Annotated in this window: 61 protein-coding genes, 1 tRNA gene, 1 other RNA gene and 1 pseudogene (2 of these 64 only partly in view); 40 read left to right on the top strand and 24 right to left on the bottom strand. The window is 59.9% G+C overall.

Annotated elements, in window-relative coordinates; all coding sequences use genetic code 11:
• Both Q1A07_RS06970 and Q1A07_RS06965 read right to left on the bottom strand, forming a co-directional pair.
• Positions 1-518, bottom strand: partial view of an RNA polymerase sigma factor gene (locus Q1A07_RS06970; protein ID WP_299779058.1) — the start only. It extends 718 nt beyond the left edge of the window; 518 of the gene's 1,236 nt are visible here — the first part of the coding sequence; the start codon lies at positions 516-518; the stop codon falls past the left edge of the window.
• 4 nt (positions 519-522) lie between these two features.
• On the bottom strand, positions 523-894 hold the full coding sequence (locus Q1A07_RS06965; protein WP_299779056.1) for a YciI family protein: 372 nt from the start codon (positions 892-894) through the stop codon (positions 523-525).
• Positions 895-1,396: 502 nt separating this feature from the next.
• Here Q1A07_RS06965 and Q1A07_RS06960 point away from each other — a divergent pair.
• The 3 genes and pseudogenes from Q1A07_RS06960 to Q1A07_RS06950 all read left to right on the top strand — a co-directional run.
• Complete coding sequence (locus Q1A07_RS06960) at positions 1,397-2,293, top strand: EamA family transporter (RefSeq protein WP_299779054.1); 897 nt, start codon at positions 1,397-1,399, stop codon at positions 2,291-2,293.
• Entirely contained in the window at positions 2,290-2,799 is a 510-nt protein-coding gene (locus Q1A07_RS06955; RefSeq protein WP_299779052.1) for a GNAT family protein, read from the top strand. The genes Q1A07_RS06960 and Q1A07_RS06955 overlap by 4 nt, the downstream gene beginning before the upstream one ends.
• Before the next feature lie 187 nt (positions 2,800-2,986).
• Positions 2,987-3,395: pseudogene (locus tag Q1A07_RS06950) on the top strand (transposase); the annotation flags it as partial.
• Between the two features lie 165 nt (positions 3,396-3,560).
• Here the strand turns inward: Q1A07_RS06950 and Q1A07_RS06945 are convergent.
• Together Q1A07_RS06945 and Q1A07_RS06940 are read right to left on the bottom strand one after the other, a co-directional pair.
• Positions 3,561-3,636, bottom strand: a tRNA-Ala gene (locus Q1A07_RS06945).
• Between the two features lie 117 nt (positions 3,637-3,753).
• Positions 3,754-4,086 (bottom strand): TIGR02300 family protein, encoded by a 333-nt coding sequence (locus tag Q1A07_RS06940; protein WP_299779050.1) that lies wholly within the window; start codon positions 4,084-4,086, stop codon positions 3,754-3,756.
• A gap of 112 nt (positions 4,087-4,198) precedes the next feature.
• Between Q1A07_RS06940 and Q1A07_RS06935 the strand changes: the two genes are divergently transcribed.
• From Q1A07_RS06935 to Q1A07_RS06925, 3 genes are all read left to right on the top strand, one after another.
• Positions 4,199-4,897: a SprT family zinc-dependent metalloprotease gene (locus Q1A07_RS06935; RefSeq protein ID WP_299779048.1), complete on the top strand. Its 699-nt coding sequence runs from the start codon at positions 4,199-4,201 to the stop codon at positions 4,895-4,897.
• 74 nt (positions 4,898-4,971) lie between these two features.
• Positions 4,972-5,622, top strand: coding sequence for a GntR family transcriptional regulator (locus tag Q1A07_RS06930; protein WP_299779046.1), 651 nt, complete (start codon positions 4,972-4,974; stop codon positions 5,620-5,622).
• 156 nt (positions 5,623-5,778) lie between these two features.
• On the top strand, positions 5,779-6,252 hold the full coding sequence (locus Q1A07_RS06925) for a GNAT family N-acetyltransferase (RefSeq protein ID WP_299779044.1): 474 nt from the start codon (positions 5,779-5,781) through the stop codon (positions 6,250-6,252).
• Between the two features lie 3 nt (positions 6,253-6,255).
• Here the strand turns inward: Q1A07_RS06925 and Q1A07_RS06920 are convergent, their stop codons facing one another.
• Both Q1A07_RS06920 and Q1A07_RS06915 read right to left on the bottom strand, forming a co-directional pair.
• Positions 6,256-7,218, bottom strand: coding sequence for an acetyl-CoA carboxylase carboxyltransferase subunit alpha (locus tag Q1A07_RS06920; RefSeq protein WP_299779042.1), 963 nt, complete (start codon positions 7,216-7,218; stop codon positions 6,256-6,258).
• 63 nt (positions 7,219-7,281) lie between these two features.
• Positions 7,282-7,878, bottom strand: a complete 597-nt coding sequence (locus Q1A07_RS06915; protein WP_299779040.1) for a LysE family translocator — start codon at positions 7,876-7,878, stop codon at positions 7,282-7,284.
• A 72-nt stretch (positions 7,879-7,950) separates the two neighbouring features.
• Here Q1A07_RS06915 and Q1A07_RS06910 point away from each other — a divergent pair, with 72 nt between their 5' ends.
• Positions 7,951-8,403 (top strand): Lrp/AsnC family transcriptional regulator, encoded by a 453-nt coding sequence (locus Q1A07_RS06910; protein WP_299779038.1) that lies wholly within the window; start codon positions 7,951-7,953, stop codon positions 8,401-8,403.
• A 76-nt stretch (positions 8,404-8,479) separates the two neighbouring features.
• On the opposite strand, the gene Q1A07_RS06905 is transcribed toward Q1A07_RS06910, so the two are convergent.
• Both Q1A07_RS06905 and Q1A07_RS06900 read right to left on the bottom strand, forming a co-directional pair.
• Positions 8,480-8,950: a DUF302 domain-containing protein gene (locus Q1A07_RS06905; protein WP_299779036.1), complete on the bottom strand. Its 471-nt coding sequence runs from the start codon at positions 8,948-8,950 to the stop codon at positions 8,480-8,482.
• Positions 8,951-9,016: 66 nt separating this feature from the next.
• Positions 9,017-9,973, bottom strand: a complete 957-nt coding sequence (locus Q1A07_RS06900) for an L-malyl-CoA/beta-methylmalyl-CoA lyase (protein WP_299779034.1) — start codon at positions 9,971-9,973, stop codon at positions 9,017-9,019.
• A gap of 251 nt (positions 9,974-10,224) precedes the next feature.
• On the opposite strand from Q1A07_RS06900, the gene dgcN reads away from it, so the two are divergent.
• From dgcN to Q1A07_RS06880, 4 genes are read left to right on the top strand one after another with little or no spacing between them, the layout of a single operon-like run.
• Entirely contained in the window at positions 10,225-11,226 is a 1,002-nt protein-coding gene (gene dgcN / locus Q1A07_RS06895) for an N-acetyltransferase DgcN (protein WP_299779033.1), read from the top strand.
• Between the two features lie 52 nt (positions 11,227-11,278).
• On the top strand, positions 11,279-12,244 hold the full coding sequence (dgcA, locus tag Q1A07_RS06890; protein ID WP_299779031.1) for an N-acetyl-D-Glu racemase DgcA: 966 nt from the start codon (positions 11,279-11,281) through the stop codon (positions 12,242-12,244).
• Positions 12,235-12,831 carry an NUDIX domain-containing protein gene (locus Q1A07_RS06885; RefSeq protein WP_299779029.1) on the top strand — a complete coding sequence of 199 codons (597 nt, stop codon included), beginning with the start codon at positions 12,235-12,237 and terminating at the stop codon, positions 12,829-12,831. The genes dgcA and Q1A07_RS06885 overlap by 10 nt, the downstream gene beginning before the upstream one ends.
• The gene (locus tag Q1A07_RS06880; RefSeq protein WP_299779027.1) at positions 12,828-13,691 is read left to right on the top strand and encodes a D-amino-acid transaminase; all 864 of its coding nucleotides are present in this window, start codon (positions 12,828-12,830) and stop codon (positions 13,689-13,691) included. The genes Q1A07_RS06885 and Q1A07_RS06880 overlap by 4 nt, the downstream gene beginning before the upstream one ends.
• An 18-nt stretch (positions 13,692-13,709) precedes the next feature.
• Here the strand turns inward: Q1A07_RS06880 and Q1A07_RS06875 are convergent, their stop codons facing one another.
• Positions 13,710-14,021: a DUF1244 domain-containing protein gene (locus Q1A07_RS06875; RefSeq protein ID WP_299779025.1), complete on the bottom strand. Its 312-nt coding sequence runs from the start codon at positions 14,019-14,021 to the stop codon at positions 13,710-13,712.
• A 225-nt stretch (positions 14,022-14,246) separates the two neighbouring features.
• On the opposite strand from Q1A07_RS06875, the gene pyk reads away from it, so the two are divergent.
• From pyk to Q1A07_RS06810, 13 genes are all read left to right on the top strand, one after another.
• Positions 14,247-15,695: a pyruvate kinase gene (pyk, locus tag Q1A07_RS06870; protein WP_299779023.1), complete on the top strand. Its 1,449-nt coding sequence runs from the start codon at positions 14,247-14,249 to the stop codon at positions 15,693-15,695.
• Positions 15,696-15,729: 34 nt separating this feature from the next.
• Positions 15,730-15,954, top strand: coding sequence for a hypothetical protein (locus Q1A07_RS06865; RefSeq protein WP_299779021.1), 225 nt, complete (start codon positions 15,730-15,732; stop codon positions 15,952-15,954).
• Positions 15,955-16,084: 130 nt separating this feature from the next.
• A complete protein-coding gene (gene rpmI / locus Q1A07_RS06860; RefSeq protein WP_299779019.1) occupies positions 16,085-16,285 on the top strand; it encodes a 50S ribosomal protein L35 in 201 nt (66 codons plus the stop codon).
• An 11-nt stretch (positions 16,286-16,296) separates the two neighbouring features.
• A complete protein-coding gene (gene rplT, locus Q1A07_RS06855) occupies positions 16,297-16,662 on the top strand; it encodes a 50S ribosomal protein L20 (RefSeq protein ID WP_138662406.1) in 366 nt (121 codons plus the stop codon).
• Between the two features lie 126 nt (positions 16,663-16,788).
• Positions 16,789-17,727, top strand: coding sequence for a lysophospholipid acyltransferase family protein (locus Q1A07_RS06850; protein ID WP_299779017.1), 939 nt, complete (start codon positions 16,789-16,791; stop codon positions 17,725-17,727).
• 122 nt (positions 17,728-17,849) lie between these two features.
• Positions 17,850-18,659, top strand: coding sequence for an ABC transporter substrate-binding protein (locus Q1A07_RS06845; protein ID WP_299779015.1), 810 nt, complete (start codon positions 17,850-17,852; stop codon positions 18,657-18,659).
• Positions 18,660-18,669: 10 nt separating this feature from the next.
• Positions 18,670-19,479 carry an amino acid ABC transporter permease gene (locus Q1A07_RS06840; protein WP_299779013.1) on the top strand — a complete coding sequence of 270 codons (810 nt, stop codon included), beginning with the start codon at positions 18,670-18,672 and terminating at the stop codon, positions 19,477-19,479.
• Complete coding sequence (locus Q1A07_RS06835) at positions 19,466-20,194, top strand: amino acid ABC transporter ATP-binding protein (RefSeq protein ID WP_299779011.1); 729 nt, start codon at positions 19,466-19,468, stop codon at positions 20,192-20,194. Before Q1A07_RS06840 ends, Q1A07_RS06835 begins: the two co-directional genes overlap by 14 nt.
• 105 nt (positions 20,195-20,299) lie before the next feature.
• Entirely contained in the window at positions 20,300-21,373 is a 1,074-nt protein-coding gene (gene pheS / locus Q1A07_RS06830; protein ID WP_299779208.1) for a phenylalanine--tRNA ligase subunit alpha, read from the top strand.
• Positions 21,374-21,411: 38 nt separating this feature from the next.
• Positions 21,412-21,663, top strand: a complete 252-nt coding sequence (locus tag Q1A07_RS06825) for a hypothetical protein (protein WP_299779009.1) — start codon at positions 21,412-21,414, stop codon at positions 21,661-21,663.
• A gap of 56 nt (positions 21,664-21,719) precedes the next feature.
• Complete coding sequence (locus Q1A07_RS06820) at positions 21,720-22,532, top strand: polyhydroxybutyrate depolymerase (protein ID WP_299778983.1); 813 nt, start codon at positions 21,720-21,722, stop codon at positions 22,530-22,532.
• 85 nt (positions 22,533-22,617) lie between these two features.
• Positions 22,618-25,017 carry a phenylalanine--tRNA ligase subunit beta gene (gene pheT / locus Q1A07_RS06815; protein WP_299778981.1) on the top strand — a complete coding sequence of 800 codons (2,400 nt, stop codon included), beginning with the start codon at positions 22,618-22,620 and terminating at the stop codon, positions 25,015-25,017.
• 63 nt (positions 25,018-25,080) lie between these two features.
• Positions 25,081-25,530 (top strand): YtoQ family protein, encoded by a 450-nt coding sequence (locus Q1A07_RS06810; protein ID WP_299778979.1) that lies wholly within the window; start codon positions 25,081-25,083, stop codon positions 25,528-25,530.
• A gap of 95 nt (positions 25,531-25,625) precedes the next feature.
• On the opposite strand, the gene Q1A07_RS06805 is transcribed toward Q1A07_RS06810, so the two are convergent.
• Complete coding sequence (locus Q1A07_RS06805) at positions 25,626-26,330, bottom strand: glutathione S-transferase N-terminal domain-containing protein (RefSeq protein ID WP_299778977.1); 705 nt, start codon at positions 26,328-26,330, stop codon at positions 25,626-25,628.
• Positions 26,331-26,474: 144 nt separating this feature from the next.
• Here Q1A07_RS06805 and mscL point away from each other — a divergent pair, with 144 nt between their 5' ends.
• Positions 26,475-26,897, top strand: coding sequence for a large conductance mechanosensitive channel protein MscL (gene mscL, locus Q1A07_RS06800; RefSeq protein ID WP_299778975.1), 423 nt, complete (start codon positions 26,475-26,477; stop codon positions 26,895-26,897).
• Between the two features lie 56 nt (positions 26,898-26,953).
• On the opposite strand, the gene Q1A07_RS06795 is transcribed toward mscL, so the two are convergent.
• Positions 26,954-27,820 carry a LysR family transcriptional regulator gene (locus Q1A07_RS06795; RefSeq protein WP_299778973.1) on the bottom strand — a complete coding sequence of 289 codons (867 nt, stop codon included), beginning with the start codon at positions 27,818-27,820 and terminating at the stop codon, positions 26,954-26,956.
• Between the two features lie 71 nt (positions 27,821-27,891).
• Between Q1A07_RS06795 and Q1A07_RS06790 the strand changes: the two genes are divergently transcribed.
• Positions 27,892-28,974 (top strand): sodium-dependent bicarbonate transport family permease, encoded by a 1,083-nt coding sequence (locus tag Q1A07_RS06790; RefSeq protein WP_299778971.1) that lies wholly within the window; start codon positions 27,892-27,894, stop codon positions 28,972-28,974.
• Between the two features lie 60 nt (positions 28,975-29,034).
• Here the strand turns inward: Q1A07_RS06790 and Q1A07_RS06785 are convergent, their stop codons facing one another.
• Positions 29,035-29,316: a DUF1330 domain-containing protein gene (locus Q1A07_RS06785; RefSeq protein WP_299778969.1), complete on the bottom strand. Its 282-nt coding sequence runs from the start codon at positions 29,314-29,316 to the stop codon at positions 29,035-29,037.
• A gap of 101 nt (positions 29,317-29,417) precedes the next feature.
• On the opposite strand from Q1A07_RS06785, the gene Q1A07_RS06780 reads away from it, so the two are divergent.
• Positions 29,418-30,317 carry a LysR family transcriptional regulator gene (locus tag Q1A07_RS06780; protein ID WP_299778967.1) on the top strand — a complete coding sequence of 300 codons (900 nt, stop codon included), beginning with the start codon at positions 29,418-29,420 and terminating at the stop codon, positions 30,315-30,317.
• On the opposite strand, the gene ald is transcribed toward Q1A07_RS06780, so the two are convergent.
• The gene (gene ald, locus Q1A07_RS06775) at positions 30,307-31,425 is read right to left on the bottom strand and encodes an alanine dehydrogenase (RefSeq protein ID WP_299778965.1); all 1,119 of its coding nucleotides are present in this window, start codon (positions 31,423-31,425) and stop codon (positions 30,307-30,309) included. The genes Q1A07_RS06780 and ald overlap by 11 nt on opposite strands.
• Positions 31,426-31,564: 139 nt before the next feature.
• Here ald and Q1A07_RS06770 point away from each other — a divergent pair, with 139 nt between their 5' ends.
• On the top strand, positions 31,565-32,026 hold the full coding sequence (locus Q1A07_RS06770) for an Lrp/AsnC family transcriptional regulator (protein WP_299779206.1): 462 nt from the start codon (positions 31,565-31,567) through the stop codon (positions 32,024-32,026).
• A 59-nt stretch (positions 32,027-32,085) separates the two neighbouring features.
• Here the strand turns inward: Q1A07_RS06770 and Q1A07_RS06765 are convergent, their stop codons facing one another.
• Together Q1A07_RS06765 and rpsU are read right to left on the bottom strand one after the other, a co-directional pair.
• A complete protein-coding gene (locus Q1A07_RS06765; protein WP_299778963.1) occupies positions 32,086-33,240 on the bottom strand; it encodes a CAP domain-containing protein in 1,155 nt (384 codons plus the stop codon).
• A 286-nt stretch (positions 33,241-33,526) separates the two neighbouring features.
• Positions 33,527-33,733, bottom strand: a complete 207-nt coding sequence (gene rpsU, locus Q1A07_RS06760) for a 30S ribosomal protein S21 (protein WP_008207378.1) — start codon at positions 33,731-33,733, stop codon at positions 33,527-33,529.
• Positions 33,734-33,847: 114 nt separating this feature from the next.
• Here rpsU and Q1A07_RS06755 point away from each other — a divergent pair, with 114 nt between their 5' ends.
• From Q1A07_RS06755 to Q1A07_RS06745, 3 genes are all read left to right on the top strand, one after another.
• Complete coding sequence (locus Q1A07_RS06755; protein ID WP_299778961.1) at positions 33,848-34,546, top strand: COQ9 family protein; 699 nt, start codon at positions 33,848-33,850, stop codon at positions 34,544-34,546.
• A gap of 263 nt (positions 34,547-34,809) precedes the next feature.
• Positions 34,810-35,799: an NAD(P)H-quinone oxidoreductase gene (locus tag Q1A07_RS06750; protein WP_299778959.1), complete on the top strand. Its 990-nt coding sequence runs from the start codon at positions 34,810-34,812 to the stop codon at positions 35,797-35,799.
• A gap of 61 nt (positions 35,800-35,860) precedes the next feature.
• Positions 35,861-36,835, top strand: a complete 975-nt coding sequence (locus Q1A07_RS06745; protein WP_299778957.1) for a quinone oxidoreductase — start codon at positions 35,861-35,863, stop codon at positions 36,833-36,835.
• A 33-nt stretch (positions 36,836-36,868) separates the two neighbouring features.
• Here Q1A07_RS06745 and Q1A07_RS06740 read toward each other — a convergent pair whose 3' ends face one another.
• A complete protein-coding gene (locus Q1A07_RS06740; RefSeq protein ID WP_299778955.1) occupies positions 36,869-37,498 on the bottom strand; it encodes a ribonuclease T2 in 630 nt (209 codons plus the stop codon).
• Between the two features lie 138 nt (positions 37,499-37,636).
• Here Q1A07_RS06740 and Q1A07_RS06735 point away from each other — a divergent pair, with 138 nt between their 5' ends.
• Positions 37,637-38,410: a DUF1013 domain-containing protein gene (locus Q1A07_RS06735; RefSeq protein WP_299778953.1), complete on the top strand. Its 774-nt coding sequence runs from the start codon at positions 37,637-37,639 to the stop codon at positions 38,408-38,410.
• Positions 38,411-38,945: 535 nt separating this feature from the next.
• Complete coding sequence (locus Q1A07_RS06730; RefSeq protein ID WP_299778951.1) at positions 38,946-39,545, top strand: hypothetical protein; 600 nt, start codon at positions 38,946-38,948, stop codon at positions 39,543-39,545.
• On the opposite strand, the gene recR is transcribed toward Q1A07_RS06730, so the two are convergent.
• From recR to Q1A07_RS06705, 5 genes are all read right to left on the bottom strand, one after another.
• Positions 39,546-40,139, bottom strand: coding sequence for a recombination mediator RecR (recR, locus tag Q1A07_RS06725; RefSeq protein ID WP_299778949.1), 594 nt, complete (start codon positions 40,137-40,139; stop codon positions 39,546-39,548). It lies immediately after the preceding gene.
• 81 nt (positions 40,140-40,220) lie between these two features.
• On the bottom strand, positions 40,221-40,565 hold the full coding sequence (locus Q1A07_RS06720) for a YbaB/EbfC family nucleoid-associated protein (protein WP_299778947.1): 345 nt from the start codon (positions 40,563-40,565) through the stop codon (positions 40,221-40,223).
• A gap of 51 nt (positions 40,566-40,616) precedes the next feature.
• Positions 40,617-41,015 carry a RidA family protein gene (locus Q1A07_RS06715; RefSeq protein ID WP_299778945.1) on the bottom strand — a complete coding sequence of 133 codons (399 nt, stop codon included), beginning with the start codon at positions 41,013-41,015 and terminating at the stop codon, positions 40,617-40,619.
• Positions 41,008-42,771 (bottom strand): DNA polymerase III subunit gamma/tau, encoded by a 1,764-nt coding sequence (locus Q1A07_RS06710; RefSeq protein ID WP_299778943.1) that lies wholly within the window; start codon positions 42,769-42,771, stop codon positions 41,008-41,010. The genes Q1A07_RS06715 and Q1A07_RS06710 overlap by 8 nt, the downstream gene beginning before the upstream one ends.
• Positions 42,772-42,850: 79 nt before the next feature.
• Positions 42,851-43,441 carry a TetR/AcrR family transcriptional regulator gene (locus tag Q1A07_RS06705; RefSeq protein WP_299778941.1) on the bottom strand — a complete coding sequence of 197 codons (591 nt, stop codon included), beginning with the start codon at positions 43,439-43,441 and terminating at the stop codon, positions 42,851-42,853.
• Positions 43,442-43,527: 86 nt separating this feature from the next.
• Here Q1A07_RS06705 and Q1A07_RS06700 point away from each other — a divergent pair, with 86 nt between their 5' ends.
• Positions 43,528-44,406: an alpha/beta fold hydrolase gene (locus Q1A07_RS06700; RefSeq protein ID WP_299778939.1), complete on the top strand. Its 879-nt coding sequence runs from the start codon at positions 43,528-43,530 to the stop codon at positions 44,404-44,406.
• A 61-nt stretch (positions 44,407-44,467) separates the two neighbouring features.
• Here the strand turns inward: Q1A07_RS06700 and ffs are convergent.
• Together ffs and Q1A07_RS06690 are read right to left on the bottom strand one after the other, a co-directional pair.
• Positions 44,468-44,566, bottom strand: an RNA gene (gene ffs, locus Q1A07_RS06695) — signal recognition particle sRNA small type.
• A gap of 44 nt (positions 44,567-44,610) precedes the next feature.
• A complete protein-coding gene (locus Q1A07_RS06690) occupies positions 44,611-46,428 on the bottom strand; it encodes a 5'-nucleotidase C-terminal domain-containing protein (RefSeq protein ID WP_299778937.1) in 1,818 nt (605 codons plus the stop codon).
• A 206-nt stretch (positions 46,429-46,634) separates the two neighbouring features.
• On the opposite strand from Q1A07_RS06690, the gene nudC reads away from it, so the two are divergent.
• From nudC to Q1A07_RS06675, 3 genes are all read left to right on the top strand, one after another.
• Positions 46,635-47,603 carry an NAD(+) diphosphatase gene (gene nudC / locus Q1A07_RS06685; protein ID WP_299778935.1) on the top strand — a complete coding sequence of 323 codons (969 nt, stop codon included), beginning with the start codon at positions 46,635-46,637 and terminating at the stop codon, positions 47,601-47,603.
• Between the two features lie 59 nt (positions 47,604-47,662).
• Complete coding sequence (locus Q1A07_RS06680; protein WP_299778933.1) at positions 47,663-48,106, top strand: SRPBCC family protein; 444 nt, start codon at positions 47,663-47,665, stop codon at positions 48,104-48,106.
• Positions 48,107-48,177: 71 nt separating this feature from the next.
• Entirely contained in the window at positions 48,178-49,044 is an 867-nt protein-coding gene (locus Q1A07_RS06675) for a hypothetical protein (RefSeq protein WP_299778931.1), read from the top strand.
• Between the two features lie 14 nt (positions 49,045-49,058).
• Here Q1A07_RS06675 and Q1A07_RS06670 read toward each other — a convergent pair whose 3' ends face one another.
• Positions 49,059-49,904: a prephenate dehydratase gene (locus Q1A07_RS06670; RefSeq protein WP_299778929.1), complete on the bottom strand. Its 846-nt coding sequence runs from the start codon at positions 49,902-49,904 to the stop codon at positions 49,059-49,061.
• Between the two features lie 119 nt (positions 49,905-50,023).
• On the opposite strand from Q1A07_RS06670, the gene Q1A07_RS06665 reads away from it, so the two are divergent.
• From Q1A07_RS06665 to Q1A07_RS06655, 3 genes are all read left to right on the top strand, one after another.
• Positions 50,024-50,527, top strand: a complete 504-nt coding sequence (locus Q1A07_RS06665) for a cytochrome c family protein (protein WP_299778927.1) — start codon at positions 50,024-50,026, stop codon at positions 50,525-50,527.
• 186 nt (positions 50,528-50,713) lie between these two features.
• Entirely contained in the window at positions 50,714-52,645 is a 1,932-nt protein-coding gene (locus Q1A07_RS06660; protein ID WP_299778925.1) for an extracellular solute-binding protein, read from the top strand.
• A 7-nt stretch (positions 52,646-52,652) separates the two neighbouring features.
• Positions 52,653-53,655: the 5' portion of a microcin C ABC transporter permease YejB gene (locus Q1A07_RS06655; protein ID WP_299778923.1), read on the top strand. Its footprint extends 92 nt past the window's final position; the window shows 1,003 of its 1,095 coding nt (coding positions 1-1,003); the start codon lies at positions 52,653-52,655; its stop codon lies beyond the right edge, outside the window.

Raw genomic sequence — 53,655 nt, 5'->3', positions numbered from 1 at the left:
TCCTCCGGGCTGGGGGTCTCGAAGGCGACCGGGTTGTCGGCAATCCGCTTCTTGGCGCGGGTGATGCGTTGCTCCATCGTTTTGGGTTTGATCAGGAAGGCCTGTGCAATCTCGCCGACGGTCAGACCGCCAACGATTTTCAGGGCCACCGCAATCTGATCCTGCCGTTCCAGCGCAGGGTGGCAACAGATGAAGAGCAGGCGCAGAACGTCGTCACGCAACTCATCCGGATCGGGCGCGGGCTGGTCCACAGCTTCCAGATCGGCCGCATGATGCGCCAGAAGCCTCTTTTGCCGCTGCGCCTTGCGCATCCGGTCCAGCCCGGCGTTGCGGGCTGTTGTCAGCAACCAGGCCAGCGGGTCACGGGGGGGACCGTTCTCGGGCCAATCGACCAGGGCTTTGACACAGGCTTCGGCGAAAACCTCCTCCGCGATCTCGATGTCGCGGAAGTATCGTGTCAATGCGGCCATCGCATGAGGCCGCTGCGTGGTGAAGCTGGCTTCCAGCCACCCGGTCACACCATTACTCCGATGAAATCGCGCCGCCCGCCCAGGCAATGGGGCGCACCTCGAGCCGCGCAATGGGCGACGATATCATCCGGGCATGTTCCAACGCGTCGTCCAGGGTCTGGAAGTCGGCAGCATAGAAACCCAGAAAACTCTCCTTTGTCTCAGCAAAGGGCCCGTCGGTGATCAGCGGCTTTTGGTCGGCAGTTGCTGGCGGCTCCACGGTCACGGCGGTGGAGGGTGGCATTAGTTTGACGGAGATGAAATCACCGCGTTTGTCCAACGCTTCCTGTAGCGTTTGGTGCCCGGACATGACCTCTTCTTGCTTTGCCGCTGGCAGGTTTTCGAAAACGCCTGCCTCGCCGTAGATCGTGATCGCGTACATCATCTTGCTGTCTCCACAGTTGCTTTCCGATGGTGCAAGGACGCGCCAGGGATTGCAAATCCGACAAGTGGAAATTGGATTTGCGATCTTTTCAATCGGGCAACTGCAAAAAAGGCAACAACGGCCCGACGACACCCGTCGAGTTAATGGAGTTTGACGTGCCTCATGGATTGCCTCGGGAACCAAGACCTGACGGTTGAGCGGCACAAAACCGAGCTGGGAAAAGTCGACCCCAACTGTCCTGTCTAAGATGATCGCGACGCGCTATTTGAGGCAGATTTCACAACCGCTGCCCACGATGGGTGTTTGGACTATGTGCTTTACCACCACATGGTATGTAAAGTACCCCGGAAACGGCTGTTTTTTGTGTCATAGCCAATCTACCGAGGGACATATCCTGAAAGGAAATCCACAATTGATTATACCTTGGCCGGGGCCATCTCTTGATCCCTGACAGGCTTGGTGGGGACTGTGTGGCGCAGTTCGGCTTGCACATTGAAACAACGTGAACCTGGGGGCTTTTGTGACGGCGAAACATTCAAACATCCAAGGAATCCTCTTGATGTCCATTGCGATGCTCGGTGTGCCGATGGTGGATGGCATCGCCAAATACCTCAGCGCAGAGTATTCCCCTCTCTTCATTGGTTGGGCGCGTTACGCCGTCGCTTGCCTGATCGTCATACCGCTGGCTTTCCGGTTTCACGGATGGCAGATGTTTCCTGAAAAACAACGATTTGCGCATCTGGTGCGGACGGCCTTTCTCGTGACCGCCATGACGCTGTACTTCCTTGCGATTGCACGGATTCCCATCTCTCTGGCGGTTAGCGCCTACTTTGTTGGTCCGGTGGTCGCGGTGGCCCTGTCTGTCCTTTTTCTGAAAGAAATGTTCACCTGGCAAAAACTGCTCAGCCTTGCGCTCGGGTTTGTCGGATCAGTGGTCGTCCTGCAGCCCTCCGGTGAAATCGAGATTGGGCTGATCATGGCTTTTGCGGCCGGTTTGTTTTTCGCCCTCTATCTGATTGCGACCCGACAGGCATCGCAACACAGTGACCCGATAAAGACACTCGCCTTTCAGTGCGTGATCGGAACCGTTTTGCTCAGCCCGCAGGCGGCCTTCACGTTCGAGGTTCCGCAGCTGGATCTGTTGTGGCTGTTCGCTGGTCTGGGTGTCATTTCCGCCATTGGTCACCTGCTGACCATCCTGGCTTTTCGGTTGTCGGATGCGTCGACCCTTTCACCGCTGGTCTATCTAGAACTTGTTGGAAGCGCGCTCATCGGATTTATTGTATTTTCCGAAATTCCGACCGCGACGACCGTTGCAGGCGCGGCTCTGATCATTGTTTCGGGTCTCGTCCTTCTCAGGCAACCGGCCAGGCGAAGAACGGCGAGCCAAGAGCCATGACCACCCCGCTCGACATCCGGAACTGCACCGCGCTGAGCCCGGACCAACTCTCTCGCCTGCGCACGCTAACGGTTTCAGATGCGCAAGTGGAGTTTGGCGGGACCTTCTCGGAGACGTTGGATGGCTGCCTGTCCGATACCAGTGGTGCGGTGCAGGGTTTCTGCTTTTTGAAAGATGCAGAACCCATTGGCATGGTTGTTCTGAAACGGCCGCCAGCCACGGCGGATTGGGTGGCTGCAAATGCCGTCTCCCTTCATGGGTTCAAGCTTGATCGGGCGTGGCAGGGAAAAGATCTGGGTGGCCTGGCCTTCCGGCTCTCGGTTCAGGCCGCGGCCTCTACCTGGCCTAAGGCTGAACAACTGGTCCTCGCTGTCGATGCCGAAAACATAGCCGCACTCACCGTCTATCGTAACTTTGGCATGGCAGACAGTGGCCCGGTCTTCTTCGGGCGGATCGGTAAGGAGCACCGGTTGTCAATCAATCTTGCCGAAGCAGGTAGCAAGTAACAAGTAATCGTTCGGTAAGAGGTCAATCGAAACACGAGAGTGTCCCAATCAACAAGGTGACCAAGATGGCATTTGTGTTTCCGCAAGGGTTCGACCCCCAGCCTTGCCTCACCGAGCTTGGTGAAGATGGGCTTGGTCGGTCGGTGCGTCGATATGCGTAAGCTCGCTGAACAGAGAACAACTGAACATCTGTCCTGCGGGAGAGGCTTTGAAGCAGCTCCGACGGAATTACTCTGATCCCAATCGCGGCCCGACCGGCAAAGGTATCGCCACGTACCAAGCGCTCAAACACACCTGTCAGGCATGTCCGTCAAAACCCAGATGCTGAGTGCCACAAGATCACCCGTTGAGAACATGAAGACGCACGCGACGTCGCCTGCGCCATCCGCAAGACGCCCCGATGCAAGGTCTCAGCAAAGCTCCGAAAGAAAGTCGAGATGCCCTTTGCCCACCTTAAACGCATTCTAGGCTTGGGACGGCTCCGATTACGAGGCCTATGCGGCGTGAATTACGAATTTCTCCTTGCAGCCATCGCCCAAAACCTCCGCAAACTCGCTAAGATCTTTCCTGCAACGCGGCAAAAGCGAAAAGCCTGATCAGAAAGGGGCTCGCACCCCTTACAGCGCCCGCAATACGTCGTTTTCACACAGAATCGGCTCGGAAAGGACCTTCGCCGCGTTCGGGCTGGAGATCCACTTCGATCTTTTGACAGCTACATCCAGCCCTAAAGGTCAAACTATGTAGCCAACCACAAGAAGATTTGGTGGAGCCTAGCGGGATCGAACCGCTGACCTCCTGCATGCCATGCAGGCGCTCTCCCAGCTGAGCTAAGGCCCCAACATTGAGACCTGAGGCCCCAAAGGGATGGATTTCGAAATCCAGTGCGCCGCTGAATAGGCGCAACGCGGGGCAGGATCAAGTCAAAAAAGCCCGCCCTGCGCGTGAATTTATGAATCAGTTCTCGTCGTCTTCCGAAGCGACATCCGCAATCTCTTCGAGAGGTACGTTGTCATCATCGTCCTCGTCGTCATCGAGAAGATCATCACCCAGATCCACATCCACATCTTCGTCGTCATCCTCAAGGACCGCGTCGTCCTCTTGGGTGGACGCCTTGGCCTTGGCTGATGCCGCGTCTTCCGCATCCGCCGCGATCATGCGGGATTTGCTGAGGTCGATCTCGACCACTTCTCCGGTGTAGGGGCTGACGATCGGGTCCTTGTTCAGATCATAAAACCGCTTGCCGGTTGTGGGGCAGAGGCGCTTCGTTCCCCATTCTTCTTTGGGCATGAAAAACCCCCTTTTACAATTGCTGTTCTGCTGTAGATGATTCCGGCCAAGTGCCATATGAATCGGGGGCTGTAAAGGGCTGCCGCACGCCAGCCTATCTTCAAGAGCGAATATGACCGAGAACTCACTGCCTGGTGACCCGCCCATCCCCCTGATCCTGCGCCGTTCCGCGCGGGCAAAGCGTATTTCACTGCGAATCTCTCAACTTGACGGACGGGTGACCCTGACCCTGCCCAAACGCGTGCCGGAACGCGAGGCACTGCTGTTTGCACATGAAAAAGAAGGATGGATTCGCAAACATCTGGCGGCCCGGGGGGATGATGTTGCGGTGGGTATCGGCACGCAGCTGCCGGTGGGCGGAGAGATGTATCAGGTGGTGGCAGGCAGCGGGCGTCGCGTGCAGTTCGAGGCGGGCGCCGTGGCCGTGCCGGGGGCACCTGCGCGTGCAGGCCGCCGCCTTGCCGGACATCTCAAGGAAATTGCCCGTGCCCGGCTGGCCGAGGCGTCGGATAACTACGCCGCCCTTCTGGGCAAGCCCTACCAGGCGATTACCCTGCGCGACACACGCTCGCGCTGGGGGTCCTGCACGACTGAGGGGCGTTTGATGTATTCTTGGCGACTGATTCTCGCGCCGCCGGAAGTCCTCGATTACGTGGTGGCCCACGAGGTTGCGCATCTGGCTGAAATGAACCATTCGCCAGCCTTTTGGGCGCAGGTCAGCCGGATTTACGGAGACTACGCCGGGCCGCGACAATGGCTGCGCCAGCAAGGCGGCGATCTGCACCGCTATCGCTTTGACGGTGTCTCCTAAGTTTCCTGGTCCTGATCGTGGTGACATCTGCGGCGCATCTTGACCGTGAGCGGATTTGTGATCACAAGCAATCCATGATCCTAAACCCGCGCCCTGCCGATGCTGCTCCCGCCGCGCACGACCGCGTGTATCGTGCGCTGCGCGGTCGGATCATGCAGGGTGATCTGCCGCCCGGCGAGGGGCTTACCCTGCGGGGGATCGGCAGCGAATACGAGGTGTCGATGACACCGGCGCGCGAAGCGGTGCGGCGCCTGGTGGCCGAAGGAGCGCTGACCATGTCCTCCTCGGGGCGGGTGTCGACGCCTGAACTCAGCAATGAGCGGATCGAGGAGCTGGCAGCGCTGCGTGCGCTCATTGAGGTGGAACTGGCCAGCCGTGCCTTGCCGCGCGCGCACATGGCGCTGATCGAACGGATGCAGACAATCAACGCGACCATCGCGGAAGCCGTGGCCCACCGCGACGCTGCAAGCTACATCCGCACCAATCTGGAATTTCACCGCACCCTCTACCTACGCGCGCAGGCCCCGGCGATGCTGGCTATGGCGGAAACCGTCTGGCTGCAGATGGGGCCGACGATGCGCGCCCTCTATGGTCGGTTGCGCAAGACCGAACCGCCACAGTTCCACCGGCTGATCATTGCAGCGCTCAGGGCGGGGGACGAGCCGGGTTTGCGCCTCGCTGTCCGGTCGGATGTGACGCAAGGTTTGCGGATGTTGGCGAGCTAAATCTTTACCAATCCCTCACATCACCATTGAAATTTTCTACTATATATAGAATTTTAACAAAATTCGGCCCAGTCGGGGACATAGTTTCGCGTTCAAATACGGCAGGGGTCACTGGGAAACGGGGGTGTAATAGTTTCGTAAGTGGTTCAGATTGAAATGGAAAAATCAGTTTTCTCAGGAAGAATTCGCCCTGTAAGGTCGGATGACCTTCAGGTTGTATTGGAAATGGTGTCAAAACTCGCTGACTTTCACGGCGATGTCGCGACAGTTACCGCAGATGAGTTGGCGCGCGACATTCTTGGCCCCCACCCGTGGGTGCGCATCCTGTTGGCGGAAGAAGCGGGTAAAGTTGTCGGTTATGCTGCGCTCTGTCCTCTTGCGCAGATGCAATTCGGCGCGCGGGGTATGGACATGCATCATCTCTACGTTGCTAAGTCCGCGCGCGGTACAGGCGTTGGCAAGGCATTGATCAAGGCCAGTGAAGCCTTGGCGCGCGCTGAAGGATGCCGCTATCTCATGGTGGGTACGCACCCGGACAACATCGTTGCACAGGGTATTTATCTGGCTATGGGCTTTGATCGGCTCGATCAGGCCGGACCGCGTTTCCGCATCAAGCTGGCGGCGGCCTAGAGATCAGGCCGCGAGGCCCTTGCCTCCGATATCTATGAATTTAGCGCGGCGGTCCTTGATCAGCGCCTCGGGCGCCTTGCCATCCAGATCCGTCAGCATTGCCTCAAGCGCGCGTCCCACGGCCGCGATGGCGGCACTGGCATCTCTGTGCGCGCCACCCATGGGTTCGGGGATGATCCGGTCAATCACGCCAAGCTGCTTGAGGTCGTCGGCAGTCAGGCGCAGGGCCTCGGCGGCTTCGCGCATCTTTTCCGCGTCTTTCCACAAGATCGAGGCACAACCTTCGGGGCTGATAACCGAATAGACCGAGTGCTCCAGCATCGCCACGCGGTTGGCAGTGGCAAAAGCGACCGCCCCGCCGGACCCGCCTTCGCCGATGATGACGGAGATCAGCGGCACGCCGATCTGCAGACACTTCTCCGTGGCGCGCGCAATGGCTTCGGACTGTCCACGCTCTTCCGCACCCTTGCCGGGATAGGCGCCGGGCGTGTCTACCAGCGTGATTACCGGCAGGCCAAAACGATGAGCGATGTCCATCAGACGAATGGCCTTGCGGTAGCCTTCGGGCCGCGCCATGCCAAAGTTGCGCTCTATCCGGGATTTCGTGTCATTGCCCTTTTCATGACCGATTACCATGACCGGGCGGTCATTCAGCCGGGCCAAGCCGCCCATGACGGCGTGGTCATCGGCAAAGTTCCGGTCACCGGCAAGCGGTGTGTAGTCCGTAAAGAGTGCATCAACATAGTCCTGACAATGCGGGCGTTCCGCGTGCCGCGCCACCTGGCATTTTCGCCATGGCGTCAGCGACCTGTAGAGGTCTTCCAGCATCGCACGGGCCTTGACGTCGAGGGCTGCGGCCTCCTCCGTCACATCCATTTCCTCGTTGGACCGGGCCAACGCGCGCAATTCTTCCGCCTTGCCTTCAATCTCGGCCAGCGGCTTTTCGAAATCCATATACTGGGTCATGGGAGACCTTATTGTTGTTCTCCTTCGTTATATGGCTGGCATTTCAGGGCATTGCAACGCCAGTCAGCCCGGCCACAGCACGGGATAGAGCGACGCGATGAGCAATCCGGCCATTGTCCAGTTGAAGATCGTTAGCCGCCGTGGGTTCGTCAGAATGCGCGCCATCTGCTGGCCGAGAATGGTCCAGAACGTGATGGCGGGCAGGTTCACCGTCCCAAAGATCACCGCCACGAGAGCAAATGCCGCGAGCGTTTGGCTCGGTGCGTAGACGGACAGGGCGGTCAGCGCCATCGCCCAGGTCTTTGGGTTGACCCACTGAAAGGCAGCGGCCTGCAGGAAAGTCATGGGACGCCCTTCCCCTGCTGACTTCTTGATTGGTGCCGCTGTGGCGATTTTCCATGCGAGATAGGAGAGATAGATGACCGAGACGGTTTTCAACACCGTGTGGCTAATCGGATATGCTTCAAATATCTGCGCCAACCCGGCCCCGACGAGAATGATCATCAACGCAAATCCGATGGAGATACCTAGCATATGCGGAATGGACCGGGCGAAACCATAGTTGGCCCCTGATGCCATAAGCATCAGATTATTTGGTCCGGGCGTTGCCGAGCTGGCGAAGGCAAACAGGACAAGGGCGGAGAGCAATTCGTAGTGCATGTTGCAATTATTGTGAATAATTGGGCAATTGAAATTGCATTTTGCCCTCTTTTACGTATATTCTTGCAACATATGAGCAAAATTGACGAGAAAGCAGAGCACATATTGCGTGAGTTGAGGCGCGATGGCCGGATCAGTAACCTGGAATTGGCTGAACGTGTTGGCCTGTCGGCCTCTGCGTGCTTGCGCCGGGTGCAGGAGTTGGAGCGGTCTGGTGTCATTCGAGGGTATCGCGTGGTGTTGGACACGGCGCAGCTTGGCATCGGGTTCACGGCTTACATAACGGTCGGGCTCAGCGATCACTCAAAGGCTTCGCAGGAGGCATTCGAGCGGGCGATTTCCCGGTCCTCTGAAGTGGTGGAATGCCATAACACAACGGGGTCAACGGAATACCTTTTGCGTGTGGAATGCGCGGATTTGCCAAGCTACAAGAGGTTTCACACAGATAAGCTCGGCGCCCTGCCACAGGTGAACGCGATCACTTCCTACGTGGTGATGGGCTCGCCCAAGGACGAGCGGGCGTGAGGGCGGCCGATGGTCCGGGTTTGCATATTTTTGGAACAATGAAGCGCTGGAGGATGCGGCCCCTGTGCCCTGCGGGCTAGTCGCGCGCGGCCTCGGCAATGGTTGCGAAGCGGGTGTCGAGTTCTTGCGCAAGGGTTTGGAGGTTTGGGCCAGATTCTTTCATGTAGGGATCAAAGACGAAACTTGGAGTTTTGTAGGAGAGCGTGGCCGTGCCGTCGGGTTCTTCGGTGACGTAGAAGCGGATAGGGGCTTCGATCATCGCGGCAGGGGAGAGCGCGAGGATTTTCACCGCGAAGTCGTTGTTGAAGACGCCGACGACCCGGTTTTGCGGGATGGTGATGCCGCGCGCCTTGGCCGCCCCGGTGGGACCGGCCTGGGTGACGATGCCCATCTTGTTTGTCTTGACGGCTGTTTTCAGGTCGGCCAACAGGTCGACGTGTGTCTTCTCGGTCGTGATCACCACCCAGCCGTCGCGCGGAGCAATGGATTGGGCATGGAGCGCGGTGGCGCAGAGCAGGGTGAGGCAGGCGGTGAGGATCGGTTTCATGGCAGGCTCCCGGATGGTCCTCCCCATAGGGGCAGGCCAAACCGGATTTGCCAAGTCACGAGCGCGTCAGCCCGCGATCATTTCCGACTGGCGCACGATCACTTCTGCTTGTTTGATCGACGCGATGTCCACGAGGCGGCCCTTGTAAACCGTGGCGCCTTCGCCCTTGGATTTGGCCTCTTCCATGGCGGCGAGGATTTCGCGGGCCTCAGTGACGGCTTCGTCCGAGGGGGTGAAGACTTCGTTGGCGATTGCCACCTGTTTGGGGTGGATCGCCCATTTGCCGACCATGCCGAGGGTGGCGGAGCGACGGGCCTGTGCGCGAAAGCCGTCGTCATCGGAGAAATCGCCGAAGGGGCCGTCTACCGGCAGCACGCCGTGGGTGCGGCAGGCGGCGACGATGGCGGCTTGTGCCCAGTGCCAGGGGTCGGACCAGTGTTTCTGGCCCTCGCGGATCATGTAGTAGTTTTCCTGCGTGCCGCCGATCCCCGTAGTGGCCATGCCCATGGAGGCGGCGAAATCCGCGGCGCCGAGGCTCATTGCGGCGAGGCGCGGAGAGCTGGCGGCGATTTCCTCCACATGGGCGATGCCGGCAGCGGATTCGATGATGACCTCGAAGGTGATTTTCTTTGTCCGCCCCTTGGCGGCTTCGATGGCGCTGACCAGTGCGTCGACGGCATATATATCTGCCGCGCAGCCGACCTTGGGAATCATGATCTGGTCGAGGCGGTCGCCCGCCTGCTCCATCAGGTCGACCACATCACGGTACCAGAAGGGCGTGTCGAGCCCGTTGATGCGCACGGACAGCGTCTTGTTGCCCCAGTCGATATCGGAAATTGAGGCGATGATATTGGCGCGGGCGCTGTCCTTGTCGCTGGGCGCGACGCTGTCTTCAAGGTCGAGGTTGATGACATCTGCCGCCGATGCGGCCATCTTTTCGAAGATGGCAGGACGTGAGCCCGGGCCAAAGAGCTGGCAGCGGTTGGGTCGGGCAGGCGGGCTGGGTTGGATACGAAAGCTCATACAGACCTCAGGGAAATAAAATTGCGATTGTGTTGCCGTGGTTGGTATTAAATTGCGCGTTATGCTGCAAGCGCATTTTGCAGGTGCAGCATGAGATTCGGGCGGCATACCTCAGCATCTACGCTTAATTCTTCGCCATTTTCTGGAAGGAGTCGAAGAAAATTGCGCAAAAGCTATAGATTTGGCGGTTTTCGAGATGCCTTTGCGGGGCAAAGAGGAGAAATTGCAGCAAATCTGACGGAGGCTTACCCATGATCCAGACACCTTACCTTTTGTTCCTCGGTGACGCACCGGACCAGCTTGCCGCCAAGGTGGCGCAGGGCATCAAGGACTGGCGCCCGGAAAATGCAGTGGGCCAGTTCCGTCTGCCGGGCTGCGGTGCGGATATGGGCCTCACGGATATGACGCTGGAAGACGGGCTGAACGCGGGCGCCAAGACGCTGGTGATTGGCGTGGCCAACCGGGGCGGCGTGATCTCGGACGAATGGCAGGTGGTTTTGGTCAAGGCGCTGCAGATGGGTTATGACATCGCGGCAGGGCTGCACAACCTGCTGCGCAACGAGGACGCGTTGCAGGCAGCGGCCAAGGTCAACGGCGGGACGCTGCACGACGTGCGGGTGCCCAGTGTGGCCTATCCGATTGCAAATGGTCAGAAACGGACCGGCAAGCGCGCGCTGGCGATTGGTACCGATTGTTCCTGTGGCAAGATGTATACGGCGATGTCGATGGACGCCGAAATGATCAAACGCGGGATGAAGTCCGATTTCCGGGCAACCGGGCAGACCGGCATCCTGATCACCGGCAAGGGCGTGCCGCTGGATGCGGTGATTGCCGATTTCATGGCCGGTGCGGTTGAATATTTGACGCCCGACAACGATGAAGATCACTGGGATCACATCGAAGGGCAGGGCAGTCTCTTTCATGTCTCTTATTCGGGTGTGACCATGGCGTTGATCCATGGTGGCCAGCCTGACGCGCTGATCCTCTGTCATGAACCCACCCGGACGCATATGCGGGGCCTGCCGCACTACACGCTGCCGTCTCTGGAGACGCTGCGGGATACGGCGCTGCCGATTGCGCGTGTTGCCAATGCCAACTGTCAGATCGCAGGTGTCTCGGTGAACACCAAGGCCCTGGATGAGGCCGCAGCAAGGGCGTGCTTGCAGGAGATCGAAGATCGCATGAACCTGCCCGCAACCGATCCGTTCCGCTTTGGGGCGGGCAAGCTGGTGGATTCGCTGCTGACGATCTGATAGCGGCCTGTATCGTGGTCTTGGGTATTTGAAGAGAGAAGAAGGCGCGGACATGCATATCGAAGTCAGCCGGGATGTGTTTCGTCTCGCTCAGGTTTTCACGATCAGTCGCGGGTCGCGGACAGAGGCCAATGTGCTGACCGTGCGGATCACTGACGGGCAGCACGAAGGCTGGGGGGAATGTGTGCCCTACGCCCGCTACGATGAGACGCTGGAGAGTGTGACCGCAGAAATCGAAGGGCTGCCGGATGATCTGACACGTGCCGCCTTGCAGGACCTTCTGCCAGCAGGCGCTGCGCGCAACGCGGTGGATTGCGCGCTGTGGGATCTCGAGGCGAAACGCGCGGGCAAGCGGGCTTGGGAACTGGCGGGGCTGCCCGCACCGGGGCCTGAGATCACCGCCTATACCCTTTCGCTGGATAGCCCTGAGAAGATGCAGGCGCAGGCGGCTGAGAATGCATACAGGCCGCTCCTGAAGATCAAACTCGGCACCCCGGACGACATGCCACGGCTCGAAGCGGTGCGCGCCGGTGCCCCGAATGCAAAGATCATCGTGGATGCCAACGAAGGCTGGAGCGCGGAGGTTTACGCCGATCTGGCACCGCATCTGGTGCGTTTGGGCGTGGCGCTGGTTGAACAGCCGCTGCCTGCTGGGGAAGACGATGCCTTGATCGGGCTGGACCGGCCCGTGCCCGTTTGTGCGGATGAGAGTTGCCATGACCGGGCCAGTCTGCCCAAGCTCAAGGGCAAATACGATGTGATCAACATCAAGCTCGACAAGGCGGGTGGTCTGACGGAAGCGCTTGCGCTGCGCAGCGCGGGTCTGGCGCAGGGCTATGACATCATGATCGGCTGCATGGTCGGGTCCAGCCTTGCCATGGCGCCGGCGGTTCTGCTGGCGCAGGGGGCAATGGTGACCGATCTGGATGGCCCGTTGTTGTTGGCCGAAGACCGACCGCAACCGCTGCTTTTCGATGAAGCAGGCGTACACCCGTCGGGGCGCGAACTATGGGGCTGAACATGGGGTGGGAGGTGTTGGAGACGACGCTTCTTTCTGACAGCTGGGCAACCCTCAAGAAAACCAAGCTGCGGCTGACCCTGTCCGATGGAACAATCAGCGAGCAATGGCGCGAGACCTATGATCGTGGGGATGATGCGGTGATCCTGCCCTATGACCCGGCGCGGCGGCATGTGCTTCTGGGGCGCCAGTTTCGCTGGCCTGCCGCCTATCGCGACGACCCACACCCCTTTCTGATCGAAGCAGCCGCCGGGTTGCTGGATGCGGATGATGCGACGGATTGCATTCGCAAGGAGGCGCAGGAGGAATTGGGGCTGGTACTGAGCGATCCAACGTTCCTCTTCGATCTCTATATGTCGCCTGGGTCGGTCACCGAGAAACTGCATTTTTTCGCCGCGCGATATAGTGCTGCAGATGCGCAAGCCCAGTTTGGCGGTCTGCGCTCCGAGGCCGAAGAAATCGAAATTCTGGATGTGCCTCTGGATGAGGCCTTGACGATGGCACGCGATGGGCGCATCCGCGATGCCAAAACCGTAATTCTGCTGCAACATGCAGCGCTGCACCTGATGCCGGAGGCCCCTTTATGACCCGCACCGTTTATGTGAATGGCGACTACCTGCCCGAGACCGAAGCGACCGTTTCAATCTTTGATCGCGGGTTCCTGATGGCGGATGGCGTGTATGAGGTGACGTCGGTGCTTGGCGGCAAGCTGATCGACTTTGATGGCCACGCGGTGCGTCTGCAGCGGTCGCTCGATGAACTGGAGATGCGCAGCCCGATCAGCAAGGAGGACTTGCTGGAGGTGCACCGCGAGCTTGTGCGGGTCAACGAGATCGACGAGGGCATGATCTATTTGCAGATCACGCGTGGCGCGCCGGGAGATCGGGATTTTGTCTTCCCGGACCCGGAAACGACGGCGCCCACCATTGTGCTGTTCACGCAGAACAAGCCCGGTCTGGCGGATAGCCCCGCGGCCAAGAAAGGGATGAAGGTCATCAGCATTGAGGATATCCGCTGGGGGCGGCGTGACATCAAGACGGTGCAGTTGCTCTACCCGTCGATGGGCAAGATGATGGCCAAGAAGGCCGGCGCTGATGACGCCTGGATGATCGAGGATGGCTATGTCACCGAAGGCACCAGCAACAACGCCTATATCGTAAAGGGCAACAAGATCATCACGCGGGCCCTGTCGAACGACATCCTGCACGGGATCACCCGGGCCGCGGTGTTGCGGTTTGCGCAGGAAGCGCAGATGGAGGTGGAAGAGCGCAACTTTACCATCGACGAGGCAAAAGAGGCGGATGAAGCCTTCATCACCTCTGCCAGCACATTTGTCATGCCAGTGGTGGAAATTGATGGCATCGCTTTGGGCGATGGCGTGCCGGGGCGTGTAGCGCCTCGTCTGCGCGAGATTTATCTGGAAGAGAGCCTGAAAGCGGCGGTCTGAGAATAGGGAGTCCGGCTCCTATTCCTTTCCCACGTTTTCCGCAAAGGCCTTCTTGAACGCTTCCTGCTGGGTGCCGGTCGCGTCGGTCTGGTAGTTGGCTTTCCATTCCGCCATGGTCATGCCGTAGAACAGCTCGCGCGACTCGTCCTTGCCCATCTCGATGCCCTTCTCGGCGGCGGCTTCCTGATACCAGCGGCTGAGACAGTTGCGGCAGAAACCGGCCAGGTTCATCATGTCGATGTTCTGCACATCGGTTCGGTCTTCCATCAAATGCTTCTGCAGGCGGCGAAAGGCGGCGGCCTGAAGTTCGATCTCGGTCTGGCTGGGCACGGGGGTAGGCTCCTTTGTAGCTATCCTCTAGATTGGGGTGGCGCAGCCCACTGTCAACCGTATGCGAGCGCTTGCAGCTTGTGCATCTTGCATGTCATCAAGGTTTTATTCAGACGGTTCAGGATCAGCACAGTTGCCCCGTGGCGCATCATGCGACATAAGGTGCGCAATCCCGTTAGCGGTAACAGATCGCTGGCAGTTACAGGACGAAGGAACGACAGGAAAATGAGACGCTCGCGCAATGTAAAGATCGTGGCTACACTGGGGCCGGCCTCCGAAGACTATGAGACGATCCATGCGCTGCACCTCGCCGGCGCGGATGTGTTTCGTCTGAACATGAGCCACGGCAGCCACGAAGAGATCCGTGAAAAGCACAAGATCATCCGCCAGATCGAAGAGGACACGGGCGGCAGCATCTGCATTCTGGCAGACCTTCAGGGGCCAAAGCTGCGCGTTGGCGTTTTTGCCAATGAAGAGGGCGAGATGCTGGAAGAGGGGGCGAAGTTCCGTCTGGACCTTGATAAGGCAGAAGGCGATGCGACCCGTGTGAACCTGCCCCATCCGGAGATTTTTGCCGCGCTGGAACCGGGCGCAAGCCTGCTGGTGAATGATGGTAAGATCCGCCTGAAAGTAGATGCCTGCGGTGCGGATTTTGCCGACTGCACGGTGATCGCGGGCGGTGTGATTTCCAACCGCAAGGGCGTGAACGTGCCGGATGTGGTGCTGCCGCTGGCCGCGCTCTCAGAAAAGGACCGCAAGGATCTGGAGTTCGTCTGCGATCTGGGGGTCGACTGGCTCGCGTTGAGCTTTGTGCAGCGGCCCGAAGATGTTCTGGAAGCCTCTGATCTTGCGAATGGTCGTGCCGCGATCCTCAGCAAGATCGAGAAACCGGCGGCTGTGTCGAATTTTGACGATATTCTGAAGGTCAGCGATGGGATCATGGTCGCGCGTGGCGATCTGGGGGTGGAGCTGCCGGTTCAGAACGTACCACCAATCCAGAAGCGTCTGGTGCGCAAGTGCCGCTCTGCCGCCAAACCGGTGATCGTCGCGACGCAGATGTTGGAAAGCATGATCGAAAGCCCGATGCCGACGCGCGCCGAAGTCTCGGACGTGGCGACGGCCATCTATGAGGGGGCGGATGCCGTCATGCTGAGCGCGGAGTCGGCGGCAGGTGATTATCCGATGGAGGCGGTGACAACCATGAACAACGTTGCCACCGAAGTCGAGCAGGACCCGACCTATGCGCAGATCATGGTTGCCTCGCGGGATGCGCCCGGCACAACGATTGCGGATGCCATCGTTTCTGCGGCGCGCGAAATCGCCGAGAAGACTGATATCAAGGCGATCTGTTGCTTTTCGCAAAGCGGAACCACGGCGGCGCTGGTGGCGCGGGAGCGGCCTATGGTGCCGATCCTGACCATGACGCCGCTGAAATCCACGGCACGCCGCCTGACACTGACCTGGGGCACGAATTGTGTGATCACCGACGTTCTGGAGCGGTTCAAGATGGCGGTGGTGGCCTCTGCCAAAGCCGCACGCGCCCAAGGCTATGCGGGCCCGGAAGATCAGATTGTGGTGACGGCGGGTGTGCCCTTCAACGTCCCCGGGAGCACCAATATTCTCAGGGTTGCGCCCTGTGACGAACGTTTGATTTTCAACACCGATCCAGAGTAACCTTTTCCCGGGGAAAAAACGGGAAGGTGGGGCTATGGATGCCGACACAGCGATGGTGCTGGGCATCATCATTGGGGTGTTTTCGATTATTTCGATCTATTCGGCTCTGGTTGATCGGCGTCCGCCACGCGCGTCGGCGCTGACAGTTTTGCTGGCGACCGGGCTGATCGTCTATGCGGCAACAACGTCCGAAGTAGGGTACACGGCAGCGTCGTTGCCCAAGACCTTCGTGAATGTCTTTGTTAAATACCTGCCGTAAGGCGGGGCAGAGGCGCATCTTCTCTTGCCAACACGGGCGCAACCTCCTATAGCGCAGCTTCTTATCGCACGTCCGGCTCAAGTGGCATGCCGAGTCGTGCGGAAACCGACCCAAAGATCAGGAGACGGAAATGCCCAAGATGAAGACGAAATCGAGCGCCAAGAAGCGCTTCAAGGTGACGGCCACTGGCAAGGTCATCGGCGGTCAGGCTGGCAAACAGCATAACATGATCAAGCGATCCCGCAAATTTATCCGGAACGCGCGGGGCACAACTGAGTTGTCCGCACCCGATGCCAAGATCATCAAGGGCTTTATGCCCTACGACCGTTAAGGAGAGCCGATATGTCCCGAGTTAAAGGTGGTACAGTCACCCACGCCCGTCACAAGAAGGTCATCAAGGCCGCCAAAGGTTATTACGGTCGCCGCAAGAGCACCTTCAAGGTCGCGCGCCAGGCCGTCGACAAGGCCAACCAATACGCTACGCGTGACCGCAAGAACCGCAAGCGCAATTTCCGCGCACTGTGGATCCAGCGGATCAATGCGGCGGTGCGCAGCCACGACGAGGCGCTGACGTACAGCCGCTTCATCAACGGCCTTTCGCTGGCCGGTATCGAGGTGGACCGCAAGGTTCTGGCCGATCTCGCTGTGCACGAGCCCGACGCGTTCGGTGCGATCGTGAAACAGGCGCAGGACGCTCTCGCCGCCTGAGCCGCACAATACTGAATTTCCAAAAAGCCGCTCCGCGCTGGGGCGGCTTTTTTTGTCTGGGATCGGTGTGTGGCTGCGGCTTTCCAGGGCCCGCGGTGCCAACGGCTCTTGAGCCGACGCCATTAAATGGTACAAGCTCGACATCTGAACAATCGCGAAAGCGCAATGGCGGCAACAGGTAAACCCCTTTCCAAAAATGACGAGGATGTCGGTCTGAAAGATCGGATCGTCAGCGCATTGATCATCGGTGTCATCCGGTCGCTCACCCTGTTGCCGTATCAAACCCGCATTCCGGTGGGCGGGTGGGTGATCTCGCGCTTGGTCGCCCCGCTCATCGGGTACCGTGGGCGGATACGCGACAACATGCACTTCATCTTTCCGGACATGCCGGAAGACGACGTCGAGCAAATGACCCGTGACGTGCCCGACCAGATCGGGCGCACCCTGTGTGAATTGTTTTCGCCCAGAAAACTGGTCGAGACTGCCCGAAACACACCGATCACCGGAGAGGGTATCGCGGCGGTGGATGAGGCCCGCGACACGGGGCGTCCGATCATTCTGGTGTCGGGTCATATCGGCAATTACGACATCGTGCGGTCCAAGCTGATCCAGCGCGGTCACCAGGTTGGCGGGCTGTATCGCAGCATGAACTACAAGGGTTTCAATGATTTCTACGTCTCGCGCATCAGCCAGGTGGGCACACCGCTGTTTTTGCGCGGACGCCGCGGCATGGGGGAGATGGTCAAATTCCTCAAGGCTGGCAATGCGATTGCGCTGCTGATCGATCAGCATATGACGGCAGGTGCGCCTCTGAAGTTTTTTGGGAAGACGGCCTACACGGCGTTGTCGGCGGCGGAACTGGCGCTGCGCTACGACGCCCTGCTGGTGCCCTGCTACGGCATCCGGCAACCCGATGGCTTGAGCTTCAAGGTGGTTTTGGAAACGCCGATCCCGCACACAACGCCTGAGGAGATGACACAGGCATTGAATGACAGTCTCGAAGCGCAGGTGCGCGCCAACATGGCACAGTGGCTTTGGGTGCACCGGCGCTGGAAGGCACAGTAGCGACAAATTCGGGCAGGGGTCCCGCCGATGTGTGCCCCTACACCCAACAGGCTTGCGCAGCGGCACGCGCGAGGGGATAACCTTTGAAAAGTGCGCAATCAAAAAACGGGGAGAACCGATCCATGCTGAGACTTATGACATCTGCCGCCTTAGGGACCCTTCTGCTGGCCGGGACCGCCGTGGCGCAAAGCTGCGCAGACGGCAAAACGCTGGCCGAGGGCAAACTGACAATCGCCACCGGCAACCCGGCGTATTACCCTTGGGTCATCGATGATGCGCCTGAGAGCGGAGAGGGGTTTGAAGCCGCCGTGGCCTACGCGCTGGCAACCGAAATGGGGTTCGACGCCGCCGATGTGGTCTGGACCCGCACCTCCTTTGATCAGGCGATCCAGCCCGGTGCCAAGGATTTCGATCTGAACATGCAACAGTTCTCGATCACGGCGGAACGTGACAAGGTCGTTGATTTCTCAGAGCCCTACTACACGGCGCCCATGGCCGTTCTTGTGCGTGGTGGCGACGGGATCGGCGTCAGCATGGAGGCGATGAAAGCGCTCAAATGGGGTGTTGTCGCCTCGACCACGGCGTTGCCCGTGGTGATGGAGGAGATCTCCCCCTCTGCAAGTCCCCTGGTTTATGATGACAACGCAAATGTGGTCGAAGCCATGAAGGCGGGGCAGGTGGATGCCGCCCTCTTTGATCTGCCAACCGCGCTTTATCTCTCGGCGGTCGTTCTGGAGGGCGGCAAGGTGCTGGGCCAGTTCGCCCCGGATGAAAGCGCCAATCCCGATCACTTCGGCATTCTGATGACCGAAGGCAATCCCCTCAAGGAATGTGTGGATGCCGCCCTCTCGGCGATGAAGGCGGACGGATCGCTGGCCGCCATCGAGGCGGAATGGTTGCTGCAGGCGACGGGCGTGCCCCTGATCCAGTAAGGCCCCGTCAGTGAACCGTAGGCAAACATATGAGGCGGCGCAGCGGCGGCGGTCGCTGGCCGTGGCGGGCGTCAGTACGTTTGCCGTGCTGGCCGCGATCATCTTGCTGGTGCCGCTTGCGCCCGGCTGGCCTGCGGTCAAGGCCAGCTTTTTCGACGGCGGCGTCTTTGTACAGACCTTTCCGACGCTGCTGCGGGCCTTCCTGATCGACGTGATGATCTTTGCCTGGTCGGTGCCGCTCATTCTCGGATTGGGTCTGGCGATTGCGCTGGCGCGCGGCGCGCGGGCCCCGGCGCTTTTCCCCCTGCGCATTTTCGGGGCAGTCTACGTCGACATCTTTCGCGGCGTGCCGGTGGTGCTGACCATCTACCTCATCGGTTTCGGCGTGCCGGGCCTTGGCCTGCCGCGCCCATGGAATTCACCCTACATCTGGGGGACCGTGGCGTTGGTGCTGACCTATTCCGCCTATATCGCCGAAGTGCTGAGGTCGGGCATCGAGAGCATCCACGCCAGCCAGCGCAATGCCGCAATCTGCCTCGGTCTCGGCGAACGCGACACAATGCGCTATGTGATCCTGCCGCAGGCCATTCGCCGCGTGGTGCCGGCAAACATGAACATGCTGGTGGCGCTGCAAAAGGATGTCGCCCTGCTGTCTTTTATCGGGCCGGTCGAAATTCTGCGGCAGGCGGGTATTTATAAAAGCCTGCTGGCCAATTTCACGCCCTATGTGGTCGCCGCCGTCATTTTCCTCGCCGTGACCGTTCCGGCCACGCGCTACGCTGACCATCTGCTGAACAGGGACCGCGATGCCCGAAGCTAAGCTGTCCCTGCGCGGCGTGCAAAAGTCCTTTGGTGACAATCAGGTGCTGCGCGGCATCGATCTGGACGTGGCGGCGGGCGAAATGATCTGTCTCATCGGTGCGTCGGGTTCGGGCAAATCCACGCTTTTACGCTGCATCAATCAGCTTGAGCCGATTGATGATGGCACTGTCTGGCTAGACGGGCTGGATATCTCGGAGCCCGGCCTTGATCTGGGACCGGTGCGGCGGCGCATCGGCATCGTTTTTCAATCCTACAATTTGTTTCCGCATATGTCGGCGCTAGACAACGTGCTGCTCGCCCCGCGCCGCGTGCTGGGGGAGGACAATAAGGCGCGCGCCGAGGCGCTGTTTGAGCGGTTCGGACTGGCGCAGCACATGCGCAAATATCCTGATCAACTGTCTGGCGGTCAGCAGCAACGCGTAGCCGTGATCCGCGCCCTGGCGATGCAACCCGAAATCATGCTTTTTGACGAGATCACCGCGGCGCTCGATCCGGAACTGGTGGGCGAGGTGCTGAACGTCCTGCGCCAGCTGCGCAGCGAAGGCATGACGATGATCCTGGCAACCCACGAGATGGGTTTTGCCCGCGAACTGGCGGACAGGGTGTGTTTCATGGATGGCGGTGTGATCGTGGAGGAAGGCCCGCCAGAGCAGATGTTCACCGCCCCCGAGGTTGCACGAACACAGGCTTTCCTGCGCTCGGTCTTGCGGTAAATTTCAGGGTTCAGCAGGCGGCCCGGTGACATTGCACCTTTCGCTTGTCTTGCAATCGGTGATCATTCTGCTAGCACCGGCGCACCTGTGAATAGCGAGGCAGAGATGGACGATCTCAAGCAAAAATATCTGGGCCAGATTGCGGAAGCCGACGACGAATCCGCGCTGGAGAGCATCCGGCTCGCCGCCGTGGGGAAAAAGGGTGAGGTCGCGCTGAAGATGCGCGAGCTTGGCAAGATGACCCCTGAGGAACGGCAAACGGCTGGTCCAGCGCTTAATGCCTTGAAGGATGAGATCAACTCGGCGCTGGCCGCCAAGAAGGCGGCCCTCGCGGACGCCGCGCTCGATGCGCGGCTGCGCGAGGAGTGGCTGGACGTGACCTTGCCTGCGCGCAGCACGCGTCAGGGCACCATCCACCCGATCAGCCAGGTCAGCGAGGAAGTCACAGCGATCTTCGCCGAAATGGGCTTTTCGGTCGCCGAAGGCCCGCGCATCGACACCGACTGGTATAATTTCGACGCGCTGAACATCCCCGGACATCACCCTGCCCGCGCAGAGATGGACACCTTCTACATGCACCGTGCCGAAGGCGACAATCGCCCGCCGCATGTGCTGCGGACCCACACTTCTCCGGTCCAGATCCGGTCGATGGAGAAGATGGGCGCCCCCCTGCGCATCATCTGCCCTGGAGGTGTGTACCGGGCAGACTACGACCAGACGCACACGCCGATGTTCCATCAGGTGGAGGGGCTGGCCATCGACAAGGACATCTCCATGGCCCACCTGAAATGGGTGCTGGAGGAATTCGTGAAGGCCTATTTCGAGGTGGACGGCGTCGATCTGCGGTTCCGCGCCTCGCATTTCCCCTTCACCGAACCTTCCGCCGAGGTTGACATCCGCTGCTCCTGGGAAGGCGGCACCCTGAAAATCGGCGAAGGTGATGACTGGCTGGAAATTCTCGGCTCCGGCATGGTGCATCCCAAGGTGCTCGCTGCGGGGGGCATTGACCCCGATGCCTGGCAGGGCTTTGCCTTTGGCATGGGCATCGACCGCATTGCCATGCTGAAATACGGCGTTCCGGACCTGCGGGCCTTTTTCGACAGCGACCTGCGCTGGTTGCGCCATTATGGGTTTGCCAGCCTCGATCAACCCAACCTTCATGGCGGGTTGAGCAGGTAAGCGTCGACGTCTCGGTTTTACCGTGCTATATTCCCGCTATGGTAGAGGAAGAACACACGCCCGACCGGGGTTTTCGCGTCTTGCTTGTGACAGTTATGCTGTGCCTGATCATCCTGGCACATGTGTTTATGTGGCTGTCTGATATGCCTCGCGATCTCAAGATCGTCTTTACGGTTTTGAATGTTGCCGGATGGACGGTTGTCCTGGCGCCGATCCTGCTTGTGGACCGGTGGCTTGCGACATCCCGGCACGATGTCGAGGACGACGAGCAGGTGCCCAACTCCCTGTGACGGGCGCTTACGCGGAAGTGATGTGACACCGCGCAAGCGGTGCGTAGAGTGCGGATATGATGTATCGTCTTATTCCGCTGTTCCTGCTCGCTTTATTTTCTCATTCCGCCGCCGCGATGGGCCCGTGGAAAGGAGAGTGCCACGAGGAAGTGCCCTGCCAACTCGGGGATCGCTCCTATCACATCAAACTGCCGGATGACTGGGATGGCACCTCGGCTTTGCCCGTGGTGATGCATTTTCATGGATGGCAACGCACCGGTGCCTTGCCGGTCAGGCATCAGCGGATTTCGGGCGCGACGCGGAGGCGGGGTGTTTTGCTTGTTGCCCCCACCGGGCTGCGCAAGACATGGGACTTCTGGGGCGCGGGTTCGGCGGATGTCGATTTTGCCCGGGCCGTGCTTGAGGATGTGAAATCGCGCTTTCCGGTGAGTGACGATCAGGTCTATGTCTCGGGCTATTCTTGGGGCAGCAACATGGCCTGGCGATTTGTCTGTGAGGACGGTGCGGATGTCGCAGCGCTCTTGGCGATTTCCGGGACGCTGGACCAGGATGAGGTCTGTGACACCGCACCGCGCGAGGTGCGTCAGGTCTATGGGCTCAATGATCCGGTGCTGGAATACCCCTACGGACCGCGGGGGGAGCAGGACTATGCGGTCGCTCTCTGGCGTGAAAAATTTGGCTGCGGCGCGGGGACAGCAACAGGCCCGTGGCAGCAGGTGCCTTTCCTTACGCTTGAGCGCACCGTCTGGACCAGTTGCGAGACCGGGCGCGTCAGCCTCGATGTGCATCCCGGCGGTCATTTCATCCCGCATGGCTGGATCGCGCGTCAGCTCGACGAATTGCTGGACCTGCCGCACTCCTATCCTTGATGCGGGCAGGGCCCAGCAATGGCTTTCCCCCCTGATCGCTTTCGGCTATCAGGGCGCGGAAACGATTTGATGCCGGTGATCCCTCATGAAATTCACGCTCTCCTGGTTGAAAGACCATTTGGACACGACCGCAACGCTGGATGAGATCCTCTATGCGCTGACCGACCTCGGGCTGGAGGTTGAAGGCGTCGAGGATCGGGGTGCGCGGCTGCGTGATTTTACCATCGGTTATGTGAAATCTGCCGAAAAACATCCCGATGCCGACCGGCTGCGCGTCTGCCAGGTGGAGACGGACGAAGGCGTCAAACAGATCATCTGCGGCGCGCCCAATGCGCGCGAGGGCATCACCGTTGTTGTTGCCAAACCGGGCGTCTATGTGCCGGGGATCGACACCACCATTGGCGTCGGCAAAATCCGCGGGATCGAAAGCTTTGGCATGATGGCGTCAGAGCGCGAGATGGAACTCAGCGATGAACACGATGGCATCATCGAATTGGATACGGGCGAGGTCGGGCAGTCCTTTGTGGATTGGCTGGCGGAGCATGACCCCGCGAAAGTCGATCCGGTGATCGAAATCGCAATCACGCCAAACCGGCCTGATGCGCTGGGCGTGCGGGGCATTGCCCGTGATCTGGCCGCCCGAGGCCTTGGCAAGCTCAAGAAACGCGATGTCGATGCGGTAGAGGGCACCTTCGACTGCCCTGTGTCTGTCACGATTGATGGCGACACGCTGGAACAATGCCCGGTTTTCTACGGACGTGTGATCCGGGGGGTGAAGAACGGCCCGTCGCCCAAGTGGCTGCAGGATCATCTGCGCGCGATCGGGTTGCGGCCGATCTCCTTCCTCGTGGATGTGACGAATTTCTTCACCTACGACCGCAACCGCCCGCTGCACGTCTTTGACGCGGATAAGATCGCGGGCAACGCCCTGCGCGTGCACCGCGCAAAGGGCGGCGAAACTCTGGTTGGCCTCGACGAGAAGGAATACACCTTCGAGGAGGGGATGACGCTGATTTCCGACGCTGACGGTGTTGAAAGCATTGGTGGCGTCATGGGGGGCATGGCCTCCGGCTGCACCGAAGAGACAACGAATGTCTTCCTTGAGGCGGCCTATTTCGATCCGGTCCGCACCGCCTACACCGGACGCGCGCTCAAGATCAATTCGGATGCGCGCTACCGCTTTGAACGTGGCATTGATCCGGCCTGGACCCCCTACGGCATCGAGCACGCAACGCGGATGATCCTCGATCACGCGGGTGGTGAGGCCTCCGAGGTGATCGTTGCGGGCAAAATTCCCAACACCGATCGTGCCTATAAGCTGGATGCGGCGCGGGTGCGGTCGCTTGTCGGCATGGATATCCCGGAAAGCGAACAGCGCCAGACCCTCACCTCTCTGGGCTTCATCCTCGAAGGCAACATGGCCCACGTGCCCAGCTGGCGCCCGGATGTGCAGGGCGAAGCTGATCTGGTCGAAGAGGTGGCGCGCATTGCCTCGCTGACCAAGCTGCAAGGCACGCCCCTGCCACGGCTGGTCGACGGCGTGCCGAAACCGGTCCTGTCTCCTGCGCAGCGCCGTGAGGCCATCGGGCGGCGCACCTGCGCTGCGCTCGGCTACAACGAATGCGTCAGCTATACCTTTATCGATCAGGCGTCTGCGGCGCTTTTCGGTGGCGGCGAAGACACGACCCTGCTGGAAAACCCGATCAGCAGTGACATGAGCCACATGCGGCCAGCGTTGCTGCCCGGCCTGTTGCAGGCCGCGTCGCGCAATCAGGCGCGCGGGTTTGCAGACCTTGCCCTTTTCGAAGTGGGTCCGGCGTTCCATGGCGGTGAGCCGGGAGAACAGCATATGCTGATCACCGGCCTGCTGGTGGGGCGTACGGGTCCCAAGGATGTGCATGGTGCCACGCGTGCCGTCGATGTCTTCGACGTCAAAGCGGACGCCGAGGTGGTGTTGGCGGCCATGGGCGCCCCGGCCCGTGTTCAGATCCTGCGCGGTGCGCGGGAATGGTGGCACCCCGGTCGCCATGGCATGATCTGTCTGGGGCCCAAGAAGGTGCTGGGCGTTTTTGGCGAAGTGCACCCCCGCGTGCTTGACGCGATGGATGTGAAGGGGCCGGCAATGGCCTTCACCCTCTGGCCAGAAGAGATTCCGATGCCGCGCAAGGCGGGTGCCACCCGACCCGCGTTGGACATCAGCGATCTGCAGGCGGTCGAGCGTGACTTTGCCTTTGTCGTGGACGCAAAGGTCGAGGCCCTGACGCTGGTGAATGCTGCGATGGGGGCAGACAAGGCGTTGATCGAAGACGTGCGCATCTTTGATGAATTCATCGGTGGCAGCCTGGGCGAGGGCAAGAAGTCCCTGGCGCTGACCGTGCGGTTGCAGCCTGTCTCCCAGACATTGAAGGATGCTGACATCGAAGCCGTCAGCGCCAAGGTTGTCGACAAGGTGACCAAGGCCACAGGCGGTGTGCTGCGCGGATAACACGGGACATCAGGGCAAGCTGTCCTACTTAACAAAATCACGATCTGCAGCAGGGAGACTACGATGACATTAAAAGTGTATCTGTCCGGTGAAATTCACACGGACTGGCGGGAGCAGATCATGACGGGCGCCGCTTCGTTGGATGTGAGCTTTGACAGCCCCGTGACCGATCACGCCGCCAGCGATGACTGCGGTGTGGCGATCCTCGGCGCCGAGGACAAGAAATACTGGCACGACCACAAAGGCGCGATGGTCAACGCAATCCGTACACGCAAGGGCCTTGCGGAGGCGGATGTGGTGGTTGTGCGCTTTGGCGATCAGTACAAACAGTGGAATGCGGCATTCGATGCAGGCTATGCTGCGGCCTTGGGCAAATCGCTGATCATCCTGCACGGCCCTGATCATGCCCATGCCTTGAAGGAAGTGGATGCGGCAGCTTTGGCCGTGGCGCAGGAGCCTGCACAGGTTGTTGAGATCCTGCGCTATGTGCTCACCGGCAGCTTGCCGAAGTAAAGCCGGGAGCGCTCCGCCCCCGGACCCAAAGGCGGCCTGACACCCACACAACCTGCAGCAGGTAGGGTGGGCTTCAGGCCGCCATTCTTTTTGCCTTATGCAGGCTCGCGCGGCGGAATTTGCAACCCTTTCTCGACCGCCGGGCGGTCCAGGAAACGCTCCAGATAGGCCGCCGTATTCCTGTGACCGGCGAAATCGACCGCCTCCTTCGCACCGTAGAAATCCAATGCACGCAACCAGGGCGCAATGGCGATGTCGGCAATCGAATACTCCCCGGCAATCCAGGTGTTCCCATCCAGCACGCCTTCCAGCACACTCAAAAGCCGCTTGGCCTCATCGATGTAGCGTTGCTGCGGCCGCTTGTCCTCCCATTGCGATCCCGCGAACTTGTAGAAGAATCCCAGCTGTCCGAACATCGGACCCAGGCCGCCCATCTGGAACATCACCCATTGCAGGATCCGAGCCTTCTCTGCGGCATCCGCGCCGATGAGTTTTCCCGATTTTTCCGCCAGATAGACCAGAATCGCACCGCTTTCAAAAAGCGCCAGCGGTGCGCGCCCCGGACCATTGGGGTCGACAATCGCCGGAATCTTGTTGTTCGGGTTCAGCGACAGGAACTCAGGGCTTTTCACATCCGCATCCGACAGCGTCACGGTATGCGCCTCATAAGGGATGCCCATTTCCTCCAGCGCGATGGACACCTTCACCCCGTTTGGGGTCGGAAAGGAATAGAGCTGCAGGACGCTGGGGTCCTTTGCCGGCCATCTATCGGTGATCTTGAAGCTGGAAAAATCGGCCATTAGGCATCTCCTGTTTGATAATCCGGGTAACAGATAGGCGGAATTCCCCCTAAAAACAGTCTCGCCAGCGCGCAGCGATGTGTTAACAGACGCACAGAGGCACAATGCGAAAAGCAGGCCTGTAAAAAACAGTGAGGGACACTAATGATCAACGAATTCAAGGATTTTATCGCCAAGGGCAATGTCATGGACATGGCCGTGGGTATCATCATCGGGGCGGCATTCACCGCGATTGTCACATCGCTGGTGGGCGACCTGATCAACCCGATTATCGCATTGTTCACCGGGGGCATCGATTTTTCCGGCTGGTTCTATGTGATGGGTGAAGAGACTTTCGCCTCCATCGAAGCGGCGGCTGAAGCGGGTGTCCCGGTTTTTGCTGTCGGTAAATTTGTCATGGCGATCATCAATTTCCTGATTGTGGCTTTCGTCGTTTTCCTGCTGGTGAAAATGGTCAACCGGATCAAAGACGCAGCCGAAGAGGAAGAAGAGGCAGCCCCCGAAGAGCCAAAAGGACCGTCCGAACTGGATGTGCTTTTGGAAATCCGTGACGCGCTGAAAAAGTAAGCCTGCACTGTATGGCGGGAGCCCCGAAGCCCGCGTTTGAAAAGACGCGGGTTTTTCTATGTCTGGAGCGGTTCGTGTAACAGCGTATCCAGCACAGGGTGGGGAAAGCTGCGCTGCACGGTGACGGCGAAAAAACTCTCCACGATGTTGAGATCGAAGGGCGCCGTTTTCAGACGGCCTGATGCGATTTCATCCGCCAGCACCACCGACGGCGCGATGGCCAGCCCGACGTTTTCGCGCGCCAGAAGACGCACCATCGCCATGTCGTCCACATCCGCGACAATCCGGGGCGACACATCCAGTCTGGCAATCAGGCTGTCGAACCCGGTGCGGATGGAGTTGTCGGTCGGTACGATCAACGGTTCTTGCGCAAGCATATCCCTGAGACTGCCGTACCCCATGCGGGACGGGTCGCCGTGCACGCCGACCGTCTGCTCTGCAATCCGGTGAGCGGTCATCTCCGGGCGGGAGGGCGCTTCGGTTGTCAGAACAACGTCCAGCGCCAGAGAGGTGAGCGCGTCAAACAAGATGGTGTCACTGCCTGATTTGAGGATCACCTGCGTCTGGGAGATGCCAAGCACAGGCTTGAGAAACCGCATCTGGAAATTGCGCGATAGCGTGGAGAGGGCACCAACCCGCAAGGGTTGCGACGTGGCCCCGGCACCTTGCAAGACCGCCATTAACTCTTCGCCAGTACCAAAAATGCGGTCGGCGTGATCCAGCGCGATCCGGCCCACTTCGGTCAGTACCAGTTGACGTCCGACCCGATCAAACAGGGCGTGCCCCAACCGGTCTTCCAACGTCCGGATTTGCGTCGAGAGCGCAGATTGCGACAGGTTCACCCGTGCTGCCGTGCGCGTCAGGTTCCCGTCGTTTGCCACTTCCCGGAAATACCGCAAGTGATGATAGTTCAGCGTATCCATAGTTCTAAATAATAGAACAATTCGTCAATAAAGATATATTTTATTTTGTCTTGCGCCTGCGCCATATCACGGTGAACACAAGCAAGGAGACGGTGATGGACATCGTGATCGACATTGCCAGCACGATGCTGGCGCAGATGCAAAAACCGACATTGGCGTTCCTGCTGGGGGGCATGATGCTGGCCGCCCTCGGCAGCAAGCTCGAGGTGCCGGACCCTGTCTACAAGTTCATCGTCATGTTGCTCCTGCTGAAGGTCGGGCTGGGCGCGGGCATTTCCGTGCGTGAGGCCGACCTTATTGCACTGGCTGTGCCGGCTCTTTGTGCGGCAGCTGTCGGGATCGGGATTGTCCTGCTGGGCAGCGGAACGCTGGCCCGCTGGCGCGGTGTATCGAAGATGGACGGCATGGCGACCGCAGGTCTCTTTGGCGCGGTTTCCGCCTCGACACTCGCGGCGGGCATGGCGATGCTGGATGCCGAGGGGATTTTCTATGAAGGGTTCATTGGCGCACTTTATCCCTTCATGGACATTGCGGCCCTTGTCACGGCCATCGTTCTGGCCCGCATGAGCGCAGAGCGGCGGGCAGCTTCGACCGTGCAATCCGGTGGCACGGTCACCGTCGGCGGTGGCCAGAGCTCCGGCGGCGATTTCGATGGTGACATCGTGCGGGGCATTCTGGTCGATACCTTCCGCAGCCCGGCGATTTCAGCCCTGCTGCTCGGTATCGCAATCGGCCTCTTTGCGCGGCCCGAGGCGGTTTACCAGAGCTTCTACGAACCGCTCTTCCGGGGGCTGCTGTCAATCCTGATGCTGGTGATGGGCATGGAGGCATGGTCGCGCCTGTCGGAGCTGCGCAAGGTGGCCCATGCCTATGTGCTCTATGGTCTGACCGCCCCGATCATTCACGGTCTGATGGGTTTTGGGCTGGGGTTGCTTGCACATCACCTGACCGGGTTCTCTGCAGGCGGTGTTGTGTTGCTGTCGATCATGGCGGCATCGAGCTCTGACATCTCGGGCCCGCCGACCATGCGGGGCGCGCTGCCAGAGGCGAACCCCTCGGCCTATGTTGGGGCGTCCACCGGGCTGGGCACGCCGGTGGCCATCCTCAGCATCCCGCTCTTCATGGCGCTGGCCGATGTGTTCATCGGGTTCTGAACCCGGACATAAACAGACCTTAGAACCCGCGCTTCAACAGCGCGGGTTTTTCTCTTAGCACTACAGCAACGTGATCGACGTTCTGCCGGATCCGGTGCGCAAGGCATGTGTCTCGGCCAGGTCCGGATCAGCCCGCCAGTTTTCAGCCCCTTCGCGCGTGTCGAACTCCAGCACGACTGCCATTTGAGGCGCGGTGATGTCGCCCTCCAGGACAGACGGCGATGCCGAGGCCTGCAGCACTTTGCCCCCGTGCTTGGCCAACGCGTCGCCTGCCACCTCGCGATAGGCGGCAAGTTTATCCGGGTCTGTCACGTCCAGCGTGACAAATGCATATGCGGTCATTGATCCGTTCCTTTCCTGTCATGGACCTGATCAAAAATAGAGTTCCGTTGGGTAGACGAAAACTGCTCAACATTGCGTGTCTGATGTGCATAAATGATCGGATGGCGCTGAACTGGAACGATATGCGATTTGTACTGGAAACCGTACGGCACGGTGGGCTCAGCGGTGCGGCGCGGGCGCTCAAGGTCAATCATGCCACGGTGTCGCGCCGGATCGCGGCGGCGGAAACGGCCATGGGGGCCCGCCTCTTTGATCGCGCGCCGGGCGGGTACAGGCCGACCGACGCCGGTTTGGAAGCCGCCCGGATTGCCGAGCGGATGGAGGGCGCAAGCCACGATCTGAGCCGCAGTCTCAGTGCGCGTGACCAACAACTGAGTGGCGCGTTGACCGTGACCGCGCCCCAGCTTTTGGTGGAGCGGTTTCTGGCCGGGCATCTGCGGGAATTCAAGGAACTCTATCCGGCGATTGACCTCAAGGTGATCGCTGCAAACCGGCAGCTCAACCTTGCAGCCCATGAAGCGGATGTGGCGTTCCGCATTTCCGATACGCCGGGTGATACGCTTGTGGGGCGGCGTGTGACGGAACAGGCGGCGGCGGTCTATGTCTCAAGCGCGCAGGCAGAGCGGATGCGCGCGGATCCGTCCCAGCCGCTGGACTGGATCCGGTTCGCCCATTGGCCCGGGCCGCCGGAGGTCTTGAAACAGGCATGGCCCAACCGCCGCGTGACGCTAACCGTTGACGACATGTATGCGGCTCTTGCCGGAGTGCGCGCCGGTATGGGGGCGACGCGCATGCCCTGTTTCATCGGTGACGCGGAGCCGGGGATCGAGCGGCTCGCGCGGGTGCCGCTATTGCTCTATCGGCCCCTCTGGGTGCTCACGCATGCTGATTTGCGCGGCACGCGGAAGGTGACCACGTTCACCAATTTCGCCGCGGCCCGCATTCATGCATTGCGCCCCCTTTTCGAGGGGCGCATGCCAGCCAAGCCGGTTAGCCCTTGATGGCGACGCTTGGCGAAATCACGTCAATGCCGAGGGCCTTGCCGACCGCGTAATAGGTCAGCTGACCGGCGTGTACGTTCAGCCCGTTCATCAGGTGGGGATCGTCGGTGCAGGCCTGACGCCACCCTTTATCGGCCAAGGCCAGCATGAAGGGCATCGTGGCGTTGCCTAGCGCGATGGTCGAGGTGCGCGCGACGGCCCCTGGCATATTCGCCACGCAATAGTGCATGATCCCGTCCACTTCGTAGACCGGGTCCTGATGGGTGGTGGCTTTGGAGGTCTCGAAGCAGCCCCCCTGGTCGATGGCCACATCGACCAGCGCTGCCCCCGGTTTAAGCTCGCTCAATTGCGCGCGGCTGATCAGTTTCGGCGCGGCGGCGCCGGGGATCAGGACGGCGCCGATGATCATATCGGCGGCGCGGGCCAGTTCGATGGTATTGCCCGCCGACGCGTAGGAGGTCTTGAACGTACCACCAAAGACGTCATCGAGATAGCGCAGGCGCGGCAGCGACCGGTCGAGCACGGTGACATCCGCGCCCATACCTGCGGCGATCTTGGCCGCATGGGTGCCCACGACGCCGCCGCCGATGACGACGACCCGCGCAGGGCCCACGCCCGGCACGCCGCCCATCAAGACGCCGCGCCCGCCATTTGCCTTTTGCAGGGTCCAGGCCCCGACCTGCGGCGCCAGACGACCGGCCACTTCCGACATCGGGGCGAGCAGGGGCAGGCCACCGCGATCATCGGTCACGGTTTCATAGGCGATGCAGGTCGCCCCGGAAGCCAGCAGATCGTGGGTCTGTTCGGGATCGGGCGCGAGGTGCAGATAGGTGAAGAGCAGCTGATCTTCGCGCAGCATCTTGCGCTCCCCGGCTTGCGGTTCCTTGACCTTTACGATCATGTCCGCCGTGGCGAAGATCTCTGCCGCGGTGTCAATGATCCGTGCGCCAGCTGCGGTGTAATCCGCATCTTCGAAACCGGCGCCCGCCCCGGCCCCGGCCTGAATGAGCACGTCATGCCCGTGACCAACTGCTTCCTGTGCCGCGTTGGGCGTCATGCCGACGCGGAATTCCTGTGGTTTGATCTCCGTCGGGCAACCGATAATCATGGGTGTCTCCTCCACCAAGTGTTTGAGCGTGGAATACAGCAAGCAATATGCAATGTCGCACCAAAGATGCCTCGCCATTTCGAGTATTTTGCGAATATACTGGCGTCTGTAAGGTGATATGCAGGAGATTTTTGCACCAATGAGCCTTGATGCAACAGACAAACGTATCCTCAAAGCCCTGCAGCGCAAAGGTCGCATGGCAAATGCCGAGCTGAGCGAGGCGGTGAACCTCTCGCCCTCGGCCTGTCACCGGCGGGTGCAGCGGCTGGAGAAAGACGGCTACATCCGCGATTACGTGGCCTTGCTGGACGCCCGCAAGATGGGGGTGCCAACGACGGTCTTTGTGGAGATTACGTTGCAGGGGCAGGCGGATGAAGTGCTGGACGCCTTCGAGAAGGCCGTCAGCCGCATTCCTGACGTGCTGGAATGCCACCTGATGGCGGGCACGGCGGATTACCTGTTGAAGGTGGTGGCCGAGAATACGGAAGATTTCGCCCGCATTCACCGGCAGTACCTGGCGCGTTTGCCGGGGGTGGGACAGATGCAGTCCAGCTTTGCGCTGAGGACTGTGTTCAAAACGACCGCCCTACCGGTGACGTAGCGCGGCGGTCGCGCAGGCAGTGACCCGCCCCGTCGGTGACGGAGCGGGCCGGTGTGTGATTAGGCGAGGCAATCCCATTCCTCGACAAAGCGGAAGCCAGGGTCGCAGTCGCCTGCGACGTCCTCGTCAGCCATCATCATGTCGTCATCGCCCTGGTCCATGCCGTCGTCGCCTTCCGGCGTATCGAACAGGCTTTCGAAGAACTCATCGACATCAAAGGTGATCGTCTGCGGTTCGCCTTCGTCGCCGCCATCCCATGTGAATGTGAACTCTTCGTCAAAGAGGGCTGCAAAGAAACCGGTGACGAAGAACTGCAGCTGCGCGAAGGTGTTGTCGTCCAAGCATGGGCCTTCGCCGACAACATCCGGCGTTTCCGGCTCCGGTTCAGGGGTTTCCGGCTCTGGATCGGGGTCTGGTGTCGGGGTCTCAGGTTCCGGTGTCTCCGGCTCTGGCTCCGGTTCCTCCGTGGGCGTTTCTGGTTCCGGTTCCGGCGTTTCGGGTTCCGGATCAGGTTCCGGGGTTTCGGGGTCAGGCTCCGGTTCCTCGGTTTCTGGCGTGTTGTTTGGATCCGGCGCTTCGGCAACCGGCTCCTCTGGCTCTGGTTCTTCGGTTTCGGGTTCCGGATCGGGGGTCTCTTCCCCGGTGTCAGGATCAGGTGTTTCAGGGTCCGGTGCCGGGGTCTCCGTTTCCGGCTCTTCCGGATCCGGTGCTGGCTCTGTCGGCTCCTCGGTTTCCGGTTCGGGGGCAGCACCCTCCTGGTCCAACTGCAGTTCCGCATCCGTGCTGGCAAAGTTCTGGGTGACCATCACGGCCTCGAACCCGTCAAACTCACCCACTTCGATCCCGAGGCCAATGACCTCATAGTCGGGGTTCAGAATGTTTGCACGGTGACCGGGGCTGTTCATCAGGCTGTTGTGCAGATCGACCACGTCGTCGGCCAGGCCCGGCTCGCCCCGTTCACTTTGAAATGCGATGTTTTCGCCCCAGGACCACGCGCCTTCGAATTCGAAATCGGCATTGCGCATGCGATCACCCGCGCTTGTTCCGTTTTCGCCTGTGTGGGAAAACTGATCTTCTTCCAGCATCCACTGGCTGTGATCTTCGCTGCTGTCATTGAGCCGCAGTTCCAGTTCGACCGGGTTCAATCCCCGTGACGTTCTCTCCTCGTTGATGAGCCCCAGCATTTGCTGTTCTAACTCGCTTGCGCGTGACATGTCATTCTCCTTGATGAGTGTTGTCGGCCCGCAGATCGCTAGGATTTGACGCGAAGCTTGGATAGGGCAGCCTGCCATTGCCTGAATTCTCAGCAGGGATGAGCCCGAATGCGGCACACCGCACAGCGGTAAGATGCCGCGTCCATCAATGTCTGGAGGCAGGAGCGTGATCAGCGAGAAATCGCGACCTTTATGTGAAGGAAATACAAGGCGCCTGAATCAACAAACCCCCGCGTGGTCTGGCCATGCGGGGGTCCGTATTCGTGTCAGCCTGTCGGCGAGGTGCTTAGAGCATCCCTTCGCGTTGGGCCTTTTTGCGTGCCAGTTTACGGGCACGGCGGATCGCTTCAGCTTTCTCGCGCGCTTTTTTCTCGGACGGCTTCTCGAAATGTTGCTTGAGCTTCATTTCACGGAAGACACCTTCACGCTGCAGCTTTTTCTTCAGAGCCCGGAGGGCCTGATCGACGTTGTTGTCGCGAACACTAACCTGCATGTGGTTTTCACCACCTTTCTAAGTTGAGTTGCAAGGATTTGCAGGAAGTGGGCATATAGCAAGGACAACCTATCTTGTCCAGTATACCGCGCCTTTTCCCGCAGGAGACATGTCATGAGCGTATCATACGAGACCGCAAAAACACAGCTTTTGGACGCAGCGCTTGCGCATGTGCCCTTCGATGGCTGGTCAGAGGCCAGTTTTCAGGCCGCGATTCGCGACACGGATGTCGCACCGGCGGTGGCGCGCGCGGTGTGCCCGCGCGGTGCTGTCGATTTGGCGGTGGCCTTTCATCATCGCGGGGATGAGGCGATGACAGCCCGGATCGCCGCCGAGGATATGAGCGCGTTGAAGTTCCGCGAGAAGGTGGCCAGCGCTGTGCGGTTCCGAATCGAGGCGGTCACCGATAAGGAAGCGGTGCGACGGGGTACCACGCTTTTCGCCCTGCCGATGCATGCGGCGGACGGGGCGAAACTGATCTGGGGCACGTCGGATGCGATCTGGACCGCGCTGGGCGATACCTCGGACGATGTGAACTGGTACACCAAGCGCGCGACACTGAGCGGGGTTTATTCGTCTACCGTGCTATACTGGCTGGGCGATGACAGCCCGGACAATATGGCGACATGGGCCTTCCTGGACCGGCGCATCGAAGACGTCATGCAGATTGAGAAGCTCAAGGCACGGGTCCGGCAAAGCCCGACGCTGAGCCGGTTGATGACCGGGCCGAACTGGCTGATGAGCCATATCAAGGCGCCAGCGCGTCTGCCAAAGATGGATTTCCCGGGCAGCTGGACTGCGCCGCGGGAGTGAGGCCGGAACCGGCAACACACCCATCATGACGGTATTTAGCCGGATCACCGCAGAGTTTGTCTGCGAATGCTGAACATGACGGATGTGTCGATCCAGTGGATGGCTTGCATCCCCGACAGACTGGTATTGGGCAGCTTCAAAAGAGCGAACGGAAACAAAAGAAGACAGTTTGCAGGCACTAAAAGAAAAGGCACAAGAGATGCCTTCGGTTTGCCATTCCGGCCGGTCCTGCTACGCATGGAGCAACAGAAAGGATCCCGCGAATGTCCCAGATGATGCGCGCTGTTGAAATCACGAAACCCGGTGGTCCGGACGTGTTGACGCTTACCGAACGTCCGTTGCCCGAGCCCGCCCATGGTCAGGTGGTGATCAAGGTGGCCTGGGCTGGTGTGAACCGTCCCGACGCCTTGCAACGCGCGGGCCTCTATGCGCCGCCACCGACGGCCAGTGATCTGCCGGGGCTCGAGGCTTCGGGTGAAATCGTCGCACTGGGCAGCGGCGTGTCTGGCCTGTCGGTTGGGGATCACGTCTGCGCCCTGCTGCCGGGCGGTGGCTATGCCGAATACGTTGCAACACCTGCGGCCCACTGCCTGCCGGTGCCAGGTGACATGACGCTGAAAGAAGCGGCCTGCCTGCCGGAGACATTTTTCACGGTCTGGTCCAATGTCTTCATGCGCGGCGCCCTCAAATCCGGCGAGCGGTTTCTGGTGCACGGCGGTTCCTCCGGCATCGGCACAACGGCCATCCAACTGGCCAATGCCTTTGGGGCCCGGGTCTTCGCAACCGCAGGGTCTGCCGATAAATGTGCCGCCTGCACGGAACTTGGGGCCGAGGTCGCAATCAACTACCGCGATGCGGATTTCGTTGAGGTTCTGCGCGCAGCAGGGGGGGCTGACCTGATCCTGGACATGGTGGGCGGTGACTATATCCCGCGCAACCTCAAGGCCCTCGCGGACGATGGAAGACTGGTGCAGATCGCTTTTCTGAACGGCCCGAAGGTGGAGGTGAACTTCGCACAGCTGATGATGCGGCGGCTGACGATGACGGGCAGCACCCTGCGTCCGCAGAGCGACACGGCCAAGGCACATATTGCACAGGACCTTCGTGAGACGGTCTGGCCGCTGCTGGCAATGAAGCGTGTCGCACCAGTGATGGATCAGACCTTCCCGCTGGCAGAGGCCGCCAAGGCGCATGCGCGGATGGAAAGCTCCGAACATATCGGCAAGATCGTATTGGATGTTTCCGGCAGGTAGGGTGGGCTTTCAGGCCACCTTCGCAACAGCAGTATTCACGCAACGTGAAAGGACAGCCAAAATGGCGCAAACAGTCATCATCGAAAGTCCCGGTGGGCCCGAGGCCATGCAGCTGGTGGCCCGCGAGGTCGGCGACCCAGGGCCCGGCGAGGTACGGATCAACCACAAAGCCTGCGGGCTGAATTTCATCGATGTGTATCAGCGCAGCGGTCTCTACCCGCTCGACCTGCCGCACGCGTTGGGCATGGAGGCTGCAGGGGTCATCGACGCCGTTGGCGAAGGTGTCACGCATCTCAAGCCGGGCGACCGCGCCGCCTACGCTGCAACACCTGCGGGCGCCTATGCAACAGCCCGGGTGATGCCCGCCGCGCAGGTCTGCCCGTTGCCGGACGATATTTCCTTCGACAAGGGCGCGGCCATGATGCTCAAGGGCATGACCGTCGAGTATCTCTTTCACCGGACGACGCCGATTGCACAGGGAGATACGGTACTCTTTCACGCCGCCGCGGGTGGTGTGGGCTTGATCGCCTGCCAATGGGCGCGGTCCGAAGGCATCACGCTGATCGGGACGGCCGGAACGGATGAGAAATGCGCACTCGCGCTGGACCATGGTGCGGCGCATTGCATCAACTACCGGACCGAAGATTGGCCCACCCGGGTGCAGGAGCTGACCGATGGGCGCGGCGTGGATGTGGTCATGGATGCCGTCGGCGCAGACACCTTCGAGGGCTCGCTGGACAGTCTGAAACCTCTGGGTATGATGATTTCCTTTGGCAACGCCTCGGGCCCCGTGCCGCCTTTCAATCTCGCTGTGCTGGGACAAAAAGGGTCGTTGAAAATCACCCGGCCCACGCTCTTTGCACATATCGGCGACCACGCGGCTTGTCAGGAAATGGCGCGGCATCTTTTTGACAAGGTGCAGTCCGGGGCCGTGGACATCCGCATCGATCAACGTTTTCCCTTGAGCGAGGTGCGCGCCGCGCATGAAGCCCTGGAAGCGAGAAAAACCACTGGCTGCACGATCCTGGAGCCATGATGCCCGAAACCCGCGCCGCGGCCTGCCCCAATATCACCGGATGGGCGTGAAAAGCGCGCTTGGAGAAGAACAGTCCAGCAGGACATCCGCGCCACATCTCCGCGGGCTCAGATCGCGCGTCAGGCAGATGCGCGCCTCCTGAATATGCCCGGCTTTGCAGGTGATGGTGATCCCCTTGGCCTCCAGATCCGGGTTTGACTGCAAAAAGGCCTCTTCGACCACGGACGCGGGCAGGCGCACCGGTTTATCGAGTTTGCGGAAAACCTCGGGTCTGATGACCCGCGCGTAGGCTGCGCGAGACAGCGCATAGTAATCGGGCGCGCTGAGGCCGCTACAGGTGCCATGTTTCTTCCACTGGTGCCAGGCCAGCCCGGAGGTGCCCATCACATCTGCCATTTCGCGTGTCATGCGGCGCGACGGCGCGCGCTCGCCCGTTCGGCAATATTCTGGATAGCCGTGCTCGTACTGCGGCCACAGCCCGTGTAAAATCCAGCCATGATCATGGCGCGACGCGCATTGATCCGACCCGCGCGCGTCGCCTTCGAGCGCGCACCAGGTCGGCGACCAGCTGAGCGAGAGCACGTAATAGTCGAAAACACCTGCGCGGTGTTCCTGCGCGGCAAGGGGTGATGCCATCAGAAGCCAGATCAGAGCCGTGCGCATTGGGTCTTTCCTTATTCGGTTTGCCCGCTTATATACGCCATAAGTTCCCCCACAATGGAAACCGTTCCGACCCTCCGGGACAGCCCTTTCAGGCGACGGGAAAGATGTGGGCTCACGCAGGTAGACAGGAGAAAGAAAATGGCAAAACCGATCATGGCCAAGGCCACCGCCGTCTGGCTGGTGGACAACACGACCATCAGCTTCAAGCAGATCGCGGATTTCGTCGGTATGCACGAGCTGGAAGTGCAGGGCATCGCCGATGGTGACGTGGCCCAGGGCGTGAAGGGGTTTGACCCGATTGCCAACAATCAGCTGACACAGGACGAGATCGAGGCTGCACAGGGCAACCCGCTGCACAAGCTGCAACTGAAATTCAACGCCGCTGCGCAGGGCGAGGAAAAACGCCGTGGTCCGCGTTATACACCGCTCAGCAAACGGCAGGACCGGCCTGCGTCGATCCTGTGGCTGGTGAAATTCCACCCCGAACTTAGCGACGGGCAGATCAGCAAGCTGGTGGGCACCACGAAACCCACCATCCAGGCGATCCGCGAACGCACCCACTGGAACATCGCCAATATTCAGCCGATCGACCCGGTTGCCCTTGGCCTGTGCAAACAGTCCGAACTGGATGCCGCCGTGCAGAAGGCCGCTGCCAAAAAGGCAGCCGACGCCCCGGTAATGAGCGATGACGAGCGTCGCAAGCTGGTCAGCACCGAACAGAGCCTGGGCATGGATGCGGAACCAAAAATTCCGACGGCCATCGAAGGGCTGGAAACCTTCACCCTTGCAGGTGACAGCGAAGAGCAACCGGATGTGGAAGAGAAAGAAGATTTCGCAGACGCGGATAGCTTCTTCAACCTGCCGGAAGGCACGTCGGACGAAGACGCTGAAGAAGACGATCCGCGTACCTGATCAGATACGCAGTGCAAACATGTGCCCCGGTGTCGCGAGATGCCGGGGCTTTCCTTTTGCCCCATCATGCATGGCCGCAGACATACGAATAAAGCCATTTCAGGTAATCAGTGGCGACATTTAACGGACGCCGGTACAGGTCTGCCTGCGGTAGTGACCGGTCTGGACATCCGCAACGGACGCAGCCTGCTGACGAACGCCTTGGGCTGTTTTGATGTGTAGATTGATGACCGATGATGACAGCGTCTGCCGCGCTCTACGCAAGCAACGTGGAACCGGTGCAGTCCGTTGCTGACAGCTCTGAAACTCTGACATTAACTTGAGGGTGCCGGGTGTGTTTACACCCGTCTTGTTTAGCGTCGTTGCCCATCGGTGAGAGTACCGATCCCTTGCCAACCGCTCTGCACGAGAGGAATCGTCTTTTTGTTCGGAACAGACCACGTCCACGATTTGCCATTTTTCTTACATCTTTTTTCCTTCATCACAGTTCACTCTTAAGCGGTGAGCAAGTCGAGCCGGCAATGAAGGTGGTCAAATGGGCAATTTCTGGAACCCTTTTCGCAAGAATGAAGCGACCCCGGAGGGCGTATTTGTAGTGGCGCAACTGAACGCACAGGTGCAGCCAGTTGATCGCTACGAATATTACGAAGCGCCAATGGCCGAAATCCTGCAGGAAGCCGGATTGGGTGAGGTGACCGGCGGGGGCACCATGCTTCTGGCAGATCACGCGGGCATCCAGTATTGCGATCTGGAAATCCTGACACAGGATACATCGCCACAGACATTGGCATTTCTACGCAATGCGTTGGAAAGCCTTGGCGCGCCAAAGGGATCGTTGCTGAAGGTTGATGGGCTTGAAGACATGCCGATTGGAAAAGCCGAAGGCATGGGGATTTATCTTAACGGTACGGAATTGCCGGATGACGTCTATGCGACCTCTGACGTGAATGAAGTGATCGAAACCTGCGAGGCGCTTATGGAGGGCATCGGCGCTTTTCGGGGTCATTGGGATGGCAATACCGAAACCGGTCTGTTCTTCTATGGCGAGAGTTATGGCCTGATGAAAGCAGCCGTTACCGAATTTGTTGAGAACTATCCACTCTGCGCCCGCTGTCGCTTTGAGCAAGTCGCTTGATCAGATCGCTTTGCGCGCGCGCATCGCCGCGGTAATTGTCCCGTCGTCGAGATAATCAAGCTCGCCCCCAATCGGTACACCCTGTGCCAGTGAGGTGAGCGTTACCTGCCCGTCAAGCTGATCAGCGATGTAATGGGCGGTGGTCTGCCCATCAATCGTGGCATTCAGGGCAAGAATGACTTCGGTGATATGTTCGCTGGTCACCCGGTCGATCAGACGGGGGATGCGCAATTCACTTGGGCCAATCGCGTCTAGTGCCGAAAGCGTCCCGCCGAGCACGTGATACCGCCCCTTGAAGACACCCGAGCGTTCCATCGCCCAGAGATCCGAGACATCCTCGACAACGCAGAGCTCGCCATTGGCGCGTTTTTCAGAGGTGCAAATGTCGCAGACATCGAGAGTACCGACGTTGCCGCAGTTCAGGCATTCGCGCGCGGTGGCGGCGACGGTCTGCATCACATCCGCCAAGGGCGTCAGCAGCAAGCTGCGCTTGCGGATCAGGTGCAGCACCGCGCGCCGCGCAGACCGCGGGCCAAGGCCGGGCAGTTTGGCCATCAGTTCGATCAGGGCGTCGATGTCTTTGGTGCTGCTCATGTCTTGTGCTCGGTCAGGACCGGAGGTGCCTGCAAGATGCCCTTCGGGCACATTCTTCCGCTTCGTGCCTGCAAACCCGTGTTAAAACGGCAGCTTCATGTCGGCTGGCAGGCCCAGGCCTTCGGTCAGCTTCGACATCTCTTCCTGCGCCCGTTCACTCGCCTTTGTCTGCGCGTCCTTGATCGCCGCGAGGATCAGATCCTCGACAACTTCCTTATCATCGCCGTTGAAGATCGACGGGTCGATATCGAGCGTTTTCAACTCACCCTTGGCCGTGCACGTCGCCTTCACGAGACCCGCGCCAGAAGACCCCTCGACCATGATACCATGCATATCTTCTTGCAGCTGGGCCATCTTGCCCTGCATTTCCTGCGCTTTCTTCATCATCCCGGCCATATCGCCGAGGCCGCCAAGTCCTTTGAACATGCTCTGTTCCTTCTTGTTTCAAATCCGCATGAGGCAGTGCTGCCTTGTTACTTAGTCACTTTTGAGCCGGGCGACCACCTTAAGCTCGACAATCACGCCGGGCGTCGCAAAGCCCGCAACCTCTATTGCCGTCCAGGCCGGATAGGGGCGGCTGACCCGCGCCCCGCGCAGTTTCCTGAAAAGCGTCAGGTGATCGGCGAGGCCAACATGATACGACGTCATCTCGATGACATCGGCAAAGCCGAGGCCCGCCTCGGCCAAAACCATCTCGACCGCATCGAAGGCCGTGGTGATCTGCGTTTCGGGATCCGGAGAGGGCGGTCCGTCGAGCGGGCAGCCATTGAATCCGGTCAGGAAGACGTGACCGTTGGAGACAATGCCCGGCGACATCTGCCAATCCTGCTCAAGCGACGCCATCCGGGGCGGGATCAGCGCCCGGGGACTAGTCATCCTCGAAGGGATCCCATTCGTCTTCTACTTCGGGCAGGGCCTCCTGAACGGCTTCGGCGGCGATCTGATCCGCGGTGCGGATGTCCTTGATCTGTGCCTTCGGGAACTGGGCGAGCACGGCCTGCATCAGGGGATGCGTTTTCGCCTCGGCTTCCAACGCGTATCGCTCCGCGTTGCGCACCTCGTCGATGGTCTTGCCGCCGCCTTCGTTCACGACCGTCACGGCCCAGCGGTTGCCAGTCCACATCTGCAGCCGATGCCCCAGCCTTTGCGCCAGATCGCGGGGGGCCCGTGCTGTGGGCTCGAATTCGATGCGCCCGGGCTGATAAGAGGCCAGCCGAACATCGGTCTCCACATCGGCCAACAGCTTGCCGTCCCGATTGGCCCGGATCAACTCGACCACGTGATCGAAACTCGGGAACCGTGCCAAGGCCGCATCAACGTCCAGTGCCTGAGCCGTTGCCGGTCCTGCGCCGCCATTGGCGGATGTCCGGGCCGAGGCGACAGCCGAGGCCCCTCCGCCCGCGGCACGCGCGCCTGTGTTCTGCACAGGCTGTGACCCACCCGAGGATCCGCCCGGCGCCGGGGGTGGCGTGGTCCCTTGCAGCTTGCGCACCAATTCTTCGGGGCTGGGCAGATCGGCCACATGCGTCAGCCGGATGATCGCCATTTCCGCCGCCATCATCGCATTGGGTGCGCTGGCAACCTCATCCAGCGCCTTCAGCAGCATTTGCCACAGCCGGGTCAGAACCCGCATCGGCAAGGCGTCAGCCATTGCAAGTCCACGGCTGCGTTCATCCGGCGACACGGTCGGGTCTTCAGCGGCCTCGGGCGTGATTTTCACCACCGACACCCAGTGGGTAATCTCCGCCAGATCCCGCAGCACGGCCATGGGGTCCGCCCCTTCGGCATATTGCGCCGAGAGTTCCGTCAAGGCCCCCGCCGCGTCGCCCTTCAGGATCATGTCGAACAGATCAAGCACCCGCCCGCGATCCGCCAGCCCCAGCATGGCCCGCACCTGCAGGGCTGTGGTCTCTCCGGCACCATGGCTGATGGCCTGGTCCAGCAGCGATGTCGCGTCCCGGGCAGACCCTTCCGCCGCGCGCGCGATCAGGGCCAGCGCATCATCGGCAATCTCCGCGCCCTCGGCACCGGCAATCTTGCGCATCAGCGCGATCATCACCTCGGGTTCGATCCGCCGCAAATCGAACCGCTGGCAGCGCGACAGGACCGTGACCGGCACCTTGCGGATTTCCGTGGTGGCAAAGATGAACTTCACATGCGCGGGCGGTTCTTCGAGCGTCTTCAACAGCGCGTTGAAAGCGCCGGTCGACAGCATGTGCACTTCGTCGATGATGTAGACCTTGTAGCGGGCAGAGGCCGCGCGATAGTGCACCGAATCGATGATCTCACGGATATTCGCCACCCCGGTGTTGGACGCGGCGTCCATCTCCAGCACGTCCACATGGCGGCCTTCCATGATGGCCGTGCAATGTTCGCAGGTGCCGCAAGGCTCTGTCGTTGGGCCGCCACTGCCATCCGGGCCAATGCAGTTCATGCCCTTGGCGATGATACGGGCAGTGGTGGTTTTCCCCGTCCCGCGAATGCCGGTCATGATGAAGGCTTGTGCTATCCGGTCCGCCTCAAAGGCGTTTTCCAGCGTGCGGACCATGGCGTCCTGACCCACCAGATCGGCAAAGGTCTCGGGGCGGTACTTGCGCGCCAGCACCTGGTAGTTGGATGTGTCGTCTTGCATGCTCTGCCTTCCGGAACCGGGGTGCAGGCAAACTAGAGGCTCCGCCCGGTGGCGTCCAGCAGCGCTGGCCGGATTTGCTCTAATTCTTGCCGGTGGTGGATGCCCTCTGCGGCGCATAGGCGAACAACTCTGGCAGGCCGCGCAGCACCTCTGAGCTTTTGCGGGCACGGGCGAGCTGCCAGCCGCCCTGGATCAGCAAGAACACATGTTCCGCGCGCCGTCGGGCGTCCGCCTCCTGCAGGCCGAATCGGTTGGCGTGATCCTGAACCTCCTCGATCCAGCCTTCGTAGCAACGCTCCGCGTGGCGAAGGAATTCCGCATTGCCGAGACCTTCAAAGAGGGTTGACCCGACGGGGCAGCCATCTTGTTGCCCCGTGAGGTCAAAGAGTTTGGCCAGCTTGAAACACAGCGTGGTCGCACCGTCCTCAAAGGTCTTTGCCCCGGCGAAACTCGCTGCGATCACGCGCAGCATCTCATCCGATGCCCACGTCGCCGCCGCCAGTGCGAGATCCGCCTTACCGTTTGGAAAATGATGGTAGAGCGACCCTTTGGGCGCCGTCGCTTCGGCGAGCAAATCGTTGAGACCAACGCCATGATATCCGCGGGAACGGAAGAGCTGCGCCGCCGCGCGGATCAGCCTGTCTTTGGTCGGAAGGGCACTTGTATCCATACAGGCAGCTTGACAGAGCTAGACCAAATGGTCCAGTCATAGGAATAGACCAATTGGTCTATTGGTTGGATGCTCAGGAGGTCAGCATGCTGAAAATCGTGGAAGCCGCCAATGTGCGTCGCCGCCTCATCAAAACGGCGGACGGTGCCGAATTGGGAGGCACGCTCTTTCTGCCGCCGTTCGCGGCGCGCGCCGCTCTTGTGCTCAACGGCGCAACCGGTGTGCCACAGACCTACTACCGTGCCTTTGCGCAGTGGGCAGCGCTGGAGCATGGCATCGCGGTCCTGACCTACGATTACCGGGGCATGGGGCGTTCAACTGCCGGGCCGATGCGACACTGCCGGGCCACCATGTCGGACTGGGGCTTGCGCGACAACGCCGCCGCCCGCGCGCATCTACGCCGTGCGGTGCCGGATGTGCCGCTTTGGGTCATGGGGCATTCGCTGGGCACAATGCTGCTGCCCATGCAAGAAGATATCAGCGGCATCGATCGTGTGATTGGTGTGGCGTCGGGTTTTGTGCATCATGGCGATCATCCGTGGCCTTACAGGGCCTTCGCTCTCTATTTCTGGTACGGCCTTCCGTCGGTCGCGACGCGCTTGTGCGGCTATTTGCCGGGCCGCAAACTAGGCCTGGGTGCTGATATGCCCGGTGCCGCTTACAAGGAGTGGCGCCGCTGGTGCACAACGTCGTGCGCGGATGATGGCCCCCTGCGCGACGGCCTTCCGACGCCCGATTGGTCACGATCCGGCGCACCGGTGCGTCTGATTTCTTTCAGTGATGACGAAGTGTGTCCGATAGTTTGCACCGAACGGCTGGCAAAAACCTATGGTGAATACGCGCAGATCGAAACGCTCGACCCAAAGGCTTTTGGCCTGAAACGGGTGGGTCACATCTCGGCCTTTGCGAGGAAGAACGAGGCTTTGTGGAATACGCTGCTGGTTGGTCCGTCGGTGGAGATTTGACACGTGTCCCGACCCACAGCGCAATCGGATAACGTGCTACCGCCGAGCCGCATGCAGGGGTCGGTGAGAGGCTGGACAACGACCCAAGCGGGGCTCGTTACGGCTGCTTCCTTCCGGATCTGACCGGGTTGGCGAGGCGCTCGCCCGCGCCAACCTCTCAGGCTTGCATATAGGCAAGCGGTGCACGGGACGCAAGGGTGTGATCTAGAGATGCAGCCGCAGGCGTACAAAGCCATCCTGCGTGTATCCACAGGGTTCCGGGCGCAGTTGCGCGATGTCAGACAGGTGGTTCAGCGCATCCGGTGCAGTGTTCAATATTGCGCTCAAACCCGACGAGTGTGCAAACCGCCAAGGCGTGGCGGATCGCACGGCTTGACAGTCCGGGGCCTCAAGATAGGTGATCAAGGCCCGATCAAGGGGTGCATCTTCCCGCACCATAATGTCATCGTCATCAAAGGGTCGGAACGTTCCTCCGCCGCCAGCGCGGTGATCGGTTACGGCGACGAGGAATTCCTGATCCGGACGAACAGGTTGTCCCTGCCATGTGATGTCCGAGACCCGCCCTGCTGCGCCTTCAACCGGGCGCCCCGCCACGTCAAACCGTGCGGGCTGCGTGAGGTCGATCTTGTACTCTAATCCATAAAGCGCGTCGAAACGAAACCCTGGCACCTGCGGGTCGATCAGCATCTGATCCGGCGTGTCTCGCTGCAGGATGTTGAACAACAAGGAGGAGCGTTCCAGCCATCCGGCAATTCGGGCGCCGCTGGCTTTGACCGCCCAGACTTGATTCGCATAGGGGATGAGGCCGGCCACATGTCGCCGCTCAAGCTGGCCCGCGGGCAAGGCGATAAAGTTACCGGGCCCTTCAAACCCGCCGGTCGCCGGTGTTGCCGTAGCGGCCAGCAAGGGCAGGGCCGCCAGGTCGGTGTCTGCAACGGCCCTTGAGATTGCGTGTCTTTTAGCTTCGGCCATGAGCGCGGTGATCGGGCTTGGAGAAGCAAGGGCAAAGTAGCTGTGCATCGGGGCGCCGAGGTGCGCAACAGGGCGTGCCAGATTCGTGCGCGTAGCCTGATGTGCCTCCTGTGCGAAGTCAGCGATTATGGTGTCCTCACCGACATCTGGTGTTAGCCCTCTCAGTACAACCGTGGAGTTGTTCACCCGCCAGCTGGTCCCGGCTTTGTCCGGTCTCAGAGACAGATCAATCACGCCCAGACAGCACGCACCGCTGCCGGGCATGACAACTGGCTTTCCCGCAATCCGACCCGCCTCACAGTCGATACCTTCAACGTCTTCGTGGTCCGGACCGGGAAACCGCAAGTGAGTATGGCCCGCGATCACCGCATCAACACCTGCCAGCGCAGCCACTTCTGCGACTTGATTCTGAGCATCGTCACCTTCATCGAATTGCGCGATGCCCATATGTGCAAGCGCAACAACCAGATCAGCGCCTTCGGATTTTGCCTGTTGAACGGTTCTCGCTAGAGCGGAAAGCGGCGGTGTCACCCGGGCGGAGTCATCAAGATGGTGTCGGTTCCACGTCGCCGTTTGTTGCGGCAAGGCAGAGACGACGCCAATGCGCAAGGTCGTTACATCACCGGATGCCAAAGCCGTCTGACGGTCAAGCAATGCGTAAGGCAGTAACGATGGCAGCCGGTCAGAAGTAAGATTGGAACAAACGACAGGGGCGTCAAACTCCTTGATGCAGCGCGCAAGATGATTTGTTCCGTGGTCGAAGTCATGATTGCCAATACCTACAGCATCGTATCCCAGGGCATTCATGGCAGTGACCATCGGGTGTGGCGTTACGTGATGCTGGGCGAGGTGCACGCCCATCGGCGTGCCTTGCAGCGTGTCACCATTATCCATCAGCAGGCAGATCGCGCCCGTTTCGGCGGCCTCTTCCCTTGCCTTTTGGATCAGCGTTGCCAGCCGTGACAGACTCTCCGCCCCCGTATGGCAGTCTCTTACGTAGTCATAGGCAATCAACTGCATATGCAAATCGCTGGTTGCGAGCAGGCGCATCCTGACCTCTGTGGGGGCGGAACAGGTGGCTTGGTCTGGCAATGGGTCAGCAGCAATCATGATCGGGAGTTTGTCAACTTGAACACGAATTAATATCCATCAGATCGCGCAATGGTTGGCAAGGCTTGTCGTGCTTCAAACAAAGGTTTGGTCTTGCAAGACCACAGACTGCGTGCCAGTCGTTCAAGAAACGACAGGGACAGGGTATGAAACACGCGGAAACGGTGACCTTTGGCGGGTCCTCGCTGGACCGGGCGGGCGAGGTGCGTGAGGATGCAGCTGCCTTGCAATCTGCCCGCAATCACCCGGACAGTCGGGCAATCCTGTTCTGGCGGGGCAAGCCGCTGATCACAACGCAGAGACCGTCCGAACTCGTGCGCCTGCTGCTGGATCATCCGGTTCTGGCATCGGCCTCGCATGAGCACATTCTGCTGGGTCGTGAAGATGGCGCTTTCCGCTTTGCCTATGACCTGTCCGACTGGGTGCCGGAGGATCTGGATGCATCCGCACTCGGCGGGTTTCTCGACCCGACAGAGCAGCAGCACCCCGCCTTGCCTGACACAATGGCATTTTTGGAACTACGGCGCATCATGACCTGGCTCACCCCCCGTGATGCGGAACTTGCGACGACCGGGAAGGCCGTCTTTGGCTGGCACGAGACGCATAAGTTCTGTTCAAGGTGCGGCGTGCAATCGGAGATCAATCTGGCGGGGTGGCAGCGCAAATGCCCAGAATGCGCCGGGACCCATTTCCCGCGCACTGACCCCGTCGTGATCATGCTGATTACGCTGGGAAACAGCGTGTTGATGGGGCGGTCACCGGGATGGCCTGACGGGATGTACTCCCTGCTCGCTGGGTTTGTTGAGCCGGGGGAGACGCTGGAAGCCGCCGTTCGGCGCGAGGTTTTTGAGGAAACAGGGGTGTCCGTCGGGCCTGTCAGCTATCTGGCCAGCCAGCCCTGGCCCTTTCCGGCGTCTTTGATGTTCGGCTGCGCTGGCGAGGCAACCAGCGAGGAGATCATGATCGATCCCGTCGAAATCGAAGACGCGCTATGGGTCAGCCGAGAAGAAATGATGCAGGTTTTTTCAGGGGATCATCCACGCATCCTGCCCGCTCGCAAAGGTGCGATTGCGCATTTTTTGCTGGAAAACTGGCTTGCGGACAGGTTGGATTGACCAGATATCAACGGACAGGCTGATACAGGCGCCTTATGAAGTTTTCGACGCAAGAGGTCATGGAAGCCCCGATTGACGCCGTGTTCGCGATGCTGACGCGTTTCGAGCACTTTGAGCGTGCGGCTATGCGGCGGGGTGCGGATGTTCAGCGCATCGACGACCTGACGACTGTGGGCGTCGGGATGAAATGGCTTGCCCGCTTTCAAGTGCGCGGCCGCACCAGAGAGCTCAAGCTGGAGGTCGAGGTCTATGAGCCGCCGCATCATATGGTTCTGGATCTCACATCTCCGGGGTTGCACGGAGACACGCGGTTTGAGCTCATCGCGCTTTCAACGCGCCGGACCCGTATCATGGTCAGCCTCGAAATGCGCCCGCTTACCCTTTCGGCACGGCTGCTGCTGCAGCCTCTCAGGCTGACAAAATCTTCACTTACCAGGAAGTACAAAGAGCGTATTGCAAGCTATATTGGCCAGATGGAAGAGCAGTATCGCAACAGCGCCTGACCGGCTTAACCATGGATTTGCCCAAAGCCGGTCGCGACTTTACCATCTTTCGCTGCTTTCTGGCTATCATGATGACACTAATCCGCCTCCATTATCGCCGTGTTCTCGTTGGTACACTGTTCTTCGGGCTCGCGGGGTTTTTGCAGTTCAACGCGGTGGATGATGGCGCGACACTGGCCATAGACTTGCTGATCACCTCTCTCTTTATGTTGATCATCGGGCTGCTGGGGTTCATCGGCGTGTCACTTTTTCCCAGTTTCCGTGTGGTGATGGAAATTGGCGCGCTTGTCTTTTTCGCCATGGCAGTGCTGCAGCGATCATCCTTTTCCCGGGTGACGGATGGGTTGCCGGACTGGATTTTATCGTGTTCCGTATTCTTTTTCTTCGCACTCTTGCACCACATCATTTACGGGCAGTGGTGGCAGAAATCCGGCCTTGGCTTTGCCGTGCGTCTCAATTCGAAGTTCAAAACACGCCAAAGACCGGAAGAGGTCTGGGCGCGGCTGGTGCCAAACCCGAACGATTTAGGGGCATATTACACAAAAACACTGCGCGCCTTTGATCCCAAACCGGGCGAGCCCGGGCATTTTGTGCAGAAAATCGGCCTGGGCGGCAGCGCTGTGCTTGAATTGCAGATTGAGGTGAAGGAGTGCAGCCCGTTCCGGCGGTTCCACTATGATTTTCACGCCGACACCAGTGATCGCAACCGGACATTCAATCGTGGGACCTGTGACATTCAGTTAACCGATCTGGGCGCTGATGGAACCTTGGTCGAGATCTCCGAAATCAACGAGAAACTCGCCGTCGGCGAAGCGTTGTTGATGTGGTTCGACAATCTGGGCGCGCAGGTTAGTGCGTCGGCTCGGGCGGTACTGGATGGATCACGCGACTGGACATTGATCGGCAAGATGCGGCGGGATGTACAGGCGTTGAGCTAGTTTCCGCGCTGCATCTAGTTGCGTCCAGGGTCAGCCGGATACACACCCAGAATCTCGATCATATTGGTGAAGTAATCCAACTCTTCCAGCGCACGCCGCACGCCGGGATCCTCGGGGTGCCCTTCGATATCGGCATAAAATTGCGTGGCGGTGAAGGACCCGCCGACCATATAGCTTTCCAGCTTGGTCATGTTGATTCCGTTGGTCGCAAAGCCGCCCATGGCCTTGTAGAGCGCGGCAGGAATGTTGCGTACCTCAAAAACGAAGCTGGTGATCATGCCATGAGCGCCGCGGCGTTTATGGTCCGCCTCGGGAGACATCAGCAGGAAACGGGTTGTGTTGTTGCCCTCATCCTCGATGTGACGCGCCAGGAGATCAAGGCCATAGATCTCTGCCGCCAGTTCGCTGGCAAGCGCGGCCATTGCGGGGTCTCCGGCGGTGGCGACCTCTTTGGCAGAGCCTGCGGTATCGGCGCCGGTTACCCGCGAGATACCGTGCTGGGCGAGGAATTCCTTGCACTGCCCCAACAAAACGGTGTGGCTCATTGCCGACTTGATCTCCCCGATAGGTGTTCCCGGTACGGCCAGCAGGTTGATGTGCACGCGCACAAAGGCTTCCTCGATGATGTGCAGCCCGGACTTGGGCAGCAGGGAATGAATGTCGGCGACGCGTCCGTAGGTCGAGTTCTCAACCGGCAGCATCGCCAGTTCGGCGTCCCCTGAGCGCACGGCATCTACCGCATCTTCGAACGTCGCGCAGGGCACCGGTGTCATGTCGGGGCGGGCGCTGCGGCAGGCCTCGTGGCTATAGGCCCCCAGCTCTCCCTGAAAGGCGATACGGGCGGACGATGCTGTGCTCATTAAGCGATCCTTGGTTCTTTTCTTCTATGCGAGGTCGATTGGTCGCGGTAAGTACACCTTGCCACCGGTAAGGTGAAGCAATAGATACCGCCCAAACCCATAGAAACGGATCGCTGAGTATGTTCGACACAATGACCTTCACCAAAGCAGCCGGTGGCATCTGCGGCGCGCTGCTCGTGTTTCTGCTAGGTAAGTGGGCTGCGGAAGAATTGTACCATGTGGAAAGCCATGGCGAGGCATCCTACGTGATCGAGGTCGAAGGCGGTGAAGAAGTGGCGGAGGTCGAGGAGGTCGACTTCGCAACGGTTCTCGCAGCAGCTGATCCTGAAGACGGCGCCAAGGTGTTCCGCAAATGCTCGGCCTGTCACAAACTGGCCGATGGCGAGAATGGCACAGGCCCGCATCTCTACGGCGTTGTCGGACGTGACAAGGGCGCAGTGGGCGGCTTCAACTACTCCGATACATTGGCTTCTATGGACGGGGCCTGGACAGCGGAAAATCTCAACGGCTTCCTGGAAAAGCCTTCCTCCTATGCGCCGGGCACGTCGATGAGCTTTGCCGGTTTGCGGAAAGTGGAAGAGCGGGCTGATCTGATTGCCTATCTCGACAGCCTCGACAACTGATCTTAACGACTAATTAACCAAAAAAGCCGCTTGTTCAGAAACAGGCGGCTTTTTTGTTGTTTCAGGGTGGCAGAGCACTGCGGATCACATTTTCGCAACTTGTAACTTGGCGCGGTGTCCCGTTAGCTTACATGGTTAACGACGCAGATGCCGACACAGACGGCGCAAGACCGGAGGATATGCCAGATGAAACCCCCACAGGCTCAGGCGAAGACACGTACGGCGGTGGCGCGCGCCCTCGATTTCAGTATCGGCCTACTGATCCTGACGCTGGCGCTTTTCTGGACCAGCAGCCTGCGCGCCGAGGAAGAAACCATCGTCAGCCATGGCTATTCCTTTTACGGAGAGCTGACCTATCCAAAGGACTTCAATCACTTCAACTATGTGAATCCTGACGCGCCCAAGGGCGGCGAAATCTCACTGTCTTTTGTGGGAACACTCGATTCGATGAACCCTTACAACGGCAAGGGCCGGGCGCATCTCTTTTCGGTTTTCCATTATGAGAGCCTGCTGGGGTCAGCGCCAAGTCAGGTGTCGCTGCCCGCGGATGTTTACAGCGAATATTACTGCCTCTTGTGCGAGAGTGTGGAGTACCCCAAGGGCCGCGAATGGGTTATTTTCCGCATGCGCCCCGAGGCGCGGTTTTCGGATGGAACACCCGTCACTGCGCATGATGTCGTTTTCAGCCACAATCTGATCCTGGATCAGGGCCTCAGATCTTTTCGTGAGGCGGTGAAAAAACGCATCCCGAAAGTCGAGGCGATCGACGACCATACCGTCAAGTTCTACTTCGCCGATGGTATTTCGCGCCGGAGCCTGATTGAGCAGGTCGGCAATACCACTGTGTGGCAAAAGAAATGGTTTGATGAGACCGGCAATAGGTTGGATGAAACCTGGATCGAGACACCGCCCGGCTCCGGTCCTTACGTGATCGAAAGCGTCGATCTGACGAGACGGATCGTTCTCAAGCGCAACCCGGACTACTGGGGAAAGGATTTGCCGATCAACGTTGGCCGCAACAATTTTGATCGCATCCGGCTGGAAATTTTCGGCGACGACACAGCGGCGTTCGAAGGGTTCAAGGCGGGCGAATATACGTTCCGCTCGGAAGGCGACAGCCGCAAATGGGCCACCGGATACGATTTTCCAAAGGTCGATCAGGGCCATGTCGTCAAAAAGCCGTTGCCTGATGGGTCGCCTCCGGTGCCAACAGGGATTGTCTTCAACCTTGGAAAAGACGTCTTGAAAGACAGGCGTGTACGGGAGGCGATTGCGTTGGCGTTCAACTTCGAATGGACCAACGAGAGCCTTCAATACGGTCTTTTTTCGCAGCGCTCGTCGTTTTCACAAGGAACGCCCATCGAGGCAAAAGGGAAACCGGAAGGGCTGGAACTGGAGCTGTTGCAGTCACTGGGCGATCTTGTCCCACCGGAGATGCTGACCGAGGACGTGCGCCAGCCCCATACGTCGAATGCCTCCCGGGTCTTCGACAGGCGCAATGCACGTCGGGCCATGCAGTTGCTGGATGAGGCGGGCTATACCATCGGTGACAACGGCACACGTGCTGACGCATCGGGCAAGCCCCTGAAGCTGAATTTTCTGCTCAGCGGGTCGTCTTCGGCTACGGGCAAAGCGGTGATGGAGAATTTCGTCGCCAATGTTCGAAAGCTTGGTATCGACATAACGCTCGAAATCGTGGACCCCGCGCAATATACCTCTCGCGAACGAGACCGTGATTATGATCTGGTTTTTGATCAATACGCTGCGTTTTTGGGGACGGGAACGGGTCTGCCCCAATTCTATGGATCCGAAGCCGCCGAGTTTTCGCTTTTCAACCCTGCCGGCTTGGCCAGCCCTCTGGTCGATGCCATCATTGACAGATCCTTGCAGGTGGTGACCCGCGAAGAGGAAAAGGCCGCGGTCATGGCGCTGGATCGTGCGTTGAGACATGAATTCTTCATGATCCCCCTGTGGTATAATCCCGATCACTGGGTGGCATATTACGATCAGTATGAGCATCCCGAGAATATTCCGCCTTACGCGTTGGGGCAGCTCGATTTCTGGTGGTATAATCAGGACAAGGCGGATGCCTTGCGTGATGCCGGGGCGCTGAGGTAACCGCTGTATGGGCGCCTATATTGTCCGACGATTGCTGCTGATCATTCCGACGCTGCTCGGGATCATGCTGATCAATTTTGCATTGGTGCAGTTTGTCCCCGGGGGGCCGGTGGAGCAGGCGATTGCCCGTGCACAGGGCGGTGGCGATGTCTTTGGCGGCTTTGCCGGGACCAACAACGACGCCGGGGCGGATGAACTTAGCACCACCACAAACGAGAGTGAGTACATTGGTGCGCGGGGATTGCCGCCAGAGTTCATTGCAGAACTGGAAAAAGAGTTCGGGTTCGACAAACCTCCGGTGGAACGGTTTCTGAACATGCTTTGGAACTACGCCCGGTTCGATTTCGGAGAGAGCTATTTCCGATCCATTTCGGTCATTGATCTGATCAAGGAAAAGCTGCCGGTCTCGATCACGCTGGGCCTCTGGTCCACGCTGATTGCCTATCTGGTGTCGATCCCGCTGGGCATTCGCAAGGCGGTCAAGGATGGCACCAGCTTTGACACATGGACCTCCGGTGCCATCATCGCGGCCTATGCGATCCCGGGATTTCTCTTCGCCATCCTGCTGCTGGTGCTCTTTGCCGGGGGGTCCTACTGGCAGATCTTCCCGCTGCGGGGCCTGACGTCGGATAACTTTGATCAACTCAGCCCGCTGGGCAAGGTGGCGGATTACTTCTGGCACATCACGCTGCCCGTGCTGGCCTCGACCATCTCGGCCTTTGCCACGCTGACGCTGCTGACCAAGAACAGCTTTCTCGACGAGATCAAAAAGCAATACGTGATCACCGCCCGCGCCAAGGGGCTGGCCGAACGCCGCGTGCTTTATGGCCACGTGTTCCGCAACGCCATGCTGATCGTGATTGCGGGCTTCCCGGCGGTCTTCATCGGCGTGTTCTTTGGTGGCTCGCTGATCATCGAGACGATTTTCAGCCTCGATGGCCTTGGCCGCCTCGGCTTCGAGGCGGCGGTGGCGCGCGATTACCCGGTGGTCTTCGGCACGCTTTTCATCT

This window comes from uncultured Roseobacter sp. (assembly GCF_947492555.1).
GTDB lineage: Bacteria > Pseudomonadota > Alphaproteobacteria > Rhodobacterales > Rhodobacteraceae > Roseobacter.
Note: the sequence above shows the minus strand (reverse complement) of the source record. Positions and strands in the feature narration are given on the sequence as shown.

Excerpts from the sequence above, each read along its gene's own strand:
- Q1A07_RS06935 (WP_299779048.1), top strand. The coding sequence starts at position 4,199 with ATGACCGAGAACTCACTGCCTGGTGACCCGCCCATCCCCCTGATCCTG.
- Q1A07_RS06825 (WP_299779009.1), top strand. The coding sequence starts at position 21,412 with ATGGTAGAGGAAGAACACACGCCCGACCGGGGTTTTCGCGTCTTGCTT.
- Q1A07_RS06955 (WP_299779052.1), top strand. The coding sequence starts at position 2,290 with ATGACCACCCCGCTCGACATCCGGAACTGCACCGCGCTGAGCCCGGAC.
- Q1A07_RS06795 (WP_299778973.1), bottom strand. The coding sequence starts at position 27,820 with ATGGATACGCTGAACTATCATCACTTGCGGTATTTCCGGGAAGTGGCA.
- Q1A07_RS06675 (WP_299778931.1), top strand. The coding sequence starts at position 48,178 with ATGACACTAATCCGCCTCCATTATCGCCGTGTTCTCGTTGGTACACTG.
- Q1A07_RS06910 (WP_299779038.1), top strand. The coding sequence starts at position 7,951 with ATGAGCAAAATTGACGAGAAAGCAGAGCACATATTGCGTGAGTTGAGG.
- Q1A07_RS06925 (WP_299779044.1), top strand. The coding sequence starts at position 5,779 with ATGGAAAAATCAGTTTTCTCAGGAAGAATTCGCCCTGTAAGGTCGGAT.
- Q1A07_RS06665 (WP_299778927.1), top strand. The coding sequence starts at position 50,024 with ATGTTCGACACAATGACCTTCACCAAAGCAGCCGGTGGCATCTGCGGC.
- mscL (WP_299778975.1), top strand. The coding sequence starts at position 26,475 with ATGATCAACGAATTCAAGGATTTTATCGCCAAGGGCAATGTCATGGAC.
- ald (WP_299778965.1), bottom strand. The coding sequence starts at position 31,425 with ATGATTATCGGTTGCCCGACGGAGATCAAACCACAGGAATTCCGCGTC.
- Q1A07_RS06940 (WP_299779050.1), bottom strand. The coding sequence starts at position 4,086 with ATGCCCAAAGAAGAATGGGGAACGAAGCGCCTCTGCCCCACAACCGGC.
- Q1A07_RS06920 (WP_299779042.1), bottom strand. The coding sequence starts at position 7,218 with ATGACCCAGTATATGGATTTCGAAAAGCCGCTGGCCGAGATTGAAGGC.
- pheT (WP_299778981.1), top strand. The coding sequence starts at position 22,618 with ATGAAATTCACGCTCTCCTGGTTGAAAGACCATTTGGACACGACCGCA.
- Q1A07_RS06885 (WP_299779029.1), top strand. The coding sequence starts at position 12,235 with ATGGGGCTGAACATGGGGTGGGAGGTGTTGGAGACGACGCTTCTTTCT.
- rpsU (WP_008207378.1), bottom strand. The coding sequence starts at position 33,733 with ATGCAGGTTAGTGTTCGCGACAACAACGTCGATCAGGCCCTCCGGGCT.
- Q1A07_RS06785 (WP_299778969.1), bottom strand. The coding sequence starts at position 29,316 with ATGACCGCATATGCATTTGTCACGCTGGACGTGACAGACCCGGATAAA.
- Q1A07_RS06850 (WP_299779017.1), top strand. The coding sequence starts at position 16,789 with ATGGTACAAGCTCGACATCTGAACAATCGCGAAAGCGCAATGGCGGCA.
- Q1A07_RS06915 (WP_299779040.1), bottom strand. The coding sequence starts at position 7,878 with ATGCACTACGAATTGCTCTCCGCCCTTGTCCTGTTTGCCTTCGCCAGC.
- dgcN (WP_299779033.1), top strand. The coding sequence starts at position 10,225 with ATGATCCAGACACCTTACCTTTTGTTCCTCGGTGACGCACCGGACCAG.
- rplT (WP_138662406.1), top strand. The coding sequence starts at position 16,297 with ATGTCCCGAGTTAAAGGTGGTACAGTCACCCACGCCCGTCACAAGAAG.
- Q1A07_RS06700 (WP_299778939.1), top strand. The coding sequence starts at position 43,528 with ATGCTGAAAATCGTGGAAGCCGCCAATGTGCGTCGCCGCCTCATCAAA.
- Q1A07_RS06750 (WP_299778959.1), top strand. The coding sequence starts at position 34,810 with ATGTCCCAGATGATGCGCGCTGTTGAAATCACGAAACCCGGTGGTCCG.
- Q1A07_RS06755 (WP_299778961.1), top strand. The coding sequence starts at position 33,848 with ATGAGCGTATCATACGAGACCGCAAAAACACAGCTTTTGGACGCAGCG.
- Q1A07_RS06745 (WP_299778957.1), top strand. The coding sequence starts at position 35,861 with ATGGCGCAAACAGTCATCATCGAAAGTCCCGGTGGGCCCGAGGCCATG.
- Q1A07_RS06710 (WP_299778943.1), bottom strand. The coding sequence starts at position 42,771 with ATGCAAGACGACACATCCAACTACCAGGTGCTGGCGCGCAAGTACCGC.
- Q1A07_RS06835 (WP_299779011.1), top strand. The coding sequence starts at position 19,466 with ATGCCCGAAGCTAAGCTGTCCCTGCGCGGCGTGCAAAAGTCCTTTGGT.
- Q1A07_RS06900 (WP_299779034.1), bottom strand. The coding sequence starts at position 9,973 with ATGAGCTTTCGTATCCAACCCAGCCCGCCTGCCCGACCCAACCGCTGC.
- Q1A07_RS06845 (WP_299779015.1), top strand. The coding sequence starts at position 17,850 with ATGCTGAGACTTATGACATCTGCCGCCTTAGGGACCCTTCTGCTGGCC.
- recR (WP_299778949.1), bottom strand. The coding sequence starts at position 40,139 with ATGAGCAGCACCAAAGACATCGACGCCCTGATCGAACTGATGGCCAAA.
- Q1A07_RS06770 (WP_299779206.1), top strand. The coding sequence starts at position 31,565 with ATGAGCCTTGATGCAACAGACAAACGTATCCTCAAAGCCCTGCAGCGC.
- Q1A07_RS06930 (WP_299779046.1), top strand. The coding sequence starts at position 4,972 with ATGATCCTAAACCCGCGCCCTGCCGATGCTGCTCCCGCCGCGCACGAC.
- Q1A07_RS06810 (WP_299778979.1), top strand. The coding sequence starts at position 25,081 with ATGACATTAAAAGTGTATCTGTCCGGTGAAATTCACACGGACTGGCGG.
- Q1A07_RS06740 (WP_299778955.1), bottom strand. The coding sequence starts at position 37,498 with ATGCGCACGGCTCTGATCTGGCTTCTGATGGCATCACCCCTTGCCGCG.
- Q1A07_RS06905 (WP_299779036.1), bottom strand. The coding sequence starts at position 8,950 with ATGAAACCGATCCTCACCGCCTGCCTCACCCTGCTCTGCGCCACCGCG.
- Q1A07_RS06705 (WP_299778941.1), bottom strand. The coding sequence starts at position 43,441 with ATGGATACAAGTGCCCTTCCGACCAAAGACAGGCTGATCCGCGCGGCG.
- Q1A07_RS06690 (WP_299778937.1), bottom strand. The coding sequence starts at position 46,428 with ATGCGCCTGCTCGCAACCAGCGATTTGCATATGCAGTTGATTGCCTAT.
- pyk (WP_299779023.1), top strand. The coding sequence starts at position 14,247 with ATGAGACGCTCGCGCAATGTAAAGATCGTGGCTACACTGGGGCCGGCC.
- Q1A07_RS06865 (WP_299779021.1), top strand. The coding sequence starts at position 15,730 with ATGGATGCCGACACAGCGATGGTGCTGGGCATCATCATTGGGGTGTTT.
- dgcA (WP_299779031.1), top strand. The coding sequence starts at position 11,279 with ATGCATATCGAAGTCAGCCGGGATGTGTTTCGTCTCGCTCAGGTTTTC.
- Q1A07_RS06670 (WP_299778929.1), bottom strand. The coding sequence starts at position 49,904 with ATGAGCACAGCATCGTCCGCCCGTATCGCCTTTCAGGGAGAGCTGGGG.
- Q1A07_RS06805 (WP_299778977.1), bottom strand. The coding sequence starts at position 26,330 with ATGGCCGATTTTTCCAGCTTCAAGATCACCGATAGATGGCCGGCAAAG.
- Q1A07_RS06730 (WP_299778951.1), top strand. The coding sequence starts at position 38,946 with ATGGGCAATTTCTGGAACCCTTTTCGCAAGAATGAAGCGACCCCGGAG.
- Q1A07_RS06765 (WP_299778963.1), bottom strand. The coding sequence starts at position 33,240 with ATGTCACGCGCAAGCGAGTTAGAACAGCAAATGCTGGGGCTCATCAAC.
- Q1A07_RS06720 (WP_299778947.1), bottom strand. The coding sequence starts at position 40,565 with ATGTTCAAAGGACTTGGCGGCCTCGGCGATATGGCCGGGATGATGAAG.
- Q1A07_RS06680 (WP_299778933.1), top strand. The coding sequence starts at position 47,663 with ATGGAAGCCCCGATTGACGCCGTGTTCGCGATGCTGACGCGTTTCGAG.
- Q1A07_RS06965 (WP_299779056.1), bottom strand. The coding sequence starts at position 894 with ATGATGTACGCGATCACGATCTACGGCGAGGCAGGCGTTTTCGAAAAC.
- Q1A07_RS06780 (WP_299778967.1), top strand. The coding sequence starts at position 29,418 with ATGGCGCTGAACTGGAACGATATGCGATTTGTACTGGAAACCGTACGG.
- pheS (WP_299779208.1), top strand. The coding sequence starts at position 20,300 with ATGGACGATCTCAAGCAAAAATATCTGGGCCAGATTGCGGAAGCCGAC.
- Q1A07_RS06715 (WP_299778945.1), bottom strand. The coding sequence starts at position 41,015 with ATGACTAGTCCCCGGGCGCTGATCCCGCCCCGGATGGCGTCGCTTGAG.
- Q1A07_RS06880 (WP_299779027.1), top strand. The coding sequence starts at position 12,828 with ATGACCCGCACCGTTTATGTGAATGGCGACTACCTGCCCGAGACCGAA.
- Q1A07_RS06660 (WP_299778925.1), top strand. The coding sequence starts at position 50,714 with ATGAAACCCCCACAGGCTCAGGCGAAGACACGTACGGCGGTGGCGCGC.
- Q1A07_RS06735 (WP_299778953.1), top strand. The coding sequence starts at position 37,637 with ATGGCAAAACCGATCATGGCCAAGGCCACCGCCGTCTGGCTGGTGGAC.
- Q1A07_RS06820 (WP_299778983.1), top strand. The coding sequence starts at position 21,720 with ATGATGTATCGTCTTATTCCGCTGTTCCTGCTCGCTTTATTTTCTCAT.
- rpmI (WP_299779019.1), top strand. The coding sequence starts at position 16,085 with ATGCCCAAGATGAAGACGAAATCGAGCGCCAAGAAGCGCTTCAAGGTG.
- nudC (WP_299778935.1), top strand. The coding sequence starts at position 46,635 with ATGAAACACGCGGAAACGGTGACCTTTGGCGGGTCCTCGCTGGACCGG.